Below are 57,671 nucleotides of genomic sequence, written 5' to 3' on the forward strand. Positions count from 1 at the left end.
TCCCATTCGAAAGAAGTAAGACCCCTTAAAGACGATAAGGTTGATAGGGCAGAGGTGGAAGTGCCGTAAGGCATGGAGCTGACTGTTACTAATCGGTCGAGGGTTTGACCTAAGGCATAAGTTGAATTTGGATTTAAAAAAGAAAAATTTGTGTGTTCAGTTTTGAAGGTATGTGTTATCATATCTTTGTGGCCCGGTGGCTCAGCTGGTTAGAGCGCCGCCCTGTCACGGCGGAGGTCGTCGGTTCGATCCCGATCCGGGTCGCTTTTATAATATGGGGTGTTAGCTCAGCTGGGAGAGCATCTGCCTTACAAGCAGAGGGTCACAGGTTCGAGCCCTGTACGCCCCAGTTATAAAAAAATGGGTGGTTTCCCGAGTGGCCAAAGGGGACAGACTGTAAATCTGCTGCAGATTGCTTCGGTGGTTCGAATCCACCACCACCCAGTTCAGTTAATATATACTGGAAATTCAGAAGCCAGAAGAACAGGCCGATGTGGCTCAATTGGCAGAGCAGCTGATTTGTAATCAGCAGGTTATCGGTTCGAGTCCGATCATCGGCTTCGGTTATTTTTTCAACCAATCAATTTCATATTATCGCGGGATGGAGCAGTCAGGAAGCTCGTCGGGCTCATAACCCGAAGGTCGGAGGTTCAAATCCTTCTCCCGCAATTTGTGCCTAGTTAGCTCAGTTGGTAGAGCAGAGGACTGAAAATCCTCGTGTCTCTGGTTCGATTCCGGAACTAGGCACTTTTTTTTCGGAGCATTAGCTCAGGTGGTAGAGCACTTGACTTTTAATCAAGTTGTCCGGGGTTCGAGTCCCCGATGCTTCATACACTTCTAATAATTGCAACTCATAAGTGACAAGGAATAGAGTTATTCGGAAACGCAGACAGTATTCTCATGCGGATCGCATGAGGGAGACTGGATGCGTTTTGTTTTATGTAAGCGGCATTCGCTGATATTTCCTTTGGTTGATTTTTGATAACGCACAGGATATACTGTATAGGTCCAGTCGCAATGTTCTTGGTCCATGGGGAGCTTGCTCACCAGTGGGCAAGAACATTAGCGACGACAACAGGTATGAGCATGGAGCGGTGCAAAGCGACGCGGGAATGCTCATACCTGTTAGCGGCACGGAAGCTGCGAAGCAGCGAAGTGACGCGGGGACATATACAGTGTGTGGCTTGATGTATCGTACGGCGGCATACTGTATCGTACGGCGGCATACTGTATAAATCAATTGACGAAACAGATAGAAGAGGATAGATAAATAAGAGGGGATTTATGAGACTGGAAGAGAGAGATCAGGATGAGTACAAAGAAGACAGAAAAGCCCGTAAGGCAAGAGAGAGGGCGTTGAAACGAAAGATCCTGATGATCATTTCGTCAATCGTGATCATTCTGGCAATCATAATTGTACTGATTCTTGTGGTTCTGCTGAAGGGAAGAATTGATGCGGAGAAGAACCAGATTGACAGTGAAGCGGTAGCGAGTCTGTCAATGACATATGTCGGAGAGAAAACGGAAACCAGTTCTTCCGTTGAAGATGTCAGCTCCGTTTCTTCGGATTCTTCAGCCGACAATTCGACAAAGGATCTTGGGCCGGTTCCTTCCATCGATATAAGCGCTCTTTCTAGCCCGGATGCTTATATGATTCGTGTAGAGGATAATGCACCTGTGATCGATCAAAACAGCACGGCAAGGATCTACCCGGCATCAATGACCAAGATAATGACTGTACTCGTGGCTATTGAAAATATTGATGATCTCAGTGCCACTTATACGTTTGATGGAACCGAATTTAATACTGCATATGCGCAGGGAGCTGCGACGGCGGGGTTTGAGGCAGGAGAGACCGTACCGCTTCTGGATATCCTGTATGGAATCATGCTTCCATCCGGTGCGGATGCCTGCTATGCGGTCTGTAATTATGTATCAGGGTCAGAGGCTGACTTTGTTACACTGATGAACCAGAAGGCACAGGAGATCGGTATGACAGCAACTAATTTTGCGAATGCAACCGGTCTTCAGGATGAAAATCATTACTCCACCTGCCAGGATATGGCGAAGTTACTGGAATATGCAGTGAAGAATGATACTTTCAAGACTATTTTTTCTACACATATCTACACGACAAAGGCAACGTCTGTTCATAGCGCGGGAATCGCGCTTAGCAGCACGACTTTTATCAATCTTCCGTCGTCTACACTGGACAATGGGACAACAATTATCGGAGGAAAGACCGGTTACACAGACGAAGCCGGTCATTGTCTTGCGAGCCTTGCGAAGGATGCAAACGGGGTAGAATATATATTGGTAACTGCCGGGGCTGCGGGAGACGCGAACGCAACACCTCATATTACAGATGCTGTTACGGTGTACAGCCAGCTTCCTGCATAAAGTCGCCGCAAAGCGGGCAGTTTTAATGATAAATTGTTGATAAGTGGACAAATTTGTGGATAACATATGAAAAATGTTGATAAATCATGTTTTACATACATGCTTCGATGTGCAGATGGGTCACTGTATACCGGATGGACGAATGATTTGAAGAAACGGGTAAAAACACATAAGTCGGGAAAGGGCGGAAGATATACACACAGTCATCTTCCTGTGGAGCTGGTGTATTATGAAACCTTTGAGACCAGGACGGAAGCCATGCGCAGAGAGGTGGAATTGAAGCAGCTCTCAAAAGTGGAAAAGGAAGAACTGGTAGAGAACTTTCCGGTGGGCAAGATAAATTTAATTTATGAATTTCATGTCACATGAGAATTCACACACATCAAAAACAGTTCTATTTAAAACAGCTCCATCAAAAACAGCCACATCAAAAAACAGCCCCATCAAAAAACAGCCACATATTGTGGCTGTTTTTTGATGGAATACATTCAGATGAAAAGACCATTAAGACCGGGGCTCCCGGCACACATCGGGCAGCACATCCGCTGCAAAGCGGTCATGTCTGCCGGAACTGCCGGAAGAATCCGATATCAGTTCAGTTTGATTCCCTTCAGAAGAGATCCAAGGTTTGTGGAAATATTCTCTGACTTCGGAAGTTTGTAATCCTTCGGCGCAGCTTCTCTGCTGTCATCCTTCGCGTCTCCGCCTTCCTCCAGTGCCTTCATGGAGAGACTGAGCTTACCGTCCTTAACGGCGATAACCTTAACCTTTACTTCCTGACCCGGCTGAAGAACATCCTCTACGGATTTGATTCTCTTGCGGGAAATCTGTGAAATATGGACGAGACCGGAGAGACCATCTCCGAGATCGATGAACGCGCCATAGGACTGAATATTCTCAACCTTTCCATCCATCACAGTTCCCACCTCAATTGCGTTGATACGTGCCTTTCTTTTCTCGTTCTGTTTTGCGCGAAGCGGCTCAACGGCTGAAAGGATCAGACGTCCCTTCTGTTCATCGATTTCGCGGACAATGACCTGAATTTCCTTGCCCAGATAAGCATTCAGATCATCTACATGTCCGAGTGCAAGGCGTGATGCCGGAATAAATCCGCGGACACCTTCAACATTTGAGATAACACCTTTATTGACTACGCCGTCGACCGTGACGGTAAGGGGAGTTTTCTCTGTCTGATACTCTTTTAATTTTTCCCAGTTCGCTTCTCCCTCATCTTTAAAAGATGTGAAGGAGTCGTCGATTGCTTTGGAAAAATCTTCCATGGTCATGTTCTCATCTGCCATAATACAATCACCTCATATTTAAATTATTATTGAATTATTGTAGAATTTACTGCCGTCAGATTCTGAGAAAATCTACGAATTCAGGCAAATTCTTTTTCCAGTATAACATAGAATTGCAGTTGCTGAAAGTTAAAACTTTACCGTAAATTGAATCAATGGTATAGTTATTTAGAAGATATGTCGCATGATATTGCTTGATTGCAGGACGACGAATGGCCGTTTGCAGAGACGGGAACTCTCCGTAGGTAAATCAGAACGCTTCCCGTGCGGATCAGATATTGATATTGATATAGATATATATCAGATATAGATCAGATACAGATCAGATATGAACTTTTCGAAAAGAGACAAGAGGCAGTATATTATGACAAAAAAGAATGAAGTGTATATTGTAGGGCACAGAAATCCAGATACGGATTCCATCTGTTCTGCTATTGCATATGCAGACATCAAAAACCGTTCGGATGACAGCAACACATATTACGCGATGCGTGCGGGTCAGGTCAATGAGGAAACGGAATTTGTACTTCGGCATTTTGGTGTTGAACTGCCCGGTTATCTTCCGGATGCTGGCACACAGGTAGAAGAAATAGAGATTCATAAGGTGCCCGGAGTGTCCGGAGATATTTCGGTCAAGAAGGCATGGGCATCCATGAAGGAACAGAACATCGTCACACTTCCGATCACCACGAAGAAAAAGGATCTTGAGGGCCTTATTACAGTAACAGATATTGCAAAATCCTATATGGATGTGTACGACAGCACCGTTCTTGCGCAGGCAAATACCCGATACAGCTCGATCGCCGAGACACTTGACGGATCAATCCTTGTGGGTGATGGAAACGGATATTTTAACAAGGGTCAGGTCGTAATCGGTGCGTTTCATCCGGATATGATGGGAAATTATATCCATGAGAATGACCTGGTCATCGTCGGAAACCGGGCGGAGGATCAGCTGTGCTGTCTTGACCTCGGAGCAAGCTGCATTGTGGTGGGACTCGGGGCACCCGTAGGTAAATCAATCCTGAAACTTGCAGAGGAATCCGGGTGTGTGATCATCAGCAGTCCCCACGATACCTACACGATTGCAAGGCTGATCAATCAGGCAATTCCGATCAAGCATCTTATGATGCGCGAAAATCTGATTCTGTTCCATATGGCAGATAAAATCGATGACATACAGGAAGTTATGAAGAACAGCCGTCACCGCGACTATCCGATTCTTGACGCGAAGGAAAAATATGTCGGCACAATATCGAGAAGAAACCTGATCGGAAGAACGGGTAAGAAACTCATCCTGGTAGACCACAATGAAAAATCGCAGGCTGTTCTCAATGTCGATGAGGCGGATATTCTGGAGATTATTGATCATCATCGCCTTGGTTCGCTGGAGACAATGGCTCCGATTCTTTTCCGGATGGAGCCTGTCGGGTGCACAGCCACAATTATGTACAAAATCTATCGGGAGAAGAACCTCGAGATTCCAGCCAAGATTGCGGGGCTTCTGATGTCGGCGATCATTTCGGACACGCTGCTGTTTCGGTCTCCTACCTGTACCCCGCTGGACAAAAATGTTGCAATGGATCTTGCCAGAATTGCCGGTATCAGCGACATTGAGCAGTATGCGTCCGATATGTTCCGCGCAGGCAGTAACCTCGAGGATAAGACAGCGGAGGAGATTTTTTATCAGGATTTCAAGAAATTCAATATTGAGAACAAAACCTTCGGTGTCGGCCAGATCAGTTCGATGTCCAGGGAGGAACTGGAGTTCATCAAAAATAAGCTGTATCCGCACATGCAGCAGGAATGTGGGAAGCATGAGATCGAGATGGTGTTCTTTATGCTGACCAATATCATTGATGAATGTACGGAGCTTCTGTACTTCGGTGACGGAGCAAGAGAGCTTATTGCCGAGGCGTTTCCGGGCAAGGAAATCCAGGAGGAAAGCTGTGTGCTTCCCGGAGTCATTTCCAGGAAAAAACAGCTGATTCCGTCCTTTATGCGTGCGCTTCAGGAAAATCAATAATGTGTTCGTTTTATGAAAATCAAGAATCCGGTAACAATGCTTCTCTCAGAGATATGAAAACGTTATGAGCTGCGGATTGCAAGTGCAGGGCACCTGCAATCCGCAGTTTTTCTCTGGAAGAGAGAGACACGAGAAAGTGAATTTTGCAAAATAAAACTTGCATTATATACTGAAAAATAAGTATATTACGGACAATATATAACGTAAATTGAATAAACATGATTTTATTCTTGCATGATATATAACTACATGCTATAATCCAACACAGAACACAGACAAGGGTCCGTAGGGCCGTTTGTTGTTATTTTTTTATGAAAGTGTACAAATTTTAAGGAGGAACACCACCATGTCTTATGTAGACGACGTCTATGCAAAAGTTGTTGCCAAGAACCCGGCTGAGCCAGAGTTCCATCAGGCAGTAAAAGAATTCCTGGAGACGGTACGTCCTGTCATCGACAAACATGAGGAAGAGTACAGAAAAGTTGCTCTTCTTGAGAGACTGACAGAGCCGGAGCGTCAGATCCGTTTCCGTGTGCCGTGGGTTGACGACAAGGGACAGGTTCAGGTCAATACAGGATATCGTGTACAGTTCAACAGCGCGATCGGACCGTACAAGGGAGGTCTTCGTTTCCATCCTTCTGTATATTTCGGAATCATCAAATTCCTTGGTTTTGAGCAGATCTTCAAGAACAGCCTTACAGGTCTTCCGATCGGCGGAGGCAAGGGCGGTTCCGATTTCGATCCGAAGGGCAAATCAGACAGAGAGGTTATGGCATTCTGCCAGAGCTTCATGACAGAGCTGTATCGTCATATCGGAAAAGATACCGATGTACCGGCCGGTGATATCGGTGTCGGCGGACGTGAGATCGGATTCCTCTATGGCCAGTACAAGAGAATCACAGGTCTGTATGAAGGAGTACTTACCGGTAAGGGACTGAGCTATGGCGGTTCTCTCGCAAGAACAGAAGCTACCGGTTATGGTCTGATTTATTTCACACAGGAACTGATGAAGATTAACGGCATTGATGTCGCAGGCAAGACAGCCGTTGTATCCGGTGCAGGTAATGTTGCGATCTACGCAATTCAGAAGGCACAGGAGCTTGGCATGAAGGTTCTTACCTGTTCAGATTCTACCGGATGGGTTTATGATCCGGATGGCATTGATGTAGAGGCTCTGAAGGAGATCAAGGAAGTCAACAGAGCACGTCTGACAGAGTACAAGAAGTATCGTCCGAACAGTGAGTATCATGAGGGACGTGGAGTGTGGACAATCAAGGCAGATTTTGCATTCCCGTGTGCGACACAGAACGAGCTGAACCTTGACGATGCAAAGACACTGGTTGCTAACGGAGTAACTGCTGTATGCGAGGGCGCAAACATGCCTACCACTCTGGATGCGACAAATTACCTCAAGGAGCACGGCGTTATCTTCGGACCGGCAAAGGCTGCAAATGCCGGTGGTGTTGCTACATCTGCACTTGAAATGTCTCAGAACAGTGAGCGTCTGTCCTGGACCTTCGAGGAGGTTGACGCAAAGCTCAAACAGATTATGATCAATATCGTACATAACATTGACGCAGCAGCGAAGGAATACGGCAAGGCAGGAGATTATGCTGCAGGTGCCAACATCGCAGGCTTCAAGAAGGTTGCAGACGCAATGATGTCTCAGGGCATTGTCTGATCAGCAACAGAGCAACAAATAGGAACAGTAAGCGGGACCGGAGAAATCCGGTCCCGCTTACTGTATAAGTCCAGTCGCAATGTTCTTGGCCCACGGGGAGCTTGCTCACCAGTGGACAAGAACATTGCGGCGACAACAGGTATAAGCTCTTCGAAAACGCAGACAGGATCGTCACACGCAAAGGATGCACAGAAAACAGAAATATCTTGCAAACGGACGGGTTAACGGGTACAATCTCTCTATTCTGATTTAGCTCAGATGATCTGGCTGTTCGAAAGTTGATTATCCGGCATCCTTGTTTCGGTTTCCCGGGGAAATGGAGTTGTCATGAAAAATAATATTGTGCTGATTGGAATGCCTGGAGCAGGCAAGAGTACACTGGGAGTAATTCTGGCGAAGGAACTCGGATATCAGTTTCTGGATACGGATCTTCTGATTCAGAAAAGGGAAAAGCGTCTGCTAAAGGACATTCTGGAACAGGATGGAGTTGACGGGTTTCTTCGGATTGAGAGTGAGGTAAATGCCGGACTTCAGGCAGAACGGTCTGTGATTGCCACAGGTGGAAGTGTCGTTTACAGTGAGGAGGCAATGAATCATCTCAGAGAAATCGGTGCGGTTCTTTATCTGAAGCTTCCCTATCGTCCCCTTACACGCCGTCTGGGAAATCTCCACAACCGCGGGGTTGTTCTCAGAGACGGACAGACATTGCGGGATCTCTACAAGGAGAGAAGTGTTCTCTATGAAAAATATGCGGATATCATTGTAGATGAGTCCGGAAAAGATATTGAAGGTACGCTGGTTCTGGTTAAGAACGCGTTGAAGGAACGGGGTTGCTTTACAAAAGATTAAAAGTAGGTTAATATGGTGAGGTAAATGCGCTTGTGCCTGCAATTATCGTTTTTGTATGGGTGCAGGCAGATACTGTGGAAATATCAGGTAAAGAAATCGTGTTATACGGTAATTACAGTAGTCATCGAATATCTAATCATTATTAACAGCGATTACAGTAGTCATCGAATATCTAATCATCATTAACAGTTATTACAGTATCATCGAATACAGTAATCATCACAAACAGTGATTTCAGCAGTCGTCATATTCAGGTTTGTATCGCTTTGGATGATAAAATGTAAGGATCGGTTTTTGTACCGTTGCATATTGTATACATAGAATAAGTACGGCGGTCAGGGGAGATATGACAGTCGGAAATATCGAGGTGGAGAATGGATAAGTATGTAATCAAGGGAGGCAATCCTCTTGTCGGAGAAGTAGAGATTGGAGGAGCCAAAAATGCTGCGCTTGCTATACTTACAGCTGCAATAATGACAGATGATCCGGTTACCATTGAGAATATGCCGGACGTAAGTGATATTAATGTACTGCTTGACGCAATTTCCGTTATTGGCGCGACCGTTGACCGCCTTGACCGCCACTCGGTGAGAATCTGCGGGAATACCATTGGTTCTGTCAGTGTGGATTATGAATATATCAAGAAGATCAGAGCTTCATATTATCTTCTGGGGGCGCTTCTCGGGAAGTACAAGCATGCGGAGGTTCCGCTTCCGGGAGGCTGCAATATCGGAAGCCGCCCGATCGATCAGCATCTGAAGGGATTCCGTGCGCTGGGTGCCAGCGTGGAGATCCGGCATGGTGTTATCGTTGCGAAGGCAGAGAATCTTCACGGCGCGCATATTTTCATGGATATGGTTTCTGTCGGAGCCACCATCAATATCATGATGGCAGCGGCTCTTGCCAGAGGCAACACCATCATCGAGAACGCGGCGAGGGAGCCCCACGTGGTTGACACAGCCAACTTCCTGAACAGCATGGGTGCGAATATCAAGGGCGCTGGTACCGATGTGATTCGTATTCGCGGTGTGGAGTCGCTTCACAGCACAAATTACGCGATTGTTCCGGATATGATTGAGGCCGGCACATACATGATGGCTGCAGCGGCCACCAGAGGGGATCTTCTGATCAAGAATGTTATCCCGAAGCATCTGGAGGCGATAACAGCGAAATTGCAGGAAATCGGCTGTGATGTAACGGAATTTGATGATGCGGTTCGCATCTCCGCAAAGCATCGTCTGGGCAAGACGCATGTGAAGACGCTTCCGTATCCGGGATTTCCGACCGACATGCAGCCACAGATCAGCGTCACCCTTTGTCTCGCAAATGGTACCAGTATTGTGACAGAGAGTATTTTCGAAAATCGCTTCAAGTATGCCGATGAGTTGGCACGTATGGGCGCTTCCATTAAGGTGGAGGGCAACACAGCGATCATCGACGGCGTGGAGGGTCTCACCGGAGCAAGAGTAAGCGCTCCTGATCTGCGCGCCGGAGCAGCTCTTGTCATCGCAGGAATGGCAGCGGAAGGTATCACCGTTGTCGATGATATTGTCTATATCCTGAGAGGATATGAGGATTTCGACGCAAAGCTCAGAAATGTCGGAGCGGAAATAGAACGAGTGTCTGATGAGCGGGAGATTCAAAAGTTCCGTCTCAGAGTCGGATAAAAAATAATCTTTTCTGACAGATGTGAAATCAGAGGGTGTGGCACGATGTATCGTATGGGCGTTTACTGAATAACAGAATGCCCGTTTGAGCGGAGACCGGTTGGACAATTTATTTTCGGTGTCTAAATACGTGGTATTTTTCTGGCAATCGGCTTGACGGGCTATATCAAAAGCGTTATCGTATAGCACGAAGTTGTGAAAACTGCATATTGCTTTCTCTTATTCAGAGTGGCGGAGATACATAGGATCTGTGAAACCACGGCAACCCCGGAGACGGAAGGTGCCAACCTGAGCGAGATACTCGAACAATAAGGGAATTGGTCGGCGGATCCAATTCAGTACTTGTTGGGCCGCTTTTTTGTTCCCGGCAATCCGGGAGCAGAAGCGATCAGCTGCAAACAGGGAATAAGCAAAGACTTGCTGAAAGTCGAAGAGGCAAGGCAGTTCATACGATGACCGGCATCTGCCGGAGGTCATTACATATTGGTCAGGACGTCAGTCCTGAAGCAGAAGGAGAGACAAAATGGAGAAGAGATTATTTACATCCGAGTCTGTTACCGAAGGTCATCCGGACAAGGTCTGCGATGCTGTAAGTGACGCGATCCTTGATGCCTGCATGGCACAGGATCCGATGAGCCGTGTGGCCTGTGAGACGGCTGCATGTACCGGATTTGTTCTTGTAACCGGTGAGATCACTACAAAAGCCAAGCTGGATATTCCTGCTATCGTCCGCAAGACAGTGAATGAGATCGGATACAATGACGCAAAGACCGGTTTTGATGGAAATACCTGTGCGGTTATGGTTGCGCTGGATCAGCAGTCTGCCGATATTGCGATGGGCGTTGACAAATCCCTGGAAGCAAAAGGCGGCGCACAGGAAGATGATCTGGACACAGGTGCCGGCGATCAGGGTATGATGTTCGGATATGCCTGCAATGAGACTCCGGAACTTATGCCGTATCCGATTGCTCTGGCACACAAGCTGGCACTGAAGCTTACAGAGGTTCGCAAGAATGGAACGCTGAAGTATCTTCGTCCGGACGGCAAGACACAGGTGTCCGTAGAGTATGATGAGAGCGGAAAGCCGGTGAGACTTGAGGCAGTCGTTCTTTCTACACAGCATGATGATGACGTAAGCCAGGAGCAGATTCACGCGGATATCAAGAAATATGTATTCGATGAGGTTCTGGACCCGGCAATGGTAGATGACAAGACCAAGATCTATATCAATCCTACCGGCCGCTTTGTCATCGGAGGACCTCACGGTGATGCAGGTCTGACAGGCCGGAAGATCATTGTAGACACCTATGGCGGATATGCTCGTCACGGCGGCGGCGCATTCTCCGGTAAGGACTGCACAAAGGTTGACCGTTCCGCAGCTTATGCGGCCAGATACGTCGCAAAGAACATCGTTGCGGCAGGACTTGCAGACAGATGTGAGATTCAGCTCTCTTACGCGATCGGTGTCGCAGAGCCGACCTCAATCATGGTCGACACCTTCGGAACCGGTAAAGTATCCGATGAAAAGCTTGTAGAGATCATCCGTAAGAATTTCGACCTTCGTCCGGCCGGAATCATCAAGATGCTTGATCTTCGCCGTCCGATTTACAAGGCGACAGCTGCTTACGGACACTTCGGACGTACCGACGTGGATCTTCCGTGGGAGCATCTCGACAAGGTAGACGCGATCAAGGCAAGCCTTTAATCGGCTGTGGATTGACGCGGCAGAAGTGGGATGTGCCCTGATCGGGCGTCAGAATATGCAGAAGAACGCATTCGGGGAATATCGCGATTGCGTCATGGAATACAGGAAGGGTTCTTCTCCTGGTCTTAACAGACCGGGAGAAGAACCCTTTTTTACGCGAACAGTGAGCCGCAGCCGAATACGAAGTATTCGTGTGCGGCGAGCGTCGCGATAGCGAGATAAAACTCGCGCAGCGTGTTTTATCTCGTTCAAAAAAATTTCAAAAATCGCAGATCGTGAGTGTGATATACTGAGCGAAGAGTGGTGTAGTGTTGCGCAAGCTGCAGAGTCGTAAGTGCTGCGCGCGAAGTGAGGCAAAGGGAAAAGAGGCTGCGGTTTTGGAAGAGGTGCGGGCGCAGCTGAGGTAAGGAAAAAAGAGGCTGCGGCACCAGGAGCGGTGCAGATGCATCGGAAAAAACACAATAACGGAAAAAGGAACAGAGAACATTGATTTTGAAGCGAAAGAAAGAAAATACAGCCATGGATCTCCGGACGCGGATCGGAATCGCTTTTATTCTGGTGATTCTGATACCTGTTCTGCTCTGCAGCGCGGTGTTCTATGTGCTGATGAATTATAAGGTAAGGCAGTTGGGCAGACAGTATGGGATTGACAACCCGGGAATGGAGAGCCTCTATAACAATGCGCTGCTGATTTCGAAGACTCTCGACGAGACGCTTTCCTCGGTGCAGCACACGCTTGAGAACGATCCGGACAGGATGGAAGATAAGAAGTATCTGAAGGAGCTGAATGAAACGCTCAGTGGAAATGGAGCATTCATTGTGGTGCGGAAGGGAAACGCCATATATTATAACGGCAGCACGGATCTTTCGAACGCGGAGCTGCTGTCGCAGCTTCCGTCATCGGCCGACGGGATATCCGGAAATGAGGAGAATGGAGAAAATTCCTATATACAGGTCCGGAACCAGGCAATGCTCAAGCAGATCAGCTTCCGATTTTCCGACGGTTCAAGAGGAAGTATTTTTCTGATCAGCATGCTGAACCAGCTGGCGCCGGAGATCAAAGGGGCCATGACGGAGACAATACTGCTGATTATCGTGATTCTGAGCTTTACCAGCATTGCGATGAGCATCTGGATCTACCGGGGTGTCATCATCCCCATCAATCAGCTCAAAAAGGCTGCACAGAATATCCGTGACGGCAATCTGAATTTTGTGACCCAGAAGAGCGGAATCAAGGAGATGGATGATCTCTGCGATGATTTCGAGGAGATGAGGGTACGGCTGAAGGAATCTGCCGAGGAGAAAATCCGTTTTGACGCGCAGAACCGTGAACTGATCAGCAATATTTCGCATGATCTGAAGACACCGGTAACCGCGATCAAGGGTTACACGGAAGGACTGATCGACGGTGTGGCAGCCACGCCGGAGAAGCAGCAACGGTATATCCGCACGATTTACAATAAAACCATTGAGATTACGAGGCTGATCGATGAGCTGACCATGTACTCCAAAATCGACACGAATCGGATTCCGTATAATTTTCAGAAGATCCATGCGTCCTCCTATTTTGAGGATTGCCGTGAGGAACTGAGCATGGAACTGGAACAGCAGAATATCCGGCTGAATTACAGCAATTATCTGGTCGATGATGCCGTGATCATAGCAGATCCGGAACAGCTCCGCCGCGTAATCAACAACATCGTAGGCAATTCCGTGAAATATATGGACAAGGATCCCGGAATCATCAGCATCCGCCTGCGCGACGTCGGTGACTTTATACAGGTGGAGATCGAAGATAACGGGAGAGGAATCAATCAGAAGGATATACCGAGAATTTTTGACCGGTTCTACCGCAGCGATCAGGCAAGAAGAGCCAGAGGAGGCAGCGGAATCGGACTTTCCATTGTCAAGAAGATCATCGAAGATCACGAGGGAAAGGTTTGGGCGACGAGCAGGGAGGGCGAAGGAACGGTCATTTACTTCGTGCTTCGGAAATATCAGGAGGGAAGACATGAGTAAAATTCTAATCATTGAGGATGAAGAATCCATAGCAGAACTGGAGAAGGATTATTTGGAGCTCTCCGGCTTCGAGGTTGATATTGAGAATGAGGGAGACAAGGGGCTGAAGAGGGCGCTGGAGACCGATTATGATCTGTACATTCTTGACCTTATGCTTCCTGTTGTAGACGGATTTGAAATCTGCAGAAAGATTCGTGAGAAAAAGAACGCGCCGATCATCATCGTGTCGGCAAAAAAAGATGACATCGACAAGATCCATGGTCTCGGACTTGGCGCGGACGATTATATGACGAAGCCGTTTTCTCCGAGCGAGATGGTGGCGCGGGTCAAGGCGCACATGGCGCGGTATGACCGTCTGGTGAGCAGTCAGCCTAAGAATGACATTATCGAGATACGCGGGATCCGGATCGACAAGACGGCCAGAAGAGTCTGGGTGAACGGGGAAGAAAAGACATTTACCAACAAGGAATTTGACCTTCTGACTTTTCTGGCGGAGAACCCGAATCATGTGTTTACAAAGGAAGAACTGTTCCGTGAGATCTGGAACATGGATTCCGTCGGAGATATTGCGACAGTAACGGTGCACATCAAGAAGATCCGGGAAAAAATCGAATTCAATACAGCAAAACCGCAGTATATTGAGACGATATGGGGTGTCGGCTACCGTTTTAAAATATAAGCCGGTCACAGGGACCTATGTATGCGCGTGTATCGGATTAAGAGCAAAGGCGTGCAGATAATCCGGACCGATTTGCGCCGGGTGATTATTGTCACCCTAAAAAATAAAACAGGTTGACAATGTTCTTCGTTGAATTTATACTCAAAACTGTTTAAAAACAGGAGGAGAAAAATCAATGAAGAAGAACACAGTAAAGGATCTTTGTATGATCGCTGTTTTTGCGGCGATCATCAGTATTGTGGGACAGTTCAGCATTCCGCTTCCGGGCGGCGTTCCGATGACGCTGCAGACGTTGATCATCGCGCTGGCCGGCGCAATTCTCGGATCGAAGAAGGGATTCTGGTCAACGGTCATCTATATTCTGATTGGAGCAATCGGCGTTCCGGTGTTCGCCGGATGGACGGGCGGAATCGGTGCGATCATGGGAATGACGGGTGGATTCCTTGTTTCGTTCCCGCTGATTGCGCTGTTCACGGGTCTTGGAGATGAAATCGGCGTCCGTCTTTCCGTGTCGGCGGGCGCGCGGGGCAGAAAGGTCATTTCCTGCGTGAGTCTTCTGATCGGCGTTCTGGTCGGCTATGTTGTAAACTATGCAGTGGGTTCTGTCTGGTTTATGGCAGTCGCTCAGTCAAATCTGGCTACGGCGCTCACGGCATGCGTGATACCCTTCATTCCGACATCAATCCTGAAGGCGGTTCTGGTGCTGATTCTCGGTCCGGTTCTGAAGCATTCTTTGGAGAAGGCGCATGTTCTGGAGGTCAGACGCACAGCTGCTGTCTGAATTCATTAACTTGTCAGTAGAATAAAAATACATAATGTGAATCGGGTGTTACCGTGTTTTGTGTCATTTTCGGAATACAAAATGTGAATCACGAGCGAACGCGTTTACCTCATTTCATTTTGGAAGGAGCATCGGTGCTATGGAGACAGACGGCCGGAAGGCGGATATGAGACTACGTCCCCATCATCTGCTGTGTACGCAGGGTTATGAGGGAAAAGGCTATGATGAAAATTTCGTCAGAAGGATGACGGCTTTTGTAACGCGGATGCGCCGGGAAGAGAACTTTTGTGTTGAGATTACCCTTCGTCCGGATGATATCTGTGCCGCCTGTCCGAATCTCAGCGATCCTGAGCATTGTGTGAACGATGACAAGGTGCTTGCTTTTGACCGGAAGGTTCTGGAATTGTTCGGCCTGAAGGAGGGAGAGAACTACAATTATCAGAAGCTGGTACGGGACATTGATGATCATATGACCCGGGAAAAACTGCATTCCATATGTGGAACCTGCAGCTGGTATCCGGTCAGCCTGTGCCGGGACAGAATCCTTGGCATCCGGACAGAGACAGATCTGTAAAATGCGTGCTGCTCCTTTTATTTTACAGAAAATATGCTTGAGTATGACTTAATATTCGTGTATCATGAGATAAAAGGTTATGTTACAGACATGCCAGGAGCTGTATTGATCCACATGCCAGAGCTGCAGATGAAAAGGAGGCACAGAAATGTTATTTTACAGATGTGATGGATGCGGAAACTTTATTACTTTTCTGACAGAGAAGACGGCCTGCACGCCGAAGTGCTGCGGCGAGACAATGAAGGAGCTTACACCGAACACAACGGACGCGGCGACAGAGAAGCATGTGCCGGTTGTCAGTGTTGAGAACGGAACGGTTACGGTCAAGGTTGGAAGTGTGGCACATCCGATGCTGGAGGAGCATTATATCCAGTGGATCATTCTGGAGACAAAGAACGGATTCCAGAAGAGAGATCTGAAACCGGGAGATAAGCCGGAGGCGGTATTTGCGCTCGCGGATGGAGAGGAACCGGTTGCGGCATATGAATACTGCAATCTGCATGGCCTCTGGAAGGCGGAGATCTGATACCGGAGACAGTACGGCACAAAAAAGGAGCGGCGATGCCGCTCTTTTTTTGTATCCGGACTCTTACGTACACTATGTGTGCGGTGATTCTGTATAAGTCCGCGTGGGTATGGAACTATGCGACCGGACTTATGCAGTATGATGTTTTGAAACTTTTTTGTCGATACTCAGAATCTCCTGCTCCGGGTTGTATACCACCTTGATGTATGCGGAGACAGAAGGTGCGCCGGCGCGGATTGCGACATGCTGGCATTCCTTTACCACGTCCATCAGCTGGTCGTAGCTGTCTCCTTCGATGGCGGTCTCGAAAGGCCCCACATAATAGCTGAGGCCGGTGCTCTTGATGTAGGCGATAACCTCATCTACAATCCGGATCAGCTCTTCATCGTTGTCCACATCTGGTAATGTCTGAATGGCTACACTTGCCTTCATTTCTTTTTCCTCCTTTTCCATTTTCAACATTTTCGTATTCAACAGCCAACAAGGAAATCGTCCGCCGCAGGTGGATATCTGCGTCTGTCGGCATAAAAAATGCAGCAGCGCCGGAATGAATCAGGCACTGCTGTATCAAGGATGAAGAGCGGGTTTTCTACGGAAAAATCCGGTGATTCTCTTTACGCTTCCTACGCTGGCATGATCCAGATCAGGTATAAGGGTCACAGACAACATCTGTATCTCAGTCCTTTCCGGCGGACTCCCCTGCTGTAGTTCTATATTTTAGTCACTTTATTTTTCTGTGTCAATCCTGTGTGCGGTTAAGGACAGAGAAGATCCTGTGTGCGGTTAAGGACAGCGAAGACAGCAACTTTTGTCCTGCTAACCGTTCGCGGGCAGGTACGTTAAATCGTGATTTCGCTCTCTTGCCGCAGATTTAAAATGGATTATTATGGCTTCGGTGGTATAATGTGCAGGTATGAGTTTGAAAGCGGGTTTTGGATATGACGAAGGATATGACGAAAGGGCCGATTCTAAAGACCCTGATACTGTTTACAATTCCCCTGGTTCTGGGAACGCTTCTTCAGCTTACCTATAATGCGGCAGACAGCATGATTGTGGGGCGGTTTGTCGGAAAAACAGCGCTCGCGGCAGTGGGTACGACAAATCCTCTGGTCACCCTTGTTCTGCTTTTCACAAACGGGATCTGTCTCGGGGCGGGAATACTGGTGAGTACGCTGTATGGAGCGGGAAAGAAGGAGGAGCTGCGGAGACAGGTAAGTACGGGAATGATCTCGGGGTGCGTTTTCTCCGTGGCAGTCGCGGCTGTGATGTTTGTGGCAGCGAAGCCGCTTCTGATGGCGCTGCAGGTGGAGGCGGTCATTCTACCGGAGGGAGTCTTCTATCTGAGGATCATACTGTTCGGCATGTTCTTCAGCTTTATCTATAATTATCTGGCCAGTATGCTGCGCGCGATGGGTGACAGCGTCTCTCCGCTGATTTTTCTCGGTGGAAGCGCGGTACTGAATATTCTGGGAGATCTCTTTTTTATCGCGTTACTTCATATGGGAGTGGAGGGCGCCGCAATCAGTACGGTGATCTGTGAGGCCCTCAGTGCGGTTCTCTGTTATTTCTATATTCAGAGGAAGGTTCCGGAGCTTCGGCTCGGAAAAAAATGGCTGATCTTTGACTGGTCGATGCTGAAGAAAACCCTTGCGTTCGGTTTTGTGAGTGCGCTCCAGCAGAGCACGGTTCAGATGGGAAAGATCGGAACCCAGACCATCGTAAATACGCTCGGGGTAAACGCGACGGCGGCTTTCAACGCAACGAACCGGGTGGATGATTTCGCGACAATTCCCCAGCAGAATATCGCGCACGCCATGACCTCAGTGATGGCGCAGAATGTCGGAGCGGGGAATGCGCCGCGGGTGAAGCGGACGTATCGCGCCGGAATGTATTGCGAGCTCGTTTATGGCGTGGTGATCGGTGCTGTGGTGTTTTTGGCGGCGGGACCGCTGACCAGGCTGTTCACTTCGGACCCTGAGGTCATCGCGGAGGGGCAGCGCTATATGCGGCTCATCGCGGTCATGTATCCGGTTCCCGCGTTCACAAACGGACTTCAGGGATATTTTCGGGGAACGGGGGATCTGAAGGTCACGTTATATTCCAGTCTGATCAACATGGGAGTCCGGGTCGCATCGGAAATACCGATGGTGTTCGTGTGGCACTGGGGATTCATCTCGATTCCATGGTCGTATCTTCTCGGATGGATCGCGATGAGTATGTTTGAGCTTCCGTTCCTGATCCGGCGTCTTCGCCGGATGGGAAAGAGGCCGACAAACGAGAGAGCGGAGACAGAGTAAGGAGCCGCGGCGCGGATCAGATGTCGTAACGCAGGAGAAATGTGCGGCTTGGATCAGATGTTGTGACGCAGGAGAAATGTGCGGCGTGGACCAGATGTTGTGACGCAGGGAAAATGCGCGGTGCGGACCAGATGTTGTGACGCAGGGAAAATGCGCGGCATGGACCAGATGTTGTGACGCAGGAGAAAGGCCGCTGTGTGGGCTGAAGCCGCAGCTCGGGATGAGGTCATGATACAGGACGAAGCCGTGTGAGGTACCGGGTGTATCGGTGACCGGTGGAGAGTGAATATGGGTACAATTTTTTACATTATGGGAAAGAGCGCAAGCGGGAAGGATCACATATACACTGCACTGCTTGCCCGGTCGGAGCTGAATCTGAAGCCGATCGTGCTGTATACCACAAGGCCGATGCGGCAGGGGGAAGAGAACGGCAGAGAATATTATTTTTCAGACGAGAGGCATCTGGCGGAATTGAGAAAAGCCGGGCGGATCATTGAGGAACGTTGTTATCAGACGGTCAGCGGACCGTGGTATTATTTTACGGCGGATGAGGGGCAGATTGATCTGAAGAAGAGCGATTATCTCGGAATCGGTACGCTGGAATCCTATGAGCAGATGGTGCGGTATTACGGAAGAAAAGTCATGGTGCCGGTCTATATTGAAGTAGACGATGGAATCCGTCTGGAGAGGGCACTGCGGAGAGAACGGAAGCAGAAGCAGCCCCAGTACGAAGAGATGTGCAGGCGCTTTCTGGCGGATCAGAAGGACTTTTCCGGGGAAAAAACAGCGCGGGCCGGCATCACCAGGCGGTTTGAAAACAACGGAATGATCCAGGAATGCATCGATGAAATCGCAGGCTTTATCCTTTCGATAAAACAGCGCCGGTCATGATGTTCAGACAAGACTCCTGTGAACGATCGGCCTTGTCAGTCATGCGCACAGTAAGGATGGACAGCAGCAGAAGATGAACAGGCGGAGGGTACCCAGGCACCAGGAATTATGGTATCATATACTGAACAGCTCTTCGAAAACGCAGCCAGGATCGTCACGCGCGAAGCGTGCGTAAGAGACCGGATGCGGTTTCTAAGGCAGCAGGTATGAGCACGAAGTGACGCGTAAGCGACACGAAAATCAGTAGTTCGCAGAATATTAAGCTCAAGGAGGGATTAATCATGCGTGAACCTGACGAAATGAAAGGATTTGCGGGGATTGTTGGACATAAAGATGTAGTGTCACATATTCAGAATGCAGTCCGGACGGGAAAAATCTCTCATGCGTATATTATCGGCGGGGAGAAGGGGTCTGGAAAGCGGCTCATAGCGACACTGTTTGCCATGACGCTTCAGTGCGGGGAGCATGGAACGGAACCCTGCGGAAAATGTGCCTCCTGCCGTAAGGCTCTTGGCGGAAATCATCCGGATATCATCTATGTGACGCATGAAAAGCCGAACTCTGTAGGAATCGACGAGATCCGGGAGCAGCTGGTGGAGGATGTGCAGATCCGTCCCTATGAGAGCAGGTATAAGATTTATATCGTGGAGGAAGCGGGAAAGATGACGCCGCAGGCGCAGAACGCGCTTCTGAAGACGATCGAGGAACCGCCGGAATATGCTGTCATTATGCTTCTGGCGGACAATCCGGAGATTCTGCTTCCGACGATACGATCCAGATGCGTGACATTAAATCTGAAGCCGGTTACCGAAGAAGAGATGAAGGATTATCTGATGCAGCAGCTCCATGTGCCCGACTATCAGGCGGATATCATGGCATCCTTTGCCCAGGGAAATATCGGCAGGGCAAAACGGATCGCGGAGTCCTCTGAATTCATGGAGATGGTGGAGAATGCCGTATATCTTCTGAAGAACTCGCAGAGGATGGAGGTCGGCGATATGATTGACGCTGTCCGGGAGATGGCCGGAGATAAGCAGAAAATCTATGATTATTTTGATATCTTCACGATCTGGTTCCATGATGTCCTGATGTTTAAGGCGACAAAGGAAGTGGACGGTCTTGTGATGAAGGGTGAGATCAACGCGATCCGGGAGCGGGCAAGCACCAGCTCATATGAGGGACTGCAGAAGATTCTGGAAGCGATACAGACGGCAGCGGGCAGATTCCGGGCGAATGTAAATCCCGATCTGACGCTGGAACTCCTGTTTCTCACAATACGGGAGTGCTGACCGGCGGAGATGATGTGAAATACAGGTCCCGGGAACGGGATTGATAGGAGTAAGCAGAAAATGGTAAAAATTATTGGAATCCGGTTTCGGAATGGGGGAAAGGTCTACTATTTCGATCCGAAGGACATGGAGTTTAAGAAGGGGGATCACGCCATCGTTGAGACCGCCAGGGGCGTGGAGTGCGGAAGAGTTGTCCTGGCGCCGCGGGAGGTTGAGGACAGTCAGGTGGTGCAGCCGCTTCGGCCGGTGATTCGCGTGGCCGGAGATGCGGACATTGAGCATGAGAAGGAGAATCAGCGCAAGGAAAAGGAAGCCTACCGGATTTGCAGACAGAAGATCAGGGATCACAACCTGGATATGAAGCTGGTGCAGGCGGAATACACCTTCGACAACAAGAAGATGCTGTTTTATTTTACGGCGGACGGAAGAGTGGATTTCCGGGAGCTGGTAAAGGATCTTGCCTCAGTGTTCCGGACAAGAATCGAGCTTCGCCAGATCGGTGTTCGCGATGAGACAAAGATGCTCGGCGGAATCGGAACCTGTGGAAGACCGCTTTGCTGCAGTACGTATCTGTCTGATTTTGCGCCGGTCTCAATCAGGATGGCAAAAGAACAGAATCTCTCTCTGAACCCGGCAAAGATATCCGGGGTCTGCGGGCGGCTGATGTGCTGTCTTAAGAATGAGGAGGAAACCTATGAATACCTGAACCGGAAGCTGCCGGGCGTCGGCGATGTGGTTCAGACGCCGGACGGACGGGAAGGAGAGGTTCAGTCTCTGAATGTTCTCCGTCAGAAGGTCCGGGTATTGATCGAGGAAGGCGATGACAAAGAAGTCGCAGATTATGCGGCAGAGGAAATAACGCTGATCCAGAAGCGGAAAAAAGGAGGAAAACCGGAAAAGGAGCATGCTGGCGCAGAACGTTCCGGTCAGCCTGGAAAATCCGGAGCAAACTCTCGCGCTGAGCGCGGAGGTAAGGAGCGGCCGGGTCGGGCTGCTTCTTCCGGAGAAGGCAGCGCGCAGGGAGAATCAGAAAAAACCGCACTGGGAGAGAACGGTTTGTCCGGTAAGAAGGAGGCAAGAGACCGTAGAGAGAGCCGCCGGGAGCAGTCCGGAAGAGATGGAGGCAGGAGAGAATCCAGAGAATCATCCGGGGGAAGAGAGCAGGAACGGCGCCAGAGGACGGCTGCGGGTGAGAGGCTGAACTCCGAAAGGGGAGGCAGACCGGCTCCGGAGGCTGATGGCGCTGAGGAACGTCAGGATGAGAACCCTGAGAGAAGAAGCCGGCGTAGCCGCCGCGGAAGACGGGGAAACCGTGACAGAAGAAATGGGATGGATCCGGAAGGAACGCTGAGCCGCGAGAGCGAAAGCTTTCGCGCGCGGGGAGAAAAACGCTCTCCGGAGGACGGAAGAGATTCCGAATCACAGAATCCGGAGCGGACCAGAAGACGGGACCGCAGACGCCCGGATCGAAGCAGAAGAGAGATGCCGGAAGAAAACAAGGAGTCGTAAATGTCCCCAGAACTGAAACAAGGAGAGCATCTGGATGATCTCCAGAATGGATTTTTTATTATCCAGGGGCAGAAGAGCTTCCGCTACGGAATCGATGCGGTGCTGCTGTCCGGTTATGCGAAGGTAAAACCGGGAGAGCGGGTGCTGGATCTCGGAACGGGAACGGGAATTCTGCCGATCCTTCTGGCTGCCAAGACACCCGGGCGAAGCTTTACGGGGCTGGAGATTCAGAAGGAAAGTGCGGATATGGCCAGAAGAAGTGTGGCCCTTAATCATCTGAACGACAGGATATCAATTGTACAGGGAGACATCCGGGAAGCCGTATCCATATTCGGTGCGGCTTCCTTTGACGTAGCGGTCAGCAATCCGCCCTATATGATCGGCAGGCACGGACTGACGAACCCTGACCCGGCGGTGGCCATCGCGAGGCATGAGATTTTGTGCAGCTTCCGGGACATCGCAGAGCAGACGTCCCGGATTCTCACGGACAGAGGACGCTTCTACCTGATTCACCGGCCCTTCCGTCTGGCGGAGATTATGTGTACCCTGAAGGAGTACCGGCTGGAGCCGAAGCGGATGCGTCTGGTGTATCCTTTTGCGGACAAGGAACCGAACATGGTTCTTCTGGAAGCGTGCAAGAACGGAAATCCCCGGATCCGGGTGGAAAAACCTCTGATCGTATACGAGAGGCCCGGCGTATATACCCGGGAGATTCGCGAGATTTACGGTGACGGAAGATAATCCCGCGCCGGTTCATGGAAAACAATTGAGATACGGCGAAAGTGCCGGAAAGGAGGTTGTAATGCCGGGCAGACTTACACTTTGCGCAACACCGATCGGGAATCTGGAGGATATTACCTTCCGGGTTGTCCGGGCGCTGAGGGAAGCGGATCTGATCGCCGCGGAGGATACGAGAAACAGCATCAAGCTGCTGAATCATTTTGATATCCACACCCCGATGACTGCCTATCACGAGAACAATCGCTACGACAAGGGCAGACAGCTTGTGGACAAGATGCTTTCCGGAACGAATATTGCCCTGATCACGGACGCGGGAACACCGGGCATCTCCGATCCGGGAGAGGTTCTCGTCGAGTTGGCCGTGGAGGCGGGAATAGAGGTCACTTCGCTTCCGGGGCCGGCCGCCTGTATTACGGCGCTGACGATGTCGGGACTGTCCACGAGGCGGTTCGCCTTCGAGGCATTTCTTCCCATGGAGAAAAAGGAGAGGGCAGTGGTACTGGAGGATCTGAAGGCAGAGACGAGAACGATCATTCTCTACGAGGCGCCCCACCGCCTGGTGAGGACGCTCGGGGAGCTTCGGGATGTGCTCGGCGGAGAACGGAGGATCAGTCTTTGCAGGGAGCTCACAAAAAAACATGAAAATGTACAGCGGACGACAATTGACGCGGCGCTGGAACATTTTGAGACGGAAGCGCCGAGAGGAGAGTTCGTTCTGGTCATTGCGGGAAAGAGCTTCCGGGAGCGGAAAGAGGAAGAGCAGGAGTTCTGGAAGAAAATGACCGTGGAAGAGCACATGGCGTATTATCTGGACCTCGGGACAGACCGGAAAGAGGCCATGAAGCAGGTAGCCCGTGACCGGGGCTGCGGCAAACGGGAGATCTACGCATATCTCAATAAGAACACATAAGGATCCGGTACGGCCCGGTTCATGGTGACTGCGTGCAGCTGTTCACAGATGTATCAGTGTCCTGCCGGCCGGACAGCCCCCGTAATCGTGCGCAACTGTTTATGCAGGGGTTATCTGCACTTTACGAATGCCGGATCTGTTGTTATAATATTCTAATCAAAATAGGGTGTATGTACCCCTCGAAAGGAGATGTTTTTATGAATATCACGATCAGTGGAAAGAATATAGAGATTACCGACGGTCTCAGAGCTGCAGTAAATGAAAAACTGAGCAAGCTGGAGAGATATTTCACACCGGATACAAACGTAATCGTTACACTGAGTGTGGAAAAAGAAAGACAGAAAATCGAGGTTACCATTCCTGTCAAAGGCAAAATCATCCGTTCCGAGCAGGTCAGCAACGATATGTATGTATCCATTGATCTTGTAGAAGAGGTGATCGAGCGTCAGCTTCGCAAGTATAAGACGAAAATCATCGATAAGAAACAGGCTGCTTCTAATTTCCAGAAGACATACATCGACAATGATTATATGGAGAATGAGGAGATCCGTATTGTCCGGACGAAGAAGTTTGATATCAAGCCGATGTATCCGGAAGACGCATGCGTACAGATGGAACTTCTCGGACACAATTTCTTCGTGTTCATGAATGCGGACACGGATCAGGTTAATGTCGTATATAAGAGAAAAGGAAACACTTATGGTCTGATTGAACCGGAAAACTGATCTGAGATTTTCGGATCGCACCGTTTCCGGCAGACCTGCCAGAGGGAAAAGACGCCGAAAGGCGTTTTTTCCTCGTAAACCACACAGGAGCTTAGAATCTAGTAATGAAATTATCAGAAAGAATCTTTGGCACACACAGCCAGAGAGAGTTAAAACGAATTGAGCCGATCGTAGACAAGGTAGAATCCTATCGTCCCGCCATGCAGGCGCTCAGCGACGATGAGCTTCGCGCCAAGACGAAGGAGTACAAGGACCGCCTGGCGGGCGGCGAGACACTGGATGACCTTCTGCCGGAAGCGTTTGCAACCGTAAGGGAGGCGGCAAAACGTGTACTGGGTATGGAACCCTACAGAGTTCAGATTATCGGCGGAGTCATTCTTCATCAGGGGCGTATCGCGGAGATGAAGACCGGTGAAGGAAAAACCCTTGTATCCACGATGCCGGCTTATCTGAACGCCCTTACGGGAAGAGGAGTGCACATCATCACCGTCAATGATTATCTGGCGAGCCGTGACGCGGGCTGGATGGGAAAGGTTCATGAGTTCCTGGGTCTGACCGTAGGATGCGTTCTGAACAGCATGAAGAATGATGAGCGCCGTGCCCAGTACAACTGTGACATTACCTATGTCACAAACAACGAGGACGGTTTTGACTATCTTCGTGACAACATGGTGATATACAAGGATCAGATGGTGCAGAGAGATCTTGCTTATGCGATCATCGATGAGGTTGACTCGGTTCTGATCGATGAAGCCCGCACCCCTCTGATCATTTCCGGACAGAGCGGAAAATCCACGAAGCTCTACGAGACGTGTGATATTCTGGCAACACAGCTTCAGCGCGGCGAGGCTTCCGGCGAGGTTACCAAGATGACTGCCATCATGGGCGAGGAAATCGAGGAGACCGGAGACTTTATCGTAAATGAGAAGGACAAGATTGTGACGCTGACCGAGCAGGGCGTCAAAAAGGTGGAGCAGTTCTTCCACATCGACAACCTCTCGGATCCGGAGAATCTTGAGATCCAGCACAACATCATCCTGGCGCTTCGTGCGCACAACCTGATGTTCAAGGACCGCGATTACATTGTCAAGGATGATCAGGTCTACATCGTAGATGAGTTTACCGGACGAGTGCTTCCGGGCCGCCGTTATTCCGACGGACTGCATCAGGCGATTGAGGCAAAGGAGCACGTAAAGGTAAAGCGCGAGAGCAAGACGCTTGCCACCATCACCTTCCAGAACTTCTTCAATAAATATGAGAAGAAGGCAGGTATGACAGGTACCGCTCTGACAGAGGAGCAGGAGTTCCGTGATATTTACGGAATGGATGTCATCGAGATTCCGACGAATAAACCGATCGCCCGAATCGATCATGATGACGCTGTCTATATCACAAAGAAGGAGAAATACCGGGCGGTAATCGAGGACGTCAAGGAGTCTCACGCGAAGAAACAGCCGGTACTTGTGGGTACCGTCAACATCGATACCTCAGAGCTTCTCAGCCGCATGCTGAAGAGAGAGGGAATTCCGCATCAGGTACTGAACGCGAAATATCATGAGCTTGAGGCCGAGATCATATCCCACGCGGGCGAGGCGGGAGCGGTAACCATTGCCACGAATATGGCGGGCCGTGGTACTGATATCAAGCTTGATGAGGAAGCGAGAGCGGCCGGAGGACTGAAGGTCATCGGTACGGAGCGGCATGAGTCGAGACGTATTGACAATCAGCTGCGCGGACGTTCCGGACGACAGGGAGATCCGGGAGAGAGCCGTTTCTATCTGTCACTGGAAGACGATCTTCTCCGTCTGTTCGGCTCCGAGAAGCTGATGTCCGTCTTCAAATCTCTGGGCGTATCCGAGGGTGAGGAGATTCACCACAAGATGCTTTCCTCGACGATCGAGAAGGCGCAGGAGAAGATCGAGGGCAACAACTACGGAATCCGTAAGAATCTTCTGGATTATGACCTTGTCAACAACGAGCAGAGAGAGATCATCTACAAGGAGCGCCGCCAGGTTCTGAACGGCGAGAGCATGCGTGATTCTATCATGAAGATGATCTACGACACGATCGATAACACCGTGGAGCGGGCGATCGGCGAGAGTGGAGATGAACCGGATAACTGGGATCTGGATGAACTGAACCGTCTGCTGCTTCCGATTATTCCTCTTCAGAAGATAACGAAAGAAGATGTCGCTGCTCTGAAGAAGGGCAAGGAGGAGCTGAAGCAGAACCTCAAGGACAAGGCAGTCCGGCTTTATGAGGAAAAAGAGGCCCAGTTCCAGTCTGAAGAACAGATCCGTGAGCTGGAGCGTGTCATCCTTCTGCGTGTGATCGATGAGAAATGGATGAATCACATCGATGATATGGAGCAGCTGCGCCAGGGTATCGGACTTCAGGCATACGGCCAGAAGGATCCGAAGGTAGAGTACAAGATGCTGGCCTATGACATGTTCAATGAAATGACCGCGTCAATTCAGGAGGACACCATCCGCCTGCTGTACCATGTCCGGATTGAGGAGAAGGTGGAGCGTGAGCAGGTAGCTCAGGTCACCGGAACCAACAGAGATGACACGTCCGAACGGAAGCCGATACAGAAAAAGGCAAAAAAGATTTATCCGAACGACCCCTGCCCGTGCGGAAGCGGTCTGAAGTATAAGCAGTGTCACGGACGGAAGGGAGCACCGCCGCTGGATATCTGAGTGAAGAACTGATCCGAAGAGCAGATGATCAGAAGAGCTGCCGTGCCGGGTGGTGTCCTGCCGGCGCGACAGCATCGTCATTTACGCGAACAGTGAGCCGCAGCCGAATGCGAAGTATTCGTGTGCGGCGGGAATATTTTTTTAAAGAGGGCCCCGATTACCGGTTTTCGGAACCGGCCCTTCAGGATACGCAAACCGGAATAAAATGTTCACAGAACAAAAGGTGGTGAAGCTGGTGGTAGTAGAACTTGAAAACATGAAACAGGAACTCAGGACATTCGATCAGCCATTGGTGGAAGTGAGGGATTCACTTTGACCTCGCTAGCAAAGAGCAGCGGATCGAAGAATTAGAGAGAAAAATGGAGGAGCCGAATTTCTGGGACAACCCGGAGGAGGCTCAGAAGCAGACAAGAGAGCTGGGAAATCTCAAGGACGATCGGGACACCTACAAGAAGCTGGTATCCTCTAAGGAAGACATCGAGACATTGATCGAGATGGGCGAAGAAGAGGATGACGAGTCGGTCGTTCCGGAAGTGCGGGAGATGCTGGATGAGTTCAAGGAGAAGCTTGAGAATATTCGGATCAAGACACTCCTCTCCGAGGAATATGATTCCTGCAACGCGATCGTGAGACTGAACGCGGGAGCGGGCGGAACCGAGGCAATGGACTGGTGCGGCATGCTTTACCGTATGTATACAAGGTGGGCGGAGAGGCATCATTTCAGCATTGAGGAACTGGATTATCAGGAAGGCGATGAGGCCGGCATCAAGTCGGTAATGTTCCAGGTCAACGGCGAGAATGCGTATGGCTATCTCAAGTCGGAGGCAGGAGTTCACCGTCTGGTCCGGATTTCTCCGTTTAATGCGCAGGCAAAGCGGCAGACCTCCTTCGTATCGTGCGATGTCATGCCGGATCTGGACAAGGATATAGATATCGAGGTGCGTGACGAGGATATCCGTGTGGATACCTACCGTTCCAGCGGTGCCGGCGGTCAGCACATCAACAAGACCTCATCGGCAATCCGGATCACCCATCTGCCGACCGGAATCGTGGTCACCTGTCAGAACGAGCGGTCCCAGCATATGAACAAGGACAAGGCTATGCAGGTTCTGAAATCAAAGCTGTATATGCTCGAGCAGGAGAAGCAGGCGGAGAAGGAGGCCGGAATCCGCGGCGAGGTAACGGATATTGCATGGGGACATCAGATCCGTTCCTATGTCCTTCAGCCGTATACGATGGTGAAGGATCTGCGGACAGGAGAAGAGCGGGCACAGGCAAGTGCTGTCCTGGACGGCGATATTGATCCGTTTATCAATGCGTACCTGAAGTGGAGCGCGCTGAAGAAGAAGGAGCACACGAAGTAACGAAAAGTAAGAGACTTCGAAATCGCATCCAGTCTCTTACATACGCTTCGCGACAGGCGGCCTGTCTGCGTTTTCGAAGAGCTGTTTTTTTAATAACCTTGTATAAGCTACGGATTTCGCGCATTCGCGCTTCATCCTCATACCTGTTGCCTTCGAAATCGCATCCAGTTTCTTACACACGCTTCGCGACAGGCGGCCTGTCTGCGTTTTCGAAGAGCTGTTTTTTAATAACCTTGTATAAGCTACGGATTGCTCCGTGCTTCGCACTCCCGCAATCCTACAGGTATTCGGATTTCGCGCATTCGCGCTTCATCCTCATACCTGTTGCCTTCGAAATCGCATCCAGTCTCTTACACACGCTTCGCGCGTGACGATCCTGTCTGCGTTTTCGAAGAGCTTATACACCTACATCAGATGAGAGCGAGGAAGAATACAGATGGTTAATGTTGCCGTTCTGGGTTACGGAACCGTAGGTTCCGGAGTAGTTGAAGTAATCAATACCAACCATGACAGTATCAATAAGAAGGCGGGGGACGAGATCAATATCAAATATGTTCTTGACCTCAGAGATTTTCCGGGAGATCCGGTGGAGAAGGTTCTGGTCCATGATTTCAATGTGATTCTGCAGGACCCGGAGGTAGACATTGTCGTGGAAACCATGGGCGGACTGCACCCGGCTTATGAGTTTACCAAGAGCGCTCTTCTTGCAGACAAGAGCGTGTGCACATCCAATAAGGAGCTCGTTGCGACGTATGGCACGGAGCTTCTGAAGATCGCGAAGGAGAAGAGCATTAACTATCTGTTTGAGGCGAGCTGCGGCGGGGGAATTCCGATTATCCGTCCGCTGAACTCTTCGCTCACAGCGGATGAGATTGATCAGATCACCGGTATTCTGAACGGGACGACAAACTATATCCTGACGAAGATGGGACGGGACGGATCTGATTTTGATGAGGCTCTCGCGGAGGCACAGAATAATGGCTATGCAGAGCGCAATCCGGAGGCGGATATTGAGGGATACGATGCCTGCCGGAAGATCGCCATCCTTTCTTCTCTGGCTTACGGACGTCATGTGGATTATCATGACATCTATACGGAGGGAATTACAAAGATCACGGCCGTGGATATGAAGTACGCGCAGGAAATCGGCGCGGCGATCAAGCTTCTGGCGACAAGCTGTAAGGTTGACGATGGTTTCTATGCTATGGTCTGCCCGGGCATGATCAACGAAAGCAGCCCTCTTTACAGCGTGAACGGAGTGTTCAACGCGATCTTCATTCACGGGAATGTTCTTGGTGACGCCATGTTCTACGGCAGCGGCGCGGGAAAGCTTCCTACAGCCAGCGCGGTTGTGGCGGATGTTGTGGATGAGGCGAAGCATCTTCATCGCAATATTATGATGAACTGGAGCAGCAGAACCCTGAAGCTGTGTGACGTCAGTACGATGGAGAATCGTTTCTTTGTTCGTGTAAAGGGATCCGTATCAGAAAAAATTGACAAGGTGAATGAGATTTTTGGCAGGGTAGAGCCGATCAGTCTGCCGGCAGTGCCCGGCGAGTTCGCCTTTATCACCAAAAAGATGAAGGAATCTGAATTCAAGGCAAAAGCGGACCAGATGGGTGAAGAAATCCTCGGAAGAATCCGTGTATTTTTCTGAAAAAGACAGGCACGTGACAGGGTATTCAATGCCACATGAGGTTCGGGAGACGATGGTCTCCCGGTCCTGCATGTGGCGTTATTCAACAGAGAAGCCGGCTCATCTGTCGGCGGAAGAGGTGATTAGAGAATGGTAAAACATACAGGAGAGAATTATTACATTTCTACGGCTATTGCATATGCGTCCGGGAAACCCCATATCGGTAATACATATGAGATCGTTCTTGCGGACAGTATTGCGAGATTCCGCAGGATGCAGGGATATCAGGTATATTTTCAGACCGGTACGGACGAGCACGGCCAGAAGATTGAGAACAAGGCCGAGGAGAAGGGATGTACGCCGCAACAGTATGTAGATGATGTGGCAGCTGAGATTCACCGGATCTGGGATCTGATGAATACCTCCTACGACAAGTTCATTCGCACGACAGATGCGTATCACGTCAGACAGGTCCAGAAGATTTTCAAAAAGTTCTATGAGCAGGGCGATATCTACAAGGGACACTATGAGGGATGGTACTGTACGCCGTGCGAGTCCTTCTGGACGGATTCCCAGCTGGTGGACGGCAAGTGCCCGGACTGCGGACGGCCGGTCACACGGGCAAAGGAGGAGGCATATTTCTTCAGAATGAGCAAGTATGCGCCGAGGCTGATTGAGTACATCAATGAACATCCCGAATTTATTCAGCCGGTATCCAGAAAGAATGAGATGATGAACAACTTCCTGCTTCCGGGGCTTCAGGATCTCTGTGTCTCCAGGACATCTTTCAAGTGGGGAATTCCGGTAGACTTTGATGACAAGCATGTCGTATATGTATGGCTGGACGCGCTGACCAACTATATCACCGGTCTCGGCTATGACGCCGATGGGAACAGCAGCGAGCAGTACCGGAAGTTCTGGCCGGCGGATCTTCATCTGGTCGGAAAGGATATCATCCGTTTCCATACGATATACTGGCCGATCTTCCTGATGGCGCTGGGCGAGCCGCTCCCGAAGCAGGTATTCGGACATCCATGGCTGATCCAGGCAGACGGCAAGATGAGCAAGTCAAAGGGCAATGTGATCTATGCGGATGATCTGGTTAATCTCTTCGGAGTTGATGCGGTACGGTATTTTGTTCTTCATGAGATGCCGTTTGAGAATGACGGTGTCATCAGCTGGGAGCTGATGGTGGAACGCCTCAATTCTGATCTTGCGAATACGCTGGGCAATCTGGTAAATCGTACGATTTCCATGTCAAATAAATATTTCGGCGGAATTGTCGAGAACAAAAACGTGAATGATCCCGTGGACGATCAGCTGAAGGCGGTTGTCACAGAGACTGCGGGCAAGGTCGAGGAAAAGATGAAGGGACTTCACGTCGCGGATTCGATTACAGAGATTTTTGCGCTCTTCAAGCGCTGCAATAAATACATTGATGAAACCATGCCGTGGGCACTCGCCAAGGATGAGACAAAGAAGGACAGACTGGCGACGGTTCTGTACAATCTCGCGGAGAGCATTACCATAGGAGCATCGCTTCTTGAGCCGTATATGCCGGAAACGACGGAGCGGATTCTGAAGCAGCTCAATACCGGGAAGAGAGATTATGCAGATGCCGACAGATTCGGCCTGTATAAGAGCGGCACAAAGGTGACGGAAGAGCCGGAGATTCTGTTTGCAAGACAGGATCTGAAGGATGTCATGGAAAAGGTAGAAGAGATCCGTAAAGGACAGAAGGCCGCGTCCGGAGAGGCTGCGCAGAGCGGTACGGCCGGCGAAGCGGCTGATGCAGCAGGAGAAGAGAAGACGGAGATCCACGTTGAGCCGAAAGCGGAGATCACCTATGATGATTTTGCGAAGATGCAGTTCGCGGTAGGCGAGGTTCTGGAGTGCAGAGAGGTTCCGAAATCGAAGAAGCTTCTGGTGTCTCAGATTAAATTCGGTGACCAGACCCGTCAGATCGTGTCCGGAATCAAGAAATGGTATAAGCCGGAGGAGATGGTCGGCAAGAAGGTAATGTGTCTGATTAATCTGAAGCCGGCGAAGCTTGCCGGTCTGGAGTCGCAGGGCATGATTCTCGCTGCGGAAGACAGTGAGGGAAATGTGACCCTGATGACACCTGAGAAAGATATGCCGTCGGGCTCCGGGATTTCATAAATAAAATTTTTTAGAGAAGATGCCGTTATATAGCGGCTGGGTTATACGGAAGACTGCAGCATGTGTGTTGCAGTCTTCTGCCATATAAGGGGGCTGTGCGAACGCGTTGCCCGGGACCAAACGTATAAGAGCGGATGCAGGAACGCGCTGCCCGGGACCAAACGTATAAGGGCGGATGCATGAACGCGTTGCCCGGGACAAAACGTTAAGGGCGGTTGCAGGAACGCGTTGCCCGGGATAAAACGTTAAGGGCGGTTGTGCGAATGCGGAGCTCACGACAAACCCTATCAGCAGGATGTGACGATGTTTACAGCATGGACTTTTACCATGTGAGGTGATTAAGAATGATATTTGATACACATGCGCATTACGAGGATGAAGCTTTTGATGAGGACAGAGATGAGATGATCCGGACCCTTCCGGATTATCATGTGGGACGGTTCGTCAACGTGGCTTCCGACTGGTCCAGTCTGGAAAAAACGCGAAGGATAGTGGAGAGTTATACAGATGCTTTTGCCGCATTTGGTCTGCATCCGGACAACGTCGGGGAACTGAATGAGGAACGGGTAAAGGAACTGGAAGAATATCTGCGCCTTCCGAAGTGCGTGGCTGTGGGAGAGATCGGACTGGATTATCACTGGAACAAGGATAACCGGGAGGAGCAGATCTACTGGTTCAGAAGGCAGCTGGAAGTGGCGAGAAGTCACAGGCTTCCGGTGATTATTCACAGCAGAGACGCTGCGCAGGATACGATGAATATTGCCCGGGAGGAGAATCTGGGAGAGATCGGCGGTGTGATTCACTGTTATGCGTATTCTGTCGAACAGGCGATGGAATATACAGACATGGGGATGTATCTGGGAATCGGGGGTGTGGTCACGTTCAAAAATGCCAGACGTCTGAAGGAAACGGTGCAGGCAGTTCCTCTGTCACATCTCGTTCTGGAGACTGACTGCCCGTATCTTGCGCCGGAGCCGAACCGGGGAAGCAGGAACAGTTCCCGGAATCTCCGTTATGTGGTGCGTGCGATCGCGGATCTGAAAGGGATAACAGCGGAGGAAGTCGAGCAGACAACCTGGGAGAATGCCTGCAGAATGTACCGGCTGCAGTAAGCCTGACCTGACGGCCTGAAATATTGCAAGTGCGATTGTCTGAGATATTACGAAATGTAACGGGTGCAGGAAAACAAATCAGGCAGATAACGGAAAAGACACCGGTCGGCATTTGTGTAATTTTCCCGATTTTATTATACGAATCCAAATCTTTTTGTGATATTATGACTGTATAAGCTCTTCGAAAACGCCGGGCGGACCTTCACCCGCGAAGCGGGTGAAAGGGACGAGAGGCGATTTCGAAGGCAACAAGCAAAAGCACGAAGAGACGCGAAGCGGCGCGGAAGTGCTTTTGCTTGTAGGATTGCGGGAGTGCGAAGCACGGAGCAATCCGCAGCTTATACAATCATGAAAAGAGGAAAGCTCAACGAAAACGCCGGGCGGACCTTCACCCGCGAAGCGGGTGAAAGGGACGAGAGGCGATTTCGAAGGCAACAAGCAAAAGCACGGAGAGACGCGAAGCGGTTAAAGGGACGATAGGACATTTTTTATAGAGAATAAAGACAGCAATTCCATAGAAAATAGCATCCGTATAAAGGAGAGGGAAATGGCAAGAAAAAGCATCGGGGAAGAAAAGAAAAGCGAGACCGTGGAGAGGGCGACGGCTGCAGTGAAAGAGGCTTCCGAAAAGGCTGCCAGGGCAGCGAAGGAGGCATCGGATATCGCGTCGAAGGCAATGAAGGATGCAACGGAAAAGGCAGGCAAAAATGCGGCTGCTACCGTTAATTCAGTGAAGAAAAATGTGAAAAGATCGGTGGCAAAGGCACAGTCGGGAAAGATTGTGGATGAGCCGGAGATTTCCGGAGAATCCGAAAAAAAGGAGGAGGCTTCGGAAAACAAGGTCAGACAGGACCCTCATATTTTTTCTGATCTGGATTCCTATCTGTTCGGTCAGGCGACTCACTATGATCTGTACAAGAAGATGGGCGCGCACACAGCGCGTCTGAATGGCGAGAACGGAACGTGGTTCACATTATGGGCGCCGAATGCGGCCGCGGTGTATGTGATCGGAGAGTTTAACAGCTGGGATGAGAATGCGAATCCCATGAAGAAGATCGAAGATCAGGGAATCTGGGAGATCTTTATCCCGGGAGCGGCAGTGGGTCAGCTCTACAAATATCTGATCATCTCGAAGAACAATCAGAAGCTGTACAAGGCGGATCCGTACGGGAACTGGGCGGAGCTTCGCCCGGGAACAGCTTCGAGAATAGCGGATCTGGGCTATCGGTGGGGCGATGCGGCGTGGATCCGGAACAGGCAGAACCTTGTGCCGGAAACGGCTGCGCTGTCGATCTACGAAGTGCATCCAGGGTCCTGGATGAAGCATCCTTACAGTGAGGAAAATCCGGAAGGGTTCTATACCTACCGGGAATTCGCAAAGCGGATTGTCGAGTATGTGAAGGACATGGGATATACTCACGTCGAGCTTATGGGCATTGCCGAGCATCCGCTCGATCAGTCCTGGGGATACCAGGTGACAGGATATTACGCACCGACCTCCCGTTACGGGGCGCCGGCTGATTTCAAGTATCTGGTGGATTATCTTCACCGCAACAAGATCGGTGTAATTCTGGACTGGGTTCCCGCGCATTTTCCGAAAAATGCCGAGGGTCTGGCGAATTTTGACGGCGATGCCGTATACGAGCATGCGGACCCGAGACAGGGAGAGCATCCGGACTGGGGCACCAAAATCTTTAACTACGGCCGTCCGGAGGTGAAGAATTTCCTGCTTGCGAATGCGCTTTACTGGGTGGAGGAGTTCCATGTAGACGGTCTGAGGGTGGATGCCGTCGCCTCCATGCTGTATCTGGACTATGGCAGAAAGGACGGCGAGTGGATCGCAAATAAATACGGGGACAACAAGAACCTCGAGGCGATTGAATTCTTCAAGCACCTGAACACATTGGTGCCCGGACGGAATCCCGGTGTTATGATGATCGCCGAGGAGTCGACCGCGTGGCCGAAGGTGACCGGAAAGGTGGAGGACGGCGGCCTCGGGTTTACCTACAAGTGGAACATGGGCTGGATGCATGACTTTCTGGAGTATATGAAGCTGGATCCGTATTTCCGCAAGTTCAACCACAACAAGATGACCTTTGCGATGACCTATGCGTTCAGCGAGAGATACATCCTGGTTCTCTCGCACGATGAGGTGGTGCATCTGAAGTGCTCCATGATCAACAAGATGCCGGGACAGGAGGATGAGAAGTTCCAGAATCTCAAGGTCGGTTATACCTTCATGTTCGGCCATCCGGGCAAAAAGCTGCTGTTCATGGGTCAGGATTTCGGACAGTACCGAGAGTGGAGCGAGGAGAGGGAGCTGGACTGGTTCCTTCTGGAGGACAAAAAGAATGAGCATCTGCAGGCCTATGTGCGGGATCTGCTGAATATGTACCGGAAATATCCTGCCCTTTACGCAAATGACAAGGGCTATGAAGGATTTGAATGGATGAACGCGGACGACTGCGACCGGAGCATCTTCAGCTTTGTGAGATGGTCGCCGACGAAGAGAAACAATCTTCTCTTTGTCATCAATTTCACGCCGGTGGAGCGCGCGGACTATATGTGCGGCGTGCCGAAGGCCGGGAATTACACGCTGATTCTCGACAGCAAATGCGAGAAGTACGGAGGGGATCACAAGGTTCCGCTCAAATACAAGGCCGAGGAGGGCGAATGCGACGGGCAGAAGCTTCACATCGCCTACGAGCTTCCGGCTTACGGAGCCGCGGTATTCAAATTCAATTGACAGACTGTGGAAAATTTTGCAATATATGCATGCAGCACATACTGCGGGAGTATCTATTAACTTTTGGAATGAATCGCTTCCTTTCTGCGATAGCTTAATTTTAAGGTGATTGTATGTTTGGGAAAAGAGAACTATTTTTAACATATGATACGATAAAATTGCAAAATATTACCAGAAAGCTTAATAGTGCTAAGATTAGATATGAGATAAAAAGTAGCGATTTTGGAAGGTCTAACAGAGGTTCTGGATTGCTGGGCAACTTTGGTGAAAATCCGAACCAAAAAATCATGTACTATGTTTATGTGAAAAAAAATGACTATGATTTTGCAAAATCTGTGATAGACGATGTTATAAAGGGAGTTTAGAAGATTGCTTTTGTTATTTTAGTTTTGAACTAAAATTTAAAAGAAAGGGGCGGTCCTTTTACATATCGTATTGTTAATACTCCGACAACAATTAACATAGCATTAACACAGACTTTATATTAAACAGATAGTTTCTCCGGGTTATCTTTTGTACGCTTAATCTATATGTTAATGGAGCGTTACAGATCCCGGAGGTAGGTTATGAATGAGAAGGTACAGATAGTATTTGGTCTGCTGGGAGGACTCGCGATTTTCCTGTTCGGCATGAACATGATGAGTGACAGTCTGCAGAAAGCGGCCGGAGAGAAGATGCGCACGGTGCTGGGGATGCTCACCAGAAATCCGGTGCTGGGAGTGATTTCAGGAGCACTGGTTACAGCGGTTTTGCAGAGCTCCAGTGCGACGACGGTCATGGCGATCGGGTTCGTGAGCGCAGGCCTGATGACTCTTCCGCAGGCGATTTCGATCATCTTCGGAGCGAATATCGGAACGACCATGACGGCTCAGATCATAGCGTTCAAGCTGAGTGATTATATCTTTATCATCATTTTCATCGGCTTTATCATCGGATTTACCGCGAAGAAGCAGAAGATCAAATACATCGGAAATACCATCCTGGCTTTCGGGCTTCTGTTTGAGGGAATCGAGATCATGGGCAGCGTGATGAAACCCCTGGCTTCCAGTCCCTTCTTTATTAACCTGATTGGGAAGGTCGCCCATATTCCGGTGCTGGGTGTTCTGACAGGTCTGATGATGACTCTTGTGGTGCAGAGCTCCAGCGCTACAATTGCGGTTCTTCAGAATTTTGCGTCTCAGCCTGCCGCAGACGGGATCACAAGCATCATCGGCCTTGCGGGAGCGATACCGGTTCTCCTGGGTGATAATATCGGAACGACGATCACAGCCATTTTGGCAAGTATCGGCCAGAGCATCGACGCAAAGCGGACGGCGCTGGCGCACTGTATCTTTAATGTGAGCGGCAGTCTGCTGTTCATCTGGTTTGTAAAGCCCTACGCGAGTCTGATCACGATGATCTCTCCGAAGGGCAATGAGGTAGATGTCATTTCCAGACAGATTGCCAATGCCCATACCGGTTTCAATATCATCATGACTCTGATCTGGACGCCTCTTCTGTGGCTGATGGTCAGGATCGTCATGAAGCTTCTCCCGGGAAAGAAGGAGCGGGTGGTTCCACTCGGCGAGCCCAAATATCTGGATGACAAGCTGATCCGGCAGCCGGTTGCCGCGCTCCATCTTGTGGCGCAGGAGACACTTCATTCCGCGCATATCGTCCAGCGGATGTTCGTAAAGGCGGAGGAGATCACACAGAAGGACAGTGATGCCGTACTTGGGACAATCCGTGCGGAGGCTGCGGGGGTACATGAGCTGTCAGAAAAGATCAACGAATATCTGGCCGCTGTTTTTTCGTTCGGTGCCATCACGGAGGACCAGGCATCCATGGCGACAGGTGTTCTTCTGATTCAGAGTGAAATCGACCGGATTGCGGATCTGTGCCGGAGTATCATTGAAAACATCGCGGGAGCGAAGAATATGAAAGTGAAATATTCCAAGGATGCGATGAAGGAGCTTCGGAAATCCATGGAACTGATTCGCAGGATGTTTGAGGAAACACTTGTCCTCATGGCGGATCCCGGGAAAATTGAGACGGACAGTCTGAAGAAGGAACGGGAGATGGTCATGGACATCGATGAAGGGATGCGGAAGGATCACGTGAAGCGGGTCGCAAAGGGAAAGTGCGATGCGAAGATGACGGTGAGCTTCAACGCGCTTCTGCACGATCTTGACCGGATGGGAAGCAGCTGCCTGAATCTGTCTGATACCGCGCTGAAGGAGATCAATTTCAGCACACTTCTTCAGGGTGAGCCGGACCCCGAGAGGGAAGAACTTCTTCAGAGCAGTCCGCACCCGGAGAGTGAAGAAATTCTTCAGAGCGGGATGGATCCGGAGAGTGAAGAAAGGATTCCGGCGGATGCCGTCCGTCCGAAGACCAGGGCAAAGAAGGTCCGCGCATGAGGTCCTTGCGTACAATTGAAGAAATCCGAAACATTTGGTAAGATAGAGGTGTCGTGCACATGTGGCGCGGCACTTTTTGAATGACAGGAACAGTGGTATGCGTTCGGCTGTGAAGGGGCTGTGCGCGGAGAACGCCGCGGCAGATCGATGAAGTCGGTCAGATGTGGCAGCTGCGAGAGGTGCGAAAACAACGGAGCAGCTGGCTTTATAGATTAAATGCTGCCCCGATTGCGGGGCATGAAGGGCTGCTTTGGCATTGTGCATTGTACGGCGGAGATCACGTTGGAAACCGGATGTAATTCCGATAGACTGAATCAGGACAGGCGGGAACATGAGTACAGATGAGAAAAAATACAGGGGCTATGTAGGCGTGTTTGATTCCGGAGTCGGAGGAATCAGCGTTTTGAGGGAAATGATCCGCGAACTCCCGAACGAGAATTTTTATTATTTTGGGGATTCGGCGAATGCGCCTTATGGCGAGAAGACGGTAGAGAAGGTGCAGGAGCTTTCCATGTCGATCGTGGATCGCATGGTGAATGAGGGATGCAAGGCGATTGTCGTCGCCTGCAACACCGCAACCAGTGCGGCGGTAAGGCTGATCCGGGAGAAGTACGAAAAGACAATGCCGGTGATCGGAATCGAACCTGCGCTGAAGCCGGCTGCCAGAGAGGAGCATCACGGGAGGATTCTGGTGATGGCGACACCGGTCACACTGAGGCTGGAGAAATACCACGAGCTTTCGGGAAGACTTGCCGGGGAGGCGGAATTCATCCCGGTTTCCTGCGCGGGTCTTGCTGACCGGGTGGAAAAGGGAAATCTGGACGCGGCGGACGTTACACAGATGCTGGAGCAGATGATCGGGCCCTATCGGGGACAGATTGACGGAATTGTGCTTGGATGCACGCACTATCCGTTTCTGAAGAAGCAGATTCACAGCGTCATGGGAGATGTGCCGCTCTACGACGGGGGCAGAGGAACCGCAAGGGAACTGCACCGCCAGCTTTCGCGGCATGGTCTGCTGAATAAAGGAGAAGAGCCGGGAAGAGTCGTTCTGGATTCCAGTCTGAAGACTGAGGAAGAAATGAAGATTTACCGGCAGCTTCTGGATGCGGACATCGAATAATCTGGATTCGTGTGAAGAATGTCAAAAATATAAAACGTCGCGCGGCAGTCTGACTTGCATTTTCCGCAGTTTGCAAGTGCGGAAGAATGTCGGAATTCAGCATGCCACGCAGACGAAGCGCGGCGGCGATCCGTCGTTCCGGATGGGCGGAGCAGCGGGTCGCCGTGCATCAGATTCAGCCGAGCTTTCTCACGGTATCGGCAGCAGTTTTCAGGGCGATTTCCATCATTTCATGGAAGGAGGTCTTGATCTCTTCGGGGGAGAGATGCTCCGGCTTGAAGAGATGATCGGAAATGGTAAAGAGGGCCAGTGCCTTCTTGTGAGCGTACATGGCCTCTGTATAGAGACCGGCGCTTTCCATTTCTACGGCAAGAAGCCCTGCCTCTTTTTCCTTTTCCGCAACGGCAGGATCGGGATAGTAGAAGAAATCGGAGGAATAGACGCTTCCGACGGAGGTGCGCACACCCATTTCATCTGCGATTCGTACCGCGTCGCGGAGCATGCCCCAGTCTGCGGTCGGAGCGATCGTGCCGGGCAGTCCGTAGCGGGACGGAGCGGCGGAGTTTGTGGAGGCGCTCATTGCAACGACAACGTCACGTACATTGACGTTGTCTCCGACGCCGCCTGCGGAACCGATACGGATGATTCCTTCGACGCCATAGAAGGTGAACAATTCATGGGAATAAAGGGTGATGGAGGGAATTCCCATGCCGCTTCCCATGACGGATACCTCGACACCGTCGTAGATCCCGGTGTATCCGAGCATTCCGCGGACATCATTGAACAGGACCGGGTTCTGAAGATAGGTTTCCGCCACATATTTTGCGCGGAGAGGATCGCCTGGCATCAGGACTACTTTTGCAACATGTGTTCCGTCTTTTACTTCCATGCATGCGGATGGTGAAACATTTCCCATAATTTATTTTGCTCCTTTCGATGGCTTTGCAAAACCGGATTCTGGAAAAGGAACGCCGGCGGCAAAGCAGCTGCAGATCTTTCAGAATTCTTTTTTGCCGTGCTCCGTCAGCAGATAAGCGCGTGCGGGACGGCGGTTAGATCTCGTTGATATTTTAGCATATCTGAAGGGAACATGATATAATTCTCTTCATAAAAAAACCACAGGCCTCAGAGTATGCGATGGCAGTGGTGTGAACCGGACGAACCGGTTTTATAATTCATCAGGGAGACGGATGTGATGATAGGAAAAAAGAGGACAGGACTTTTCGTTCTGACTGTGCTTACGTGCGGGGCCCTGCTTGCGGGCTGCGGCTCCGGAGGATTTCACGTCTCGGAGCTTCCGGATATGTTCCGGAATTTTTTTAATGTGAATAAAGATCTGGAGGATCCTTCTTCGTCAGCTGCGGACTCTGTTTCCGGAGGAAGCGGCGAAACGGGTGATCGTGCAGAATCGGGTCCGGATACGGAAACCGGTTCCGGAAAGCAGTCCACATCGGGTTCCGGGCAGTCGATTATCTCGGATATTTCTTCGTTTCTGGATGGCGTTACCGGGGATTATAAGGACAAACTGCCGGAGGGCGATTCACTTTTTGTGAATAATGCTCCGGTTTTTTACTACTACACGCAGCTTTCCGCGGAGGAACAGGGAATATACAATGCGCTTCTGGCGGTGACGAGAGACCCGACGTCTACGGATTATCACAAAAAGGTGACGGTCAATGAGGATCCGTCATCTGATGCATTTGGCAGGGAACTGACGATTGCATACGAGGCGCTGATTTACGATCATCCGGAGCTGTTCTGGTTCCGGCAGAGCAGCGGAAATTTCCAGTATTATTACAACAGCCTGAGCACAGGCGGGACATATGATGTCATGATCCGGCTGAGCAGGACGTATGATGATTATCAGAACCAGATGACAGCCTTCAATCAGGCGGTGAGCAATTTTATGGCGGATATTGATCTGACACGTTCACAGCCGGAGATTGCGCTGCAGATCCATGACAAGCTGATTGATACCGTGACCTATGACAAGGATCTGGCCGCATCCTACTCACCGGACGGTGCCTTCGATTACGGGTATACCGCATATGGCGCTCTGGTCGCCAACAGCAGAAACCAGGCAAATACCTGCGTGTGCGACGGGTATTCCTATGCTTATGAATATCTTCTGCAGCAGGCGGGAATTACGTGTACCAGAGTCGGAGGCTATGCGGGCGCAGATCAGGATTCCATGGAGGCACATTCGTGGAACCTGGTTCAGCTGGACGGTGAGTGGTATGAGGTGGACCCGACATGGGATGACCAGGACTCGGACCCGCAGCAGTATGCGTCCGGCGGGCCGATCATTGACGCGGCATTGAATGATGCCGCGTACTGGAACCGGATCCGTCATTTTATGTTCAATCTGACGACGGAGCAGATCAGCAATTACACGCCCGGCAGCGAGTACACGTATTACACGCCGGACGGATATGCGACCTTCCTCTCATCTTCTGTGCATGTGCGGGACGATGGTACCGGGCATGCCAGTGGAACGGCGGATTATATCTCAAAGCTTGCGCCGACTGCGAACGGCACTGCCTATACCTACGATGCTCTTTCAGGCTATGCGGTGGGTTACCGGGGACAGACCGATTATGACGGGGACGGGATACCGGGCTGAGAAAGCGGGAACGAAGTTGCAGCCAGGTGCGCCGGGCTGTGACCGGGATTTGCGCAGGCGTGGCAGGAGACAGAAAAATATCCGGCCGGGAAAGCCGGAGCTGGTATAAGGCTGGAGTGGGCCGGAACGGACATCCGGCCGGGAAAGCTGTGAGTGATTTATGGCAGGAGAAGACGAACGATGGATCTTGTAAAGGAAAAACAGAAAAACGACCTGAAGAATATGAGTACGCTGTGCTATCTGAAAAGGGACGGGAAATATCTCATGCTGCACCGGACCGTGAAGAAGCATGACGTCAACAAAGACAAGTGGATCGGAGTCGGCGGCCATTTTAAGCTGGGAGAGAGTCCGGAGGAGTGTGTGATCCGTGAGGTGCGCGAGGAAACGGGCTATACACTGACATCCTGGCAGTACCGGGGGATCGTGACGTTTGACTCCGGAAAAGGAGATTATGAATATATGTCCCTGTTTACCGCGGATGGATACAGCGGCGAGCCGGCAGAATGTGACGAGGGCGAGCTTGCGTGGATCGACATCGAAGAGGTGTGGAAGCTGAATCTCTGGGCCGGAGACAAGATTTTCTTCCGGCTCATCGACGAGAACGTGCCGTTTTTTTCCCTGAAGCTGGTATATGACGGGAAGGACAGACTGGTGACGGCGGACTTGAACGGCCGTCCGATGGAGCTGTTTGATGTGCTGAAGGAGGACGGCACCAGGAGCGGAATTGTGCAGGAACGAAATGTTGTGCATCGGGAGGGAGATCCGCACGGAACGGTCCATATCTGGATTGTGCGGCCGTCGGAAGGCAGCCCGTCGGGAATGGAGGTCCTGCTGCAGAAGCGGAGCGCCGAGAAGGATTCGAATCCGGGCTGTCTGGATATCTCCTCGGCCGGTCATATCGATGCCGGCGATGAGCCGCTGGAGTCGGCGCTGAGGGAATTAGGGGAGGAACTCGGAATTCATGCCGGCCCCGGGGATCTCGAATATCTGGGTGTCCATGAGGGAAGCTATGAGAAGGAATTTCACGGCAGGATGTTCCGGGATCACGAATTCGCGCATCTCTTTGTCTACAAGAGACCGGTCGACGAGAGCCATCTCGTGCTCCAGAAATCTGAGGTGGAGAGCGTGCGCTGGATGGATCTGGAGGAATGCCGGCGGATGGTACTGGAGAACAGGGAGGCGACCTGTATCTACCCGGATGAATTTGACCGGGTGCTCGAATATCTGAAAAAACAGAGATAAACAGATGATGCAGGGGCCTCTGCGGCGTCATTTGGAAAGAAAAAGCACTGTATACCTGTACAAGCCCGGATTCAGCCGGACTTATGCGGGTATGCAGTGCTTTTTTCGCGTGCGCTTTGAGCGTGTTCAGTTGAACGTGGGCAGGATACTCCGACCACTCACGCCGGGGAGGCATGCGATTGCGTTTTTAACGCGAGTGTTTGCATTCAGGCAATGGCATTGAGCAGACCGGTGGATTGCAGGAATAAAATGAACATCATGACAGGGGCGACATATTTGATCATGATGACATACAGTTTTTTGCGGGTGAACCGGTCCCCGCTGGACTCCATTTCATCGATGATCCATTTCGGACCGATCACCCATCCGATCAGAATGGTGGAGAGCAGGGAGATAAAGGGCATCATGAAGCTGTTGCTGATATAGTCCATGATGTCGAGCAGCTGTCCGACAGAACCGTTGGGCAGCCTGACCTCCACATAGAAGATGCTGTATCCGAGCGCTATGACAGCGGAAGCCGCCATATAGATGATGGTCAGAATGACGGTGATCTTTTTTCTTGAGGCGTGAAAGAGCTCCATGCAGTTGGCAACAATGGCCTCCAGAACGGAAATGCATGAGGTCAGGGTGGCGAAGGCAGCCATGATAAAGAACATGGCGCCGATGAATATGCCGGGGGCTCCCATCGCATAGAATACCTTCGGGAGGGATACGAACATAAGGCTGGTTCCAGCGCTCATGCCGTCTGTTCCGGAGAATACGTAAATGGACGGGATAATCATCATACCGGCGAGAAGAGCCACACCGGTGTCAAAGATCTCGATCTGATTGACGGAACGGTTGAGATTCACATCGGGCTTTACATAGGAGCCATAGGTGATCATGATCCCCATGGAGACGCTGAGCGAGAAGAACAGCTGGCTCATGGCATCCAGAAGGATCTGCAGAAATCTTCCCAAGGTCAGACCGGATAAATTCGGCGTCAGGTAGACAAGAAGTCCCTGTATTCCGGTTCTGGTGACGCCATTTTCATCCGTGTGGCGGAGTGTCAGTGAAAAAATGGCAATCGCTACAATGAGAACCAGCAGAATCGGCATCATCCACTTGGAGACCATTTCAATTCCTCCCTCTACGCCCTTATAGACGATGATGGAGGTCACGGCCATGAACAGCAGTGCAAAAAATACCGGAGACACCGGTGAGGTAATGAAGGAGGTGAAGAAGCTGTCGCCGGCGGCTGCCTTCTGTGCTCCGGTAAAATATACGACAATATAGCGGCTGATCCAGCCTCCGATCACGGCATAATAGGTCATGATGAGGACCGGTACGAAGAAGGTGATGATTCCGAGGAATTTCCAGCGCGGCCGCATGGAGGCATAGGCGTAAATAGAGCTTTTCCTGGTTTTTCTGCCGATTGCGATATCGGAGGTCAGAAGCGTGAATCCGAAGGTGAGAACCAGGCAGAGGTAGATGATGATAAATAGTCCTCCGCCGTCCTTGGCCGCAAGGTAGGGAAACCGCCAGAGATTTCCCACACCGACCGCGCTTCCGGCGGCAGCCATTACAAATCCCAGCTGTCCGCTGAAGGAGCCTGTCTTTGATTTTTTCTTTCCGGATCTGTTCCGGTCTGATTGAGCTGTCATTGTGAATTATTGTCCTCCTTATTTCTGTATTCATATATATTGTTTTTATTGAAGGCGTTGTTTTTTTAATTCAAATGGGCTGCATTCCTGCAGGAGCGTTGTCCAGTATGGCCGGGCTGCATTCCCGCAGGAGCGTTGTCCTGTCTGCCCGGGCTGTACCGCACAAGTGTATCTGCGTAGAGCTGCAGCGCGCGGAATCACAAGGCGTATGTGCGGAGGGCTGCAGCGCGGAATCACAAGGCGTATGTGCGGAGAGCTGCAGCGCGCGGAATCACAAGGCGTATGTGGAGAGCCGCAGCGCGCGGAATCATAGGGCGTATCTGCCATGAATCAAGTCATGCAAAAAGACCAGCAGAAGCAGATGCAGCGGGTAGAAGAAGTAGAAGAAATACTTCATTTTCCTCTTTCCCCTGGAGCGGTTGTAGGCTGCCACCGGAAAGAGTGACAGAAAAGCTGCCGGTTCCTGGAACAGACAGAAGCATGCCCAGAGATCTGCGGTCAGGGGACTTTTGAAAATCCGTCCATTCAGATAGTAGAAGCAGGCGAGAACGCCGATTCCGAAGACGTCATAATCTGTGCGCAGAAACCATGCGGCAGCGGCAGAAGCGAAGACGGTCAGAATCTGAAGCAGTACGGCGGGAAGCCGGACCGGGTCAGATCTGCTCCGGATGGTGTCCAGAAAGCAGAACATCAGAAGACCCAGCAGAAGGGTAAATACTGTGTTTTGCCAGCGTGGATCGAAAAACTGACCCGACATGGCAAGATTGAAGGGAATTTCCGAAACGAGCGCGAGCAGTGCGACGCGGAGCATGTATTTTCGAAGATTCCGGGTGTGGAAATAGCCCTCTGCCAGAAGGAGACAGAAAAGAGGAAAGGCCAGTCTGCCGATGATGTTATCCAGGACAAAATACAGGGAAGAGTTCAGCTCTGCCTGAAATACCTTCGCGAAATGGTCCAGAAACATGCTGACGCACGCGATGATTTTCAACTCATTACCGCTCAGCGATATTTTTTTTGCGGGATGCGGATGAAACAGATTCTTCATAGCTACCTGTGGATACGGACGTCCTGCAGGCGGTCGTCAAAATCAGGAAACACGCATATCCTGCAGGCAGAGTGTCAAAAAGTTCTGCAAGACCAATAATGAAAACCATTATACCATAAAGTGACGCCGGGTAAATCCTACAAAATCCGGAAAAATTATTTGTGGATAGTGACGTACTTTACCGGCTTGAAAAAGGTGCAGGTGCGTTATATTCTTAAACTATCAAATCCATCACACATTTCTGCACAGATTCCCAGACAAATGAACTTACAAGTACACAAAAAATTCAAAATACACGTCGCTGACTTATGAGAAAATTCATCTGCAGAATGACCTGTATATACATGTCTGCTCGAATGAAAGAATAAAGATACATGTCTGCCTGAATGAAAAAATGAGTCTAAAGATACACGTCTGCTCGAATGAAAGAATAAGCCTATGAATACACGTCTTCTCGTACTGGTTCTGGCGGAGGGAGCGGCACTTTCTGACCTGAAGGAGGAGAAAATTCCGAACAGGTGGGTTCTGACCGGATTTCTTCTCAGTCTCACAGGGCAGATCCTGTTTTGCCGGGAAAGCCGGTGGCATCCGGAATTCCTGTCTGCGCTGATTCCTTTTCTGCTTCTGATCCCCTTTTATCTGTTCCGGATGATCGGAGCAGGCGATATCAAGCTTCTGATGGTGACCGGGATTTTCATGAAGCCCGGCCAGATGCTCCTGTTGCTTCTGTTTACATTTCTGCCGGCAGCCGTGTATGCCGTTCTGCGTTTGTGCCTCTCACCGTCCGGTTCGGACCGATTCCCCCTTTTTGACCGATTCCATTCTATGAAGAGATACGTATATACATTTTCGGGTTCCGGAGGTCTGGAACCATACTGGAAGGACAGCCGACCGGAAGAACAGGTGCATCTGGCAGTTTTTATATTCGGCGCGCTGATTCCATGGGCGGCGGGATGGTACTGAGGAGGGCAGGACAGAGCCGTGGGGCTGTGCTATAGAGCGCGGGACTTAGGAGGGAAGGACAGAGCCGTGGGGCTGTGCCATAGAGCGCGGGACTGAGGAGAGAAGGACAGAGCTGTGAGGGTGTGCCATGGGCGGGATGGTACTGAGGAGGGATGGACAGGGCCGTGCGGTCGTGCCATGGCGGTCTGTGTCAGAAAAAATCCGGAAGGAGGAGAATTTGATGCGAAAGGTACTTGCGGTGTGCGACACGGAGAGAGAATACGCGGTTCGCTTTATGAATTATTTAACGGAGAAGCAAAATCTACCATTCGAGATCCGGAGTTTTACTTCGGTAGAAACGCTCAGAGAATTTGCGCTTGAACATCATATTGAGATTCTGCTGATTTCAGAAAGGGCGGCCGATGATGAGATACGTCAGATGGATATCGGTACGGTGATGATTCTGACAGAGGACGGCTCCGGCCTTCCGGAGGAGGGATTCCCGGAAGCCGCGAATTGCCGGCAGATTTACAAATATCAGAGCCAGAGCCGTGTGGTCAGAGAAGTCATGGACTGCTACGGAGCGGAGAAAGCCGCGACGGAGCCGGAGGCCATCGCAAAGCCGTCCTGTATTAGAACGGGGATATGCTCCGTGTCGGATCCGGGGCAGAAGGTGATTTTTTCCATGATATATGGACGGATTCTGTCGGAAAAATTTCCGAGCCTGTATCTGAACCTGGAGCCCGGTTCAGGTATGGATCAGTTTCTTCCCGAAAAAGGGGAGAGTATGCGGACGCTCAGCGATCTGATGTATTTTTACAGGCGCGGGAGAAGCGGTCTGATTTATCAGCTGAATACAATGCTGCGCAAATTCGGATCGCTCGATTATCTGCTTCCGGTGAGGGATGCGTCGGACATCGGGGAGATGACCGAGGACCAGTGGACGGGGATGCTCGGCGAGCTGACACGAACCAGTACATACCGCAGAATCCTCCTGGATCTGGACTGGAAGATGAATGGATTTAATGAGCTGATACAGGGCTGTGAGGAGATCTACGTCATCGCGCATGACGATCCGGTTTCCAGAATGCGGAACCATGCGTTTGCCGCCGAGCTGGAGGAGCGTGCGGGCAGAGAAAAAGTACGGGAAGTGATCCTTCCGGATCCGGACTGTATTCCCGGAAACGATGATTTCCTGGAGAGACAGCTGTCCGGGAGGCTGGGAAGGATCATACGGGGATGCATGGATTTCGGTGAGATTCCGGAGGAGGGAAAGCAGTGCGGAGCGAGGAGATCTTTGAGAGAATACGGGCCGGCCTGATGGACCATCTGGAAGAAAATCCGGATCTGGAGGATGAGGAAATTCAGGAATTTATCGATGATCTGATCCTGAATGAGGCGTCATCTTCCCGGATGTCTCTGGCTGGGAAGGAGCAGCTGCATAAATCGCTTTTTTATTCGGTCCGCAAGCTGGATGTGCTGCAGGAGCTGATGGATGACCCGGAGATCACGGAGATTATGGTGAACGGGTATCGTCATATCTTCTATGAGAAGGGAGGAAGACTCTATTCCTGGAAACGGCATTTTGCCTCGCAAGAGAGGCTGGAGGATGTGATCCAGCAGATTGTGGGAAGGTGTAACCGGGTGGTGAATGAACAGAGACCGATCGTAGACGCAAGGCTTCCGGATGATAATGGTTCGCGGGTGAATGTTGTCATGAATCCAATTGCGCTTGACGGGCCGATTCTTACGATACGCCGCTTTCCGGAGGAGGCTGTGACGCTCGAGCATCTGATCCGGTGGGGAAGTGTGACGAGAGAGGCGGCAGTTTTTCTGAAGGACCTTGTGGAGGCGAGGTATTCGATGCTTATCGGGGGCGGAACGTCGACAGGAAAGACGACATTTCTGAATGCGCTGTCATCCTGTATTCCGCCGGACGAACGCATCATTACGATCGAGGATAACGCCGAGCTTCAGCTTCAGGGCATTCCGAATCTGGTGCGGATGGAGGCGAGAGACGCAAACCTGGAGGGAGGCCATGCCATAACGATCCGGGATCTGATCAAAGCTGCCCTGAGAATGCGGCCGACCCGGATCATTATCGGAGAGGTGAGAGGAGCGGAGGCAGAGGATTTTCTGATGTGCCTGAACACAGGACACTCCGGAAGTCTGGGGACAGCGCACGCCAATAGTGTGCGGGACATGATATCGAGGCTCGAGATGATGGTTCTGATGGGAGAGCAGCTTCCGATTGCCGTTATTCGCAGACAGATTGTATCCGGAGTTGAGATCATGATTCATCTGACAAGAGAGGCGGATGGTACACGCCAGCTCGGGGAAATTGCAGAGCTTTCCGGAATGAAGGGAGAAGAGCCGGAGATCCGTACCCTGTTTGAAAGGGACAGAGAAGGAGTGCTGAGAAAGGTCAATGAACTTGGAAATCGTGAAAAACTGGAAAAGCTCTGGCAGAGGCGGAACCTCCCGTGAGAGAGACCGGAAGGGAGGAGAATCCGGCAGAAAATTTTTCGAAGAACCTTGCGGAGAAGGAGAAAAGAAGGAAGGGCGTCGGAGAAAGACTGCGGGAGAGGAGGGGACAGGCAGAAAAAGAGTGACTGCGGGAGAGGAAGGGACAGGCAGAAAAAGGAAGACAGAAGGCAGAAGCAGGACGGACTACCGGGTTTATACTTTCTCGCCTGTGGAGCTTCTGAAGTACGGATGCGTCGGAATGCTGCTGGGAGCGTGCGTGGTATGGCTGTGTTACCACTCCGTCTTCGCTGCCCCAGTGGCTGTTCCGGTCATGATCGTCTATGTTCTCGCGAAGAAGAAGCAGAAGCGGGAGGAAAGGCAGCGGCTGCTGAATTATCACTTTCGGGATTTTCTGTCGTCTCTTCATACGAATCTTCTGGCCGGCTATTCTCTGGAAAATGGTGTCCGCATGTCGGCATCTGATCTCGCAAAATTGTATGGAAGGAGGGATCCGCTTGCGGCTGAGCTGAAGGATATTACAGGGCAGATGCGGTTTGGAAAGCCGGTAGAGCAGCTGTTTCTTGAACTTGGAACGCGGAGCGGAGTGGAGGATATCATGAATTTCAGCGAGGTTCTGGTGATTGCAAAGCGGACCGGCGGGGATATGAGTCATATTCTGGAGTCAACGTGGAGAAATATCTGCGAGAAGATTGATACCCTGCAGGAAATTGATACGGTTACGGCTTCCAGACGATATGAGCAGAGCATCATGAGCTTCATGCCGGCGGGGATTATTTTGTACATGAGGGTGACGTTCGAGGGATTTTCTGACAAAATCTACGGAAATCCGGCAGGCGCCATTCTGATGACCTTCTGCCTGATCCTGTATGCAGGAGCATTTGCGGCGGGAAGAAAGATGTGCAGAATCGAGGTCTGAGCATGGAGGAACAGGTAAGCGGCACGGAGCAAATGACAGCCTGTGACAGGATCACGGTGAATAGAGTATGGAGTGGGGAAGGAGGAAGAATTGATAAAAATGGTGCTTCCGGCAGCTACGGCAGCGGCTGTCATCTGGCTTTTCCGTCATCAGAAAATATCCGGCATATTTTTTCTGATTTTAATCATCAGTACCGCAGCTGCGGGAGTGGTGGTCTTCCGGGAGATACGGGAGGGAGACTGGGAGACGGTGAAATCCGTCAGGAGAACATCGGGGGAAGCTGCGGGAGAACAGGTAGAGCTGGCCGTCGCGTCCGGAAGGGGTGAAAAAGAAAAAATCACACTTGAGATACCGGAACAGAGGTATTCGTCTCAGGAAGCGGAAGCAGAGATCCGGAAGGAGATCCAGGAACTGGACGAGAGGATTCTGGGAAAGAATGCAGATTTCGGGCGGATTGAGTGGAATCTGGAACTTCCGGAGAGCTTTACGAACCCGTCGATGACGGTGGAGTGGTCTACGGACCGGCCGGATCTTGTCAGCTGGGAGGGCGTTCTCTCTCCGGAGGTTCCGGAGGGCGGAGAGAAGGTGACATTAACCGGAAAGCTTTCGCTGTCCGGCAATGAGGAAGAATATCAGAGGGTGATGACTGTATATTCCTCAAGAGAAAAGGAGGCGGTACAGGAAAGAATTCAGAAGGAAAGTGAAGCGCTGAATGAGAGAGCCGCAAAAAATGGAAGAGATCTGTCGGAAGAATACCTGCTTCCGGAGCGGGCGGACGGAGAGAAGCTGACCTGGTACAGGAAAATCAGTCATAAGGGAGCTTATCTCTGCATGATCATTCTTCTGGCCGGAATTGCTCCTTTTTTTGCGGGAAAGGACAGAAAGGAGAAAGCAGAACAGAAACGAAGGAAGCTCCTCACCAGTCAGTATCCGGAACTGGTAAGCAAGCTGCAGCTGCTTACGGCGGCAGGTCTCAGCGTGAGGAAGGCGATGGAGAGGCTTGGAAGGGAGTACAGGGAAGTCGGCGTAACTGTGGCAGAAATGAATAATGGGGTGTATGAGCAGGACGCTCTGACACACTTCGGAGAGCGGTGCGGCACGCCGGAGTACAGAAAGCTGGCGCTGCTTCTCGCCCAGAGCCAGAAAAAGGGAGGCAGCCAGCTGTCAGGGATGCTTGAAAAAGAGGTGCAGGAAGCATTTGAGACCCGGAAGAGACGCGCAAGAGCGGAGGGGGACCGGGCTGCCATCCGCATGGTCTTTCCGATGTTTGTCATGCTTGGAATTGTACTGCTCCTCATCATCATTCCGGCGACGATGCAGCTTTGAGGAAATTCAGAAAATACAAGAATATATGATGATGCAGCTTTGAGAAAATTCAGAAAATGCAGGAATATACTCAGGAGAAATGCAGAGAAAGGAGTATCTCTGAGAAAAGGAGGACAAATGAGAAAATTGCGAAAGAGGATACGGGATTTTTTGAGGGAAGAAGATGGAATCAGCACGGTGGAAATCATACTGATCATTGTGGTGCTGATTGGGCTCGTGATTATCTTCAAGAGTCAGCTGACAAGTCTGGTGTCCAGTATTCTGAGCAAGATTACGAGTAAAAGTCAGGGAATCTGAGGAGGATCGATGAGGGGCGGCACGCGGAAATTGTAAGCGGAAAACCGGAGGCAAAAGAATACGGAGCGGGGAATTGTAAACAGATAACCGGAGGAAGATCAATGAGGGGGCAAGATGCGGAAATTGTTAACGGATAACCGGAGAGAAAGGATGAGCCGGGGCAGCATCACGCTGTTTGTCAGCATGCTGCTGCTCGTTCTCCTGGGGGTGATTTTTGCGGGACTTAAGTCCATGCGGCAGGCTGCGGCGAGAACCGCGACCGCCAGTGCCCTGGAGCAGGGATTGTATTCGGTATTTGCGCAGTACGACCGCGAGCTGTTTGAGGATTACGGACTGCTGTTTCTGGACGGAGGGTACGGGACATCCGGTCTCCGTCTGGATGAGGTGCTCCGGGAGACAGAGACGTACGCGGAGTATATCCTGGACCCGACGAAGAATAATCTGACGGGAGGAGGAAATCTGCTGAGCATCCGGCTGGATAGGAAAAATTGTTCGGTGACGGGTTATGTTCTGGCAACCGACCAGGAAAATGCAGCCTTTCGGAGGCAGGTATGTGAACAGATGAAGCTCCAGGCCGGAGCGGAACTGCTGAAAAAAATATCAGAGGGTATTTATCAGGATGGAGAAAAGGCGGACGGGCTGAAAAAGCAGGCCGGAACGTACCGGACGGAAAATGCGCAGGAATATTATGACAGAGATGTTGCCGAGGGGCTGTGCCGTCCGGTGCCTTCGCTCGAACAGAGCGGAGAAGGATCGGGAGAGGTTTCGGCGGAAGAAATCGCAGAAGGATTCGGCGGCAATGTCGTGCCGGTCTGGGAGAACCCACTTCTTTCTTACCGGCTCCTTCGGGGAAAGGGCCTGTTGAAGCTTGTGTTCGGAGAAAATGAACGCGGTCTTTCCCCGAAAAGCATCGGCGCAGGAGAACTGCTGAGCGACAGAGAACATGCCCTGGGGATGGGGATGACGCCTTCAAAATGGGAAGGACCGATGGAAAAACTTCTGATCCAGGAATTTCTGATTGAGGATTTTCCGTGCTTTCAGGACGGAGAACAGCAGAAGCCGCTTTTATACCAGGCAGAATACGCAATAGGCGGGAGGAGAAATGACCGGGACAATCTGAAGCTGGTACTTTCGAAGATGCAGGTTCTAAGAGCGGCGTCCAATATGATTTTTCTGATGACAGACCCCGATAAGAGAGCACAGGCGGATCTGCTGGCCGCCGGAATCAGCGCAGGGCTTCTGAACCCGGAGCTTGCGCCTGTTCTGGCGTTCGCGATCCGGGTGGCGTGGGCGTACGGAGAGTCTGTTCTGGATCTTCAGGTTCTGACTCAGGGAGGGAAAATACCGCTCGTAAAGTCGGCGGAATCCTGGCAGCTGTCAATCGAAAATATCGGGAGATTCACATCTGCGGCAGGCAGTGAGAGAAAATCTTCTCGGACCGGGCTGGAGTACAGGGACTATCTGAGAATCCTGCTTATGGGAGAAGGAACAGACAAGCTGACCGGGAGAATTATGGATCTGACGGAACTCAATATCCGGACCCATGAGGGGAAGAAGAATTTCCGTCTGGATCATTGTATCGATGCCGTAAATGTGGAAATCGGAACAGATGTCGGTACCAATAGCTATACCGCTGAGAGAAGCTATGGGTATGATATGTAGCTTGCAAGCCGTATGGAATCTCCATAGCATTTAACTCGGAAGTCCTGAAGATAGAAGGCATGATATATAGCTTGCAAACCAAACGGAATCCGGCGGGGTGTCTCCCGCTTTGCGGGAGGGTCCAAAATCCCCACACCCGAAACGACAAATGATAACTTTACCATGAGAAAGGACATGAGATAATTCTGCGAATGCATTTCCGGATCTGAACGTATTCGGGAGGCAGCCCGGCGGATTCCGTACAGAAAAATGGAGGATGGGGCCATCTGTCGTGGTGTCTGCTGTTTCATATTTTATGAGCAGTCAGAAGGTTTCGCTGACCGCGTGGTTTTTCGGGCAACCGACAGATTTTTTCATGTAACCGACGGATTTCTTCAGGCAGGGGGGCAAAATGAAAACAAAAGCAAAAACAGCGAGAAAAAAGGACAGGTGGAGACGGGGAAGTCTGACCGTGGAAGCGGCATGGTCGGTTCCATTGTTTTTTCTCTGCGTGACGTCACTGATCTGCATGATGGATATTTACGGGATGTATGTGAAAAGGATGATTCATCTCCAGGAAGCGGTCGAAAAAGCAGGGGCGGTTACGGGGCTGACCGGTTCCTACGCGGGACCGGCTGTCATTGATCTGTGTGAGCTGGTCTATTACAAACCGGAATGGTTTCCGGTTCCGATTCCGGGAAGAAGCGTTGCTGTAAGAGGGAGGGTTCATGCATGGACGGGAAGAGATCCCGAGGAGAACCATGGGCTTCCTTCCGAGGAGGAAAACCGTCTCGTTTATGTGACAGAATACGGAAGTGTCTATCACACCCGTTCGGAATGTACGTATCTGGAGCTTCAGATACGGCGAGTGCCTGCGGCGCTGGTTCCGGGGATGAGAAACGCCGGAGGGGGACGGTATCACGCGTGTGAGAAATGTGTCGGCAGTGGAGGTATGCACGGCCTTGTCTATATTACCGGAGAGGGAGAGTGTTATCACAATTCTTCGCGTTGCAGCGGGCTTACGAGAAAGGTTCATCTTGTGCCGGCTTCGGAGGCGGAAGGAATGCATATCTGCAGTCGATGTGCGGCAAAGGACGGAGCGGAAGCGGCGTAAAGCGGCAGAGCAGAGCCGGTGTAAAAGCTTTGGAAAAGGCAGAGGAGAGTCGGAATGAGGTGCTGGAGTGCGGAAATGATCTTGCTGATTCTGACGGTAAATGGTCTGTCGGATCTGAAAACACGCCGGATTTTTCCAGGCTTTACGCTTCTGCTGCTTCTGGCCGGTATCATCGCGAGTAAAGGCGTCGATCTGACTGCACTGTTCCCGGGGCTTCTTTTTCTGCTGGCAGCCGTTCTGACAAAGGAAAGGGTGGGCGGGGGAGATGGCATTGTCCTTCTCGCATGCGGAGCGTGGAGCGACCTGATTGCCGTGTGCAGGATTCTTATCCCTGCAATCATCGGAGTGCTTCTGACAGGAGTTATTGTGAAGACGGCACGTTCGGACGGGAAAGTCACGCTGCCGTTTGTCCCGTTTCTATGGCTGTCGTTTATGATATTGCTTGTTACCGGCGATTTTTCCGGATCCGTGTGGTTTGGCCGTCAATGAAAGATATTTCCTGAATGACAGATATTCAAGGGAGGAATGGTAATGAAGGTGCTGATCCAAACAGATTCACACTTGTAAGTCCAAGGCGTTCAAAGGATGTACAATTACAAGCTGCACCTGACAATCAGAACCGCAGAGCTTGCCTGCGGGAGCAGTCAGGTGACGAGGAGGAAAAATGTGAGCAGAAAGAAGAATCGGAAGTATGCTGCCCTGCGTGAGAAGGCAGGGTGGTTCGCGCGGGGAAGCATGACGGTGGAGGCGTCGGTTATTGTTCCGGTGACGGTGTTGGTGACGGCGGCGCTTATTGTTCTGTGTTTCTATGTGCATAACAGGAACTGGTATCTGGCGGCGGCAGCGGAGGTGTGTCTTGCCGGGAACAGCCGGTATGACCGGGATATCGACGCGCAGAGTGTGGCGGCAAGAAAGGCGGAGGAGAGAATGGATGCGCAGGTTATACCGGCTTCGAGACCGGCGGTTGATCTGAGCTGCAGAAGGGGAGGAACGTCGGTCTCCTTCTCCAATCAAACCTTCGCGGCGTTTCAGAATATTTTCAATCTGTCGGTCAGCGCGGATGTGGATAAGGTAACCCCGGTCGAAGAGCTTAGGGCTTCCAGAACCGTAAGGAGATCTCTCGGGAGATAAAACACGAATAAATGTGGCACCTGTGGATTGCGGGAGTGCGAAGCACGGAGCAATCCGCAGCTTATACAGTGTGTGGCACGATGTTTAGTGGATGATCCGCAGGAAAGGGGCGAGAGGATGAAAATCGAGAGCAGTCGGGATATTTATCACAACTACAGAATCCTTTCAGACGGAAAGACTCCGGACTGTCACAGCTACACGGTCAGGATGATGACAGAGAATCATATACCGGGTTTTCTGGATTGTCACATTCAGGAAATTGATTCAAGCACAAGGTACCTCTATGATGTGACTTCGATGCAGTCACTGGAGGATATTCTGGAGAGCGGGAAGATCACGGGACAGCTTCTGGAACTGCTGTATTCCTCTGTACTGGCTGCAATCCGCAATCTTGAGGAATTTCTTCTGGATGAAAACGGGATACAGATGAGTCCGGAGCTTATTTTTCTCAATGCGGAGAGAACACGGATCTATTTTATATATTATCCGGATGAAGAAGAGTCTTTTTCCGGTCAGATGAAAAGGCTCGGAGAAATGATTCTTCCGCATCTGGATCACGGGGACAAGAAATCGGTGATCATGGGCTATGCCTTTTATCAGAAGGCGGCGGAGGGGAACATTTCGGTCGGGGAGTTTCAGAAACTTCTTGAGGAATGCCGGCCGGATCCGATGCCGGAGAGCAAGGGAGTGTCAGAAGAGGAAGAAAGAGAGCGACGGGAACAGCGGGAAAGAATCCTGGATGAATTTTTTGAGGAAGACGAAAAAAGCTCCGGGGAAGGTCTGTTTGCACGGGTTCGAAACTGGTTCTCACGCAGGAGACAGGAAAACGGGAAGCCCGATGAAGAGGGAGCGGCAATCATGCGTGAGTTCTTTCCGGATGGGAAAAGGCAGAAGCCGACGAACCGGTCGGAGACCTCTCTTGCGAATGATGTGAATATAATTGCCGGAAAATTACCGGAAGAAATGGCAGGAAGATTATCAACCGGAAGATCTGAAAGTATTGACGATCGTGTCGCAGACGATGAGGACGGCTGGAAGGAAACGGTACTTCTGGCAGCGGGAGGGCAGGCGACAGAGGAGCGGAGGGTTCAGGCTCTTCTGCTGCCGGAAGGCCGGGAGCAGGATTCAGGAGGTGGGAGCAGGAACGTCCGGACAGACAGGCTTGAACTGTGGAAGAGGAACCATATTCTGGGGAAGAGCAGAAAATCCGCGGATCTTATTCTGAATGTGCCAACCGTGAGCAGAATACATGCCAGGTTTGTGTATCGGGAGAATGGTTACTCGATTATCGATCTGAACTCCAAAAACGGCACCTTACGGAACGGTGAGCTTCTCGTTCCCGGAGAGGCATATCCGCTCCACGACGGTGACCGGCTGTGTTTTTCGGATCAGTGCTTTATGTATCACAGGGCAGGGATTGTTCAACCGCCGTCGGAAAGTGTATAATGAAGCAGG

45 protein-coding genes, 7 tRNA genes, 1 rRNA gene, 1 pseudogene and 2 riboswitches are annotated in these 57,671 nt (G+C 50.8%); of the genes and pseudogenes, 49 read left to right on the forward strand and 5 right to left on the reverse strand.

All coding sequences use genetic code 11. From position 1 onward, the window contains the following. From ACTQ1O_RS06860 to ACTQ1O_RS06905, 10 genes are all read left to right on the forward strand, one after another. Positions 1-112, forward strand: a 23S ribosomal RNA gene (locus ACTQ1O_RS06860); the annotation flags it as partial. Between the two features lie 78 nt (positions 113-190). Next, positions 191-264: transfer RNA gene (locus ACTQ1O_RS06865), tRNA-Asp, on the forward strand. Positions 265-276: 12 nt separating this feature from the next. Next, positions 277-349 (forward strand) — tRNA-Val (locus ACTQ1O_RS06870). Between the two features lie 13 nt (positions 350-362). After that, a tRNA-Tyr gene (locus ACTQ1O_RS06875) sits at positions 363-444 on the forward strand. 43 nt (positions 445-487) lie between these two features. After that, positions 488-560: transfer RNA gene (locus tag ACTQ1O_RS06880), tRNA-Thr, on the forward strand. A 35-nt stretch (positions 561-595) separates the two neighbouring features. Further along, positions 596-669: transfer RNA gene (locus tag ACTQ1O_RS06885), tRNA-Met, on the forward strand. A gap of 5 nt (positions 670-674) precedes the next feature. Continuing rightward, positions 675-747 (forward strand) — tRNA-Phe (locus ACTQ1O_RS06890). 10 nt (positions 748-757) lie between these two features. Next, positions 758-830 (forward strand) — tRNA-Lys (locus ACTQ1O_RS06895). Positions 831-1,284: 454 nt separating this feature from the next. Continuing rightward, positions 1,285-2,400: a D-alanyl-D-alanine carboxypeptidase family protein gene (locus tag ACTQ1O_RS06900; protein WP_441486651.1), complete on the forward strand. Its 1,116-nt coding sequence runs from the start codon at positions 1,285-1,287 to the stop codon at positions 2,398-2,400. Positions 2,401-2,499: 99 nt separating this feature from the next. Beyond that, positions 2,500-2,769, forward strand: coding sequence for a GIY-YIG nuclease family protein (locus ACTQ1O_RS06905; protein WP_441486763.1), 270 nt, complete (start codon positions 2,500-2,502; stop codon positions 2,767-2,769). A gap of 221 nt (positions 2,770-2,990) precedes the next feature. Here the strand turns inward: ACTQ1O_RS06905 and ACTQ1O_RS06910 are convergent, their stop codons facing one another. Further along, positions 2,991-3,701, reverse strand: coding sequence for a S1 RNA-binding domain-containing protein (locus tag ACTQ1O_RS06910; RefSeq protein WP_441486652.1), 711 nt, complete (start codon positions 3,699-3,701; stop codon positions 2,991-2,993). Positions 3,702-4,065: 364 nt separating this feature from the next. Between ACTQ1O_RS06910 and ACTQ1O_RS06915 the strand changes: the two genes are divergently transcribed. The 10 genes from ACTQ1O_RS06915 (at position 4,066) to ACTQ1O_RS06960 (ending at position 16,208) form a co-directional block, all read left to right on the forward strand. Next, positions 4,066-5,727, forward strand: a complete 1,662-nt coding sequence (locus ACTQ1O_RS06915; protein ID WP_441475758.1) for a putative manganese-dependent inorganic diphosphatase — start codon at positions 4,066-4,068, stop codon at positions 5,725-5,727. A 346-nt stretch (positions 5,728-6,073) separates the two neighbouring features. Beyond that, positions 6,074-7,408, forward strand: a complete 1,335-nt coding sequence (gdhA, locus tag ACTQ1O_RS06920; RefSeq protein WP_441101319.1) for an NADP-specific glutamate dehydrogenase — start codon at positions 6,074-6,076, stop codon at positions 7,406-7,408. A gap of 327 nt (positions 7,409-7,735) precedes the next feature. Further along, positions 7,736-8,257, forward strand: coding sequence for a shikimate kinase (locus ACTQ1O_RS06925; RefSeq protein WP_441486653.1), 522 nt, complete (start codon positions 7,736-7,738; stop codon positions 8,255-8,257). A gap of 374 nt (positions 8,258-8,631) precedes the next feature. After that, positions 8,632-9,924, forward strand: coding sequence for a UDP-N-acetylglucosamine 1-carboxyvinyltransferase (locus ACTQ1O_RS06930; protein ID WP_441475761.1), 1,293 nt, complete (start codon positions 8,632-8,634; stop codon positions 9,922-9,924). Between the two features lie 216 nt (positions 9,925-10,140). Then, positions 10,141-10,239: riboswitch (SAM riboswitch) on the forward strand. Positions 10,240-10,447: 208 nt separating this feature from the next. Then, positions 10,448-11,629, forward strand: a complete 1,182-nt coding sequence (gene metK / locus ACTQ1O_RS06935; RefSeq protein ID WP_441486654.1) for a methionine adenosyltransferase — start codon at positions 10,448-10,450, stop codon at positions 11,627-11,629. 519 nt (positions 11,630-12,148) lie between these two features. Further along, complete coding sequence (locus ACTQ1O_RS06940) at positions 12,149-13,648, forward strand: ATP-binding protein (RefSeq protein WP_441486764.1); 1,500 nt, start codon at positions 12,149-12,151, stop codon at positions 13,646-13,648. After that, the gene (locus ACTQ1O_RS06945; RefSeq protein WP_441101315.1) at positions 13,641-14,327 is read left to right on the forward strand and encodes a response regulator transcription factor; all 687 of its coding nucleotides are present in this window, start codon (positions 13,641-13,643) and stop codon (positions 14,325-14,327) included. Before ACTQ1O_RS06940 ends, ACTQ1O_RS06945 begins: the two co-directional genes overlap by 8 nt. Positions 14,328-14,502: 175 nt before the next feature. Beyond that, complete coding sequence (locus tag ACTQ1O_RS06950) at positions 14,503-15,108, forward strand: biotin transporter BioY (RefSeq protein WP_441486655.1); 606 nt, start codon at positions 14,503-14,505, stop codon at positions 15,106-15,108. Positions 15,109-15,247: 139 nt separating this feature from the next. Beyond that, a complete protein-coding gene (locus tag ACTQ1O_RS06955) occupies positions 15,248-15,682 on the forward strand; it encodes a DUF1284 domain-containing protein (protein ID WP_441486656.1) in 435 nt (144 codons plus the stop codon). A gap of 148 nt (positions 15,683-15,830) precedes the next feature. After that, positions 15,831-16,208 carry a desulfoferrodoxin family protein gene (locus ACTQ1O_RS06960; protein ID WP_441475765.1) on the forward strand — a complete coding sequence of 126 codons (378 nt, stop codon included), beginning with the start codon at positions 15,831-15,833 and terminating at the stop codon, positions 16,206-16,208. A gap of 129 nt (positions 16,209-16,337) precedes the next feature. Here ACTQ1O_RS06960 and ACTQ1O_RS06965 read toward each other — a convergent pair whose 3' ends face one another. Then, positions 16,338-16,640, reverse strand: a complete 303-nt coding sequence (locus tag ACTQ1O_RS06965; RefSeq protein WP_441475766.1) for a thiamine-binding protein — start codon at positions 16,638-16,640, stop codon at positions 16,338-16,340. A gap of 171 nt (positions 16,641-16,811) precedes the next feature. Further along, positions 16,812-16,919: riboswitch (TPP riboswitch) on the reverse strand. Positions 16,920-17,146: 227 nt separating this feature from the next. Here ACTQ1O_RS06965 and ACTQ1O_RS06970 point away from each other — a divergent pair. The 16 genes and pseudogenes from ACTQ1O_RS06970 (at position 17,147) to murI (ending at position 39,809) form a co-directional block, all read left to right on the forward strand. After that, on the forward strand, positions 17,147-18,505 hold the full coding sequence (locus ACTQ1O_RS06970; protein ID WP_441475767.1) for an MATE family efflux transporter: 1,359 nt from the start codon (positions 17,147-17,149) through the stop codon (positions 18,503-18,505). Between the two features lie 288 nt (positions 18,506-18,793). Then, the gene (locus ACTQ1O_RS06975; protein WP_441475768.1) at positions 18,794-19,396 is read left to right on the forward strand and encodes a guanylate kinase; all 603 of its coding nucleotides are present in this window, start codon (positions 18,794-18,796) and stop codon (positions 19,394-19,396) included. Positions 19,397-19,695: 299 nt separating this feature from the next. After that, a complete protein-coding gene (gene holB, locus ACTQ1O_RS06980) occupies positions 19,696-20,685 on the forward strand; it encodes a DNA polymerase III subunit delta' (RefSeq protein WP_441486765.1) in 990 nt (329 codons plus the stop codon). 60 nt (positions 20,686-20,745) lie between these two features. Further along, positions 20,746-21,576: pseudogene (locus tag ACTQ1O_RS06985) on the forward strand (PSP1 domain-containing protein); the annotation flags it as partial. Positions 21,577-22,194: 618 nt separating this feature from the next. After that, entirely contained in the window at positions 22,195-22,935 is a 741-nt protein-coding gene (locus ACTQ1O_RS06990; RefSeq protein ID WP_441486657.1) for a tRNA1(Val) (adenine(37)-N6)-methyltransferase, read from the forward strand. Positions 22,936-22,996: 61 nt separating this feature from the next. After that, positions 22,997-23,845, forward strand: coding sequence for a 16S rRNA (cytidine(1402)-2'-O)-methyltransferase (rsmI, locus tag ACTQ1O_RS06995; RefSeq protein WP_441486658.1), 849 nt, complete (start codon positions 22,997-22,999; stop codon positions 23,843-23,845). 197 nt (positions 23,846-24,042) lie between these two features. Further along, positions 24,043-24,570 (forward strand): ribosome hibernation-promoting factor, HPF/YfiA family, encoded by a 528-nt coding sequence (hpf, locus tag ACTQ1O_RS07000; RefSeq protein WP_441101303.1) that lies wholly within the window; start codon positions 24,043-24,045, stop codon positions 24,568-24,570. 104 nt (positions 24,571-24,674) lie between these two features. Next, complete coding sequence (secA, locus tag ACTQ1O_RS07005; RefSeq protein ID WP_441475772.1) at positions 24,675-27,269, forward strand: preprotein translocase subunit SecA; 2,595 nt, start codon at positions 24,675-24,677, stop codon at positions 27,267-27,269. A gap of 205 nt (positions 27,270-27,474) precedes the next feature. Beyond that, positions 27,475-28,633 (forward strand): peptide chain release factor 2 gene (gene prfB / locus ACTQ1O_RS07010; RefSeq protein WP_441486659.1). Its coding sequence is split into 2 segments (ribosomal slippage): positions 27,475-27,582 and positions 27,584-28,633, totalling 1,158 coding nucleotides; the frame shifts between segments, so codons are not numbered across the junction. A gap of 436 nt (positions 28,634-29,069) precedes the next feature. Beyond that, the gene (locus ACTQ1O_RS07015; protein WP_441486660.1) at positions 29,070-30,290 is read left to right on the forward strand and encodes a homoserine dehydrogenase; all 1,221 of its coding nucleotides are present in this window, start codon (positions 29,070-29,072) and stop codon (positions 30,288-30,290) included. A gap of 129 nt (positions 30,291-30,419) precedes the next feature. Then, entirely contained in the window at positions 30,420-32,429 is a 2,010-nt protein-coding gene (gene metG, locus ACTQ1O_RS07020; RefSeq protein WP_441486661.1) for a methionine--tRNA ligase, read from the forward strand. Positions 32,430-32,773: 344 nt separating this feature from the next. Next, a complete protein-coding gene (locus ACTQ1O_RS07025) occupies positions 32,774-33,541 on the forward strand; it encodes a TatD family hydrolase (protein ID WP_441486662.1) in 768 nt (255 codons plus the stop codon). A 676-nt stretch (positions 33,542-34,217) separates the two neighbouring features. Next, entirely contained in the window at positions 34,218-36,287 is a 2,070-nt protein-coding gene (gene glgB, locus ACTQ1O_RS07030) for a 1,4-alpha-glucan branching protein GlgB (RefSeq protein WP_441486766.1), read from the forward strand. 113 nt (positions 36,288-36,400) lie between these two features. Continuing rightward, on the forward strand, positions 36,401-36,652 hold the full coding sequence (locus tag ACTQ1O_RS07035; protein WP_441475776.1) for a hypothetical protein: 252 nt from the start codon (positions 36,401-36,403) through the stop codon (positions 36,650-36,652). 201 nt (positions 36,653-36,853) lie between these two features. Then, positions 36,854-38,686 carry a Na/Pi cotransporter family protein gene (locus ACTQ1O_RS07040; protein ID WP_441486663.1) on the forward strand — a complete coding sequence of 611 codons (1,833 nt, stop codon included), beginning with the start codon at positions 36,854-36,856 and terminating at the stop codon, positions 38,684-38,686. Positions 38,687-39,017: 331 nt separating this feature from the next. Beyond that, positions 39,018-39,809 (forward strand): glutamate racemase, encoded by a 792-nt coding sequence (gene murI / locus ACTQ1O_RS07045; protein ID WP_441486664.1) that lies wholly within the window; start codon positions 39,018-39,020, stop codon positions 39,807-39,809. A gap of 175 nt (positions 39,810-39,984) precedes the next feature. Here murI and deoD read toward each other — a convergent pair whose 3' ends face one another. After that, entirely contained in the window at positions 39,985-40,725 is a 741-nt protein-coding gene (gene deoD, locus ACTQ1O_RS07050) for a purine-nucleoside phosphorylase (protein ID WP_441486665.1), read from the reverse strand. A 279-nt stretch (positions 40,726-41,004) separates the two neighbouring features. Here deoD and ACTQ1O_RS07055 point away from each other — a divergent pair, with 279 nt between their 5' ends. Together ACTQ1O_RS07055 and ACTQ1O_RS07060 are read left to right on the forward strand one after the other, a co-directional pair. Beyond that, entirely contained in the window at positions 41,005-42,432 is a 1,428-nt protein-coding gene (locus tag ACTQ1O_RS07055) for a transglutaminase domain-containing protein (protein ID WP_441486666.1), read from the forward strand. 180 nt (positions 42,433-42,612) lie between these two features. After that, complete coding sequence (locus ACTQ1O_RS07060; protein ID WP_441486667.1) at positions 42,613-43,674, forward strand: NUDIX domain-containing protein; 1,062 nt, start codon at positions 42,613-42,615, stop codon at positions 43,672-43,674. 206 nt (positions 43,675-43,880) lie between these two features. Here ACTQ1O_RS07060 and ACTQ1O_RS07065 read toward each other — a convergent pair whose 3' ends face one another. Both ACTQ1O_RS07065 and ACTQ1O_RS07070 read right to left on the reverse strand, forming a co-directional pair. After that, on the reverse strand, positions 43,881-45,317 hold the full coding sequence (locus ACTQ1O_RS07065; protein WP_441486668.1) for a sodium-dependent transporter: 1,437 nt from the start codon (positions 45,315-45,317) through the stop codon (positions 43,881-43,883). A 307-nt stretch (positions 45,318-45,624) separates the two neighbouring features. Further along, the gene (locus ACTQ1O_RS07070) at positions 45,625-46,362 is read right to left on the reverse strand and encodes a TraX family protein (RefSeq protein ID WP_441486669.1); all 738 of its coding nucleotides are present in this window, start codon (positions 46,360-46,362) and stop codon (positions 45,625-45,627) included. A gap of 438 nt (positions 46,363-46,800) precedes the next feature. Here ACTQ1O_RS07070 and ACTQ1O_RS07075 point away from each other — a divergent pair, with 438 nt between their 5' ends. The 11 genes from ACTQ1O_RS07075 to ACTQ1O_RS07125 all read left to right on the forward strand — a co-directional run bounded on the left by ACTQ1O_RS07075 (position 46,801) and on the right by ACTQ1O_RS07125 (position 57,662). After that, complete coding sequence (locus tag ACTQ1O_RS07075; protein WP_441486670.1) at positions 46,801-47,325, forward strand: A24 family peptidase; 525 nt, start codon at positions 46,801-46,803, stop codon at positions 47,323-47,325. A 127-nt stretch (positions 47,326-47,452) separates the two neighbouring features. Next, positions 47,453-48,625 (forward strand): hypothetical protein, encoded by a 1,173-nt coding sequence (locus ACTQ1O_RS07080; RefSeq protein ID WP_441486671.1) that lies wholly within the window; start codon positions 47,453-47,455, stop codon positions 48,623-48,625. After that, positions 48,625-49,791: a CpaF family protein gene (locus ACTQ1O_RS07085; protein WP_441486767.1), complete on the forward strand. Its 1,167-nt coding sequence runs from the start codon at positions 48,625-48,627 to the stop codon at positions 49,789-49,791. The genes ACTQ1O_RS07080 and ACTQ1O_RS07085 overlap by 1 nt, the downstream gene beginning before the upstream one ends. Beyond that, positions 49,739-50,707 (forward strand): type II secretion system F family protein, encoded by a 969-nt coding sequence (locus tag ACTQ1O_RS07090; RefSeq protein WP_441486672.1) that lies wholly within the window; start codon positions 49,739-49,741, stop codon positions 50,705-50,707. Before ACTQ1O_RS07085 ends, ACTQ1O_RS07090 begins: the two co-directional genes overlap by 53 nt. 99 nt (positions 50,708-50,806) lie before the next feature. Beyond that, the gene (locus ACTQ1O_RS07095; RefSeq protein WP_441486768.1) at positions 50,807-52,033 is read left to right on the forward strand and encodes a type II secretion system F family protein; all 1,227 of its coding nucleotides are present in this window, start codon (positions 50,807-50,809) and stop codon (positions 52,031-52,033) included. 117 nt (positions 52,034-52,150) lie between these two features. Beyond that, positions 52,151-52,330, forward strand: a complete 180-nt coding sequence (locus tag ACTQ1O_RS07100; RefSeq protein ID WP_441486673.1) for a Flp1 family type IVb pilin — start codon at positions 52,151-52,153, stop codon at positions 52,328-52,330. Positions 52,331-52,444: 114 nt separating this feature from the next. After that, positions 52,445-53,992: a DUF5702 domain-containing protein gene (locus ACTQ1O_RS07105; protein ID WP_441486674.1), complete on the forward strand. Its 1,548-nt coding sequence runs from the start codon at positions 52,445-52,447 to the stop codon at positions 53,990-53,992. 391 nt (positions 53,993-54,383) lie between these two features. After that, positions 54,384-55,085 carry a hypothetical protein gene (locus ACTQ1O_RS07110; RefSeq protein ID WP_441486675.1) on the forward strand — a complete coding sequence of 234 codons (702 nt, stop codon included), beginning with the start codon at positions 54,384-54,386 and terminating at the stop codon, positions 55,083-55,085. A gap of 54 nt (positions 55,086-55,139) precedes the next feature. After that, entirely contained in the window at positions 55,140-55,574 is a 435-nt protein-coding gene (locus ACTQ1O_RS07115; protein WP_441486676.1) for a hypothetical protein, read from the forward strand. Between the two features lie 177 nt (positions 55,575-55,751). Continuing rightward, complete coding sequence (locus ACTQ1O_RS07120; RefSeq protein ID WP_441486677.1) at positions 55,752-56,216, forward strand: TadE family protein; 465 nt, start codon at positions 55,752-55,754, stop codon at positions 56,214-56,216. 117 nt (positions 56,217-56,333) lie between these two features. Next, positions 56,334-57,662: a DUF6382 domain-containing protein gene (locus ACTQ1O_RS07125; RefSeq protein WP_441486678.1), complete on the forward strand. Its 1,329-nt coding sequence runs from the start codon at positions 56,334-56,336 to the stop codon at positions 57,660-57,662. Positions 57,663-57,671: the final 9 nt, after the last annotated feature.

Origin of the sequence: Bilifractor sp. LCP21S3_A7, from assembly GCF_052118825.1 — a bacterium.
Lineage (GTDB): Bacteria > Bacillota > Clostridia > Lachnospirales > Lachnospiraceae > Bilifractor.

Coding starts and splice junctions, on each gene's coding strand:
- ACTQ1O_RS06900 (WP_441486651.1), top strand. CDS start 1,285: ATGAGACTGGAAGAGAGAGATCAGGATGAGTACAAAGAAGACAGAAAA.
- ACTQ1O_RS06905 (WP_441486763.1), top strand. CDS start 2,500: ATGCTTCGATGTGCAGATGGGTCACTGTATACCGGATGGACGAATGAT.
- ACTQ1O_RS06910 (WP_441486652.1), bottom strand. CDS start 3,701: ATGGCAGATGAGAACATGACCATGGAAGATTTTTCCAAAGCAATCGAC.
- ACTQ1O_RS06915 (WP_441475758.1), top strand. CDS start 4,066: ATGACAAAAAAGAATGAAGTGTATATTGTAGGGCACAGAAATCCAGAT.
- gdhA (WP_441101319.1), top strand. CDS start 6,074: ATGTCTTATGTAGACGACGTCTATGCAAAAGTTGTTGCCAAGAACCCG.
- ACTQ1O_RS06925 (WP_441486653.1), top strand. CDS start 7,736: ATGAAAAATAATATTGTGCTGATTGGAATGCCTGGAGCAGGCAAGAGT.
- ACTQ1O_RS06930 (WP_441475761.1), top strand. CDS start 8,632: ATGGATAAGTATGTAATCAAGGGAGGCAATCCTCTTGTCGGAGAAGTA.
- metK (WP_441486654.1), top strand. CDS start 10,448: ATGGAGAAGAGATTATTTACATCCGAGTCTGTTACCGAAGGTCATCCG.
- ACTQ1O_RS06940 (WP_441486764.1), top strand. CDS start 12,149: ATGGATCTCCGGACGCGGATCGGAATCGCTTTTATTCTGGTGATTCTG.
- ACTQ1O_RS06945 (WP_441101315.1), top strand. CDS start 13,641: ATGAGTAAAATTCTAATCATTGAGGATGAAGAATCCATAGCAGAACTG.
- ACTQ1O_RS06950 (WP_441486655.1), top strand. CDS start 14,503: ATGAAGAAGAACACAGTAAAGGATCTTTGTATGATCGCTGTTTTTGCG.
- ACTQ1O_RS06955 (WP_441486656.1), top strand. CDS start 15,248: ATGGAGACAGACGGCCGGAAGGCGGATATGAGACTACGTCCCCATCAT.
- ACTQ1O_RS06960 (WP_441475765.1), top strand. CDS start 15,831: ATGTTATTTTACAGATGTGATGGATGCGGAAACTTTATTACTTTTCTG.
- ACTQ1O_RS06965 (WP_441475766.1), bottom strand. CDS start 16,640: ATGAAGGCAAGTGTAGCCATTCAGACATTACCAGATGTGGACAACGAT.
- ACTQ1O_RS06970 (WP_441475767.1), top strand. CDS start 17,147: ATGACGAAGGATATGACGAAAGGGCCGATTCTAAAGACCCTGATACTG.
- ACTQ1O_RS06975 (WP_441475768.1), top strand. CDS start 18,794: ATGGGTACAATTTTTTACATTATGGGAAAGAGCGCAAGCGGGAAGGAT.
- holB (WP_441486765.1), top strand. CDS start 19,696: ATGAAAGGATTTGCGGGGATTGTTGGACATAAAGATGTAGTGTCACAT.
- ACTQ1O_RS06990 (WP_441486657.1), top strand. CDS start 22,195: ATGTCCCCAGAACTGAAACAAGGAGAGCATCTGGATGATCTCCAGAAT.
- rsmI (WP_441486658.1), top strand. CDS start 22,997: ATGCCGGGCAGACTTACACTTTGCGCAACACCGATCGGGAATCTGGAG.
- hpf (WP_441101303.1), top strand. CDS start 24,043: ATGAATATCACGATCAGTGGAAAGAATATAGAGATTACCGACGGTCTC.
- secA (WP_441475772.1), top strand. CDS start 24,675: ATGAAATTATCAGAAAGAATCTTTGGCACACACAGCCAGAGAGAGTTA.
- ACTQ1O_RS07015 (WP_441486660.1), top strand. CDS start 29,070: ATGGTTAATGTTGCCGTTCTGGGTTACGGAACCGTAGGTTCCGGAGTA.
- metG (WP_441486661.1), top strand. CDS start 30,420: ATGGTAAAACATACAGGAGAGAATTATTACATTTCTACGGCTATTGCA.
- ACTQ1O_RS07025 (WP_441486662.1), top strand. CDS start 32,774: ATGATATTTGATACACATGCGCATTACGAGGATGAAGCTTTTGATGAG.
- glgB (WP_441486766.1), top strand. CDS start 34,218: ATGAAGGATGCAACGGAAAAGGCAGGCAAAAATGCGGCTGCTACCGTT.
- ACTQ1O_RS07035 (WP_441475776.1), top strand. CDS start 36,401: ATGTTTGGGAAAAGAGAACTATTTTTAACATATGATACGATAAAATTG.
- ACTQ1O_RS07040 (WP_441486663.1), top strand. CDS start 36,854: ATGAATGAGAAGGTACAGATAGTATTTGGTCTGCTGGGAGGACTCGCG.
- murI (WP_441486664.1), top strand. CDS start 39,018: ATGAGTACAGATGAGAAAAAATACAGGGGCTATGTAGGCGTGTTTGAT.
- deoD (WP_441486665.1), bottom strand. CDS start 40,725: ATGGGAAATGTTTCACCATCCGCATGCATGGAAGTAAAAGACGGAACA.
- ACTQ1O_RS07055 (WP_441486666.1), top strand. CDS start 41,005: ATGATAGGAAAAAAGAGGACAGGACTTTTCGTTCTGACTGTGCTTACG.
- ACTQ1O_RS07060 (WP_441486667.1), top strand. CDS start 42,613: ATGGATCTTGTAAAGGAAAAACAGAAAAACGACCTGAAGAATATGAGT.
- ACTQ1O_RS07065 (WP_441486668.1), bottom strand. CDS start 45,317: ATGACAGCTCAATCAGACCGGAACAGATCCGGAAAGAAAAAATCAAAG.
- ACTQ1O_RS07070 (WP_441486669.1), bottom strand. CDS start 46,362: ATGAAGAATCTGTTTCATCCGCATCCCGCAAAAAAAATATCGCTGAGC.
- ACTQ1O_RS07075 (WP_441486670.1), top strand. CDS start 46,801: ATGAATACACGTCTTCTCGTACTGGTTCTGGCGGAGGGAGCGGCACTT.
- ACTQ1O_RS07080 (WP_441486671.1), top strand. CDS start 47,453: ATGGGCGGGATGGTACTGAGGAGGGATGGACAGGGCCGTGCGGTCGTG.
- ACTQ1O_RS07085 (WP_441486767.1), top strand. CDS start 48,625: ATGGACCATCTGGAAGAAAATCCGGATCTGGAGGATGAGGAAATTCAG.
- ACTQ1O_RS07095 (WP_441486768.1), top strand. CDS start 50,807: ATGGTGCTTCCGGCAGCTACGGCAGCGGCTGTCATCTGGCTTTTCCGT.
- ACTQ1O_RS07100 (WP_441486673.1), top strand. CDS start 52,151: ATGAGAAAATTGCGAAAGAGGATACGGGATTTTTTGAGGGAAGAAGAT.
- ACTQ1O_RS07105 (WP_441486674.1), top strand. CDS start 52,445: ATGCGGAAATTGTTAACGGATAACCGGAGAGAAAGGATGAGCCGGGGC.
- ACTQ1O_RS07110 (WP_441486675.1), top strand. CDS start 54,384: ATGAAAACAAAAGCAAAAACAGCGAGAAAAAAGGACAGGTGGAGACGG.
- ACTQ1O_RS07115 (WP_441486676.1), top strand. CDS start 55,140: ATGAGGTGCTGGAGTGCGGAAATGATCTTGCTGATTCTGACGGTAAAT.
- ACTQ1O_RS07125 (WP_441486678.1), top strand. CDS start 56,334: ATGAAAATCGAGAGCAGTCGGGATATTTATCACAACTACAGAATCCTT.